The organism is Chrysosporum bergii ANA360D, from assembly GCF_029891735.1.
GTDB classification, from domain to species: domain Bacteria; phylum Cyanobacteriota; class Cyanobacteriia; order Cyanobacteriales; family Nostocaceae; genus Umezakia; species Umezakia bergii.
Genome location: NZ_JANQDH010000062.1, coordinates 1 through 57,671, shown reverse-complemented (window position 1 = coordinate 57,671; position 57,671 = coordinate 1). Strand labels below are relative to the sequence as shown.

Below are 57,671 nucleotides of genomic sequence, written 5' to 3'. Positions count from 1 at the left end.
TGATACTCAGAATATTACATTTTGCACTTTGCTGTAGCATGAATTTCAGCCATTGGCTTCGCTGATACCCCAGGCGATCGCTGTAATTTTTTTAGAAAAAATTGGAACTCGTCGTGTCTTTGGGATGAAACTTATCCCTGATGGTATTGATATCTGACCTATTACCCGTATAGTCAAGTGTTGAAATTCCGGTAAAAAACCGTACTCTAACCGAAACTTTTTCCCTAGATGAAATCCCTATACTAGAATAGTGATAGAGGCAAAAATATAAGCTGCTGAGTTTCAACACTCAGTTGAATAGAAGCAAAATGGGATTCTTTGACTCTGATATAGTTCAGCAAGAAGCAAAACAGCTGTTTGAAGATTATCAAGCACTTATCAACCTTGGCAATAAGTACGGCAAGTTTGATCGTGAGGGCAAAAAGCTGTTTATTGAGCAAATGGAAGCTATGATGGATCGCTATCGCGTATTTATGAAGCGATTCGAGCTATCGGAAGATTTCATGGCTCAGATGACTGTGCAACAACTCAAGACCCAGCTTGGTCAATTTGGTATAACTCCCCAACAAATGTTTGAGCAAATGCACCTGACCCTACAGCGAATGAAAACCGAACTAGAAAAACAACAATAGTGAACTTTAGATGTTCTATTATTAGGGATTTTGGGCTAACTACCATCCAAAATCCCTTCTCATTTATGATTTCGGGCGCTTAAACTGAGAAGGAGGCTTAAAGTTCTCCGCAGGTACACCCTTCAGAGCTTGCTGCATAAAGTCTTTCCAAATGGGAGCCACCATACCACCCCCGGTTGCACCTCTAGATAATGGTCTGTTATCGTCTCTACCCACCCAGACGGCAGTTGTTAACTGTGGCACAGTACCCACATACCAAATATCTCTTTCTGAGGAGGTTGTTCCTGTCTTACCAGCACTGGGGCGGCCTATATCTGCTGCTCTACCAGTCCCGGTGGTAACTACTGAACGCATGATATCAATAGTTGCTGCCGATGCCCATTGATCCAAAACTAACTGAGGTTTTGGTGTATTATCTACCAAAATATTACCACTACTGTCAGTAACACGAGCCATCACTGTTGGTGGCGATTGCCAGCCATAATTGGCAAAGGTAGCGTAAGCGCTGGCTAATTCCAGGGGTGTAATGCCAATAGCCCCCAGGGGCAAAGAAGTCACAGGTGCCATGGGACTGTTGATTCCCATGGTACGGGCGACCTCCACCACTTTATTCATACCTATAGACATACCTAACCTGATTACCGGGATATTCCGAGACTGAGCTAAGGCTGACCGTATTGTTATTGATCCTTGAAAACCACCGTCATAGTTTCTTGGTCTGTACCAACCGCTACCATCTTGATAACTAACTGGTGTATCTTGTACTATACTATCCGGTGTATACTTACCACTAACAAATGCAGCATAATATACGATTGGTTTAAACGCCGAGCCTGGTTGACGCTGGGCTTGGGTAGCCCGGTTAAACTCGCTAATTTTAGGGTCTACACCGCCCACCAGTGCCTTAACAAAATGGGTGCGGGGGTCTACAGCTACCAAAGCAATTTGATTACCACGCAAACCTTGACTGATCAGTTTTTGACTCCACTTGCTGACAGTTGCTTCCGCCATCATTTGAAACTCTGTATCAATAGTCGTTTGTACACGCATTCCGCCTTTGAGCAGTGTCTCACGCCCAAATTTTTGTACTAATTCTTGGGCTACTGTATTGGTGACATAAGGTAAAGCACTACCTTGGAATGACCTGATCCTGCCAAATTTCAGTTCTTGGTTCACCGCATCATCATATTCTTGCTGACTGATCCAATTCAACTCCAGCATCCGCCCCAAAACTTCCTTTTGTTTGACCTTTGCCAATCTCTTATTGGCAAACGGGCTAAACTCTTCTGGGGCTTGAATTAAACCCGCCATCATCGCTGACTCCGCCAAGTTTAAGACTGCTGCTGACTTGTTGAAATAACTACGTGCTGCGGTTTGTACACCATAGTTATTATGACCCCAATACACTTGATTGAGGTACATTTCCAAAATTTGGTCTTTGCTCAAAATTTGCTCTAACCTAATTGCCAGTACTGCTTCAGCTAGCTTACGAGTAAAAGCACGTTTTTGAGTTAAAAACAAATTTTTCACCAACTGCATAGTGATGGTAGAGCCTCCCTCTCTCACCCTACCAGCTACCAAGTTAACTATCAAAGCACGTCCTACACCACTGGGGTTGATACCGTGATGATCGTAAAAGTGACTATCTTCGCTAGCCAGTACTGCTCGTTTCAGATGTGGGGAAATTCTATCTAGAGGTACAACCTCTCGGTTGGCTTCCCCGTGGATATGGGTTAACAGTTTGCCCTCAATGTCATAAATATAAGTGGTTTCTGTAGGCAAAAAGTTTCGCAGCTGTCTAACATCTGGCAAGTTACGGAAACTAATAGCCAGACCAACCAACCCTCCGGCTACAATAGAGCTTGCCAGCATTGTGATTGACAGCAGAGTACCCCCAGTGATTTGACCTACTCCTTTGAAAAAGTCAAAACCTGATGAAGCCTGAGGTTGTGGCTGCTTATTTGTAAAAGTCCTAGAAGACGACACGGCGTTCTTACTTCCTCATTTGTAAATATAACTTTAATTCATTCAATGAAGCTTGGCGGTTAATTGTTGGCAATTATATGTAATTTAATAAATTAAAGTACCGATAAATTGCCTGTGAATATAACCAACCTAACTTATAGTAAGAGCGTAGTTAATAGCGAATCTCCGAGTATGACGCAAAATTTTTCTTGGCTACATCGTGGAACAGTAGAAATTTTCCCCCCGTCAACTGACAGTGAAAGTGAAAGTTTAGAGCAGCGCTTGGTAACTACAAACCGACCTCTCCGGGTGAAATTGGGAATTGACCCTACAGGATATGATATTCATCTCGGTCATAGCATACCGGTACGCAAACTGCGGGCTTTTCAAGATGCTGGTCATATAGCAGTTCTCATTATTGGTGATTTTACGGCTCGTATTGGCGATCCTACCGGTAAATCTGAGGTGCGTCGTCAGCTAACAGAAGCAGATGTGGCACGAAATGCTCAAACTTATCTTGACCAGGTGCGCCCTATTTTGGATTTTGACACACCAGGTAGATTAGAGGTACGTTATAACTCTCAATGGCTTTCCCATCTGAATTTAGGGAAAATTCTTGAGTTACTCTCTACCATGACCGTAGGACAGATGTTAGCAAAAGAGGGATTCGCTGAACGTTATAAAAAAGAGAATCCAATTTTCCTCCATGAGTTCCTATATCCATTGATGCAAGGCTATGATTCCGTGGCTGTTGAGGCAGATGTGGAATTAGGGGGAACTGACCAAAAGTTTAACATTGCTGTGGGGCGAGATTTGCAACGCCATTTTGGACAAAAGCCACAATTTGGGCTGCTACTACCAATTTTAATCGGTACAGATGGTGTGCAGAAAATGTCTAAGTCCCTCAATAATTATGTGGGACTGTCAGAACATCCAGCAGAAAAGTATCAGAAATTACAAGGTATTCCTGATGATTTGCTGTCTCAGTACTTTGAACTACTGACAAATTTACCCTTAGACCAACTGCCAGAAAATCCCCGCGATCGCCAAATGCTCTTAGCATGGGAAGTGGTGAAACAGTACAACGGTGAAACGGCAGCGAATGAAGCTAAGGAAGCAGCCAAAAGCGGAGGGAAGGAGGGTGCAGTACCAGAGTTCTTTTTAGCCGATGTGCCACAATTTCCCGTCAAATTAGCATACCTGCTCAATGTTAGTGGTTTATGCAAAAGTACCGGGGAAGGTAAGCGGAAAATTCAAGAAGGTGGGGTGCGTCTGGATGGCGATCGCATTACTGACGTTGATACCATTTTTGAATCCAAGAGTGAACTACACGGGCGAGTGCTGCAAGTTGGCAAAAATAAGTTTGTCCGGCTTTTAAACAAGTAATCACTGATGACCAATGATTTATTCTCAGCCTAGCCGAAGGGCTAATCACCAAATAATTGTGCCTTTGGATGTGCCGGATCTACAGAGTGCCATCGCCCTTGTAGACCAATTGCCCCAAGTCAATTTCTGGAAGGTGGGTTTAGAATTATTTACTAGTTCTGGTCCCTCAATCCTGGAAATTTTAAAATCTCGACAAAAGCGGATTTTTTTAGATTTGAAGTTTCACGACATCCCTAACACTGTTGCTGGGGCTTGTCGTCGTGCTGCTAGTTACGGAGTGGACTTACTTACAATTCATGCCACTGCTGGCAAAGATGCCCTTAAAGCGGCCACTGAGGCATTACAGGTAGGAGCAAGCCAAGGGGGTGTTCAACCGCCCAAGTTAATTGCCATTACCTTACTCACCAGTATCTCTGCCTGGCAACTAGCAAGGGATTTAAAAGTACCTCTGGAATTACCAGAATATACTTGGGAAATGGCACTGATGGCCAAGGAATCTGGGTTGAATGGGGCTGTTTGTTCACCCCAGGAGGCGGCACAGTTAAGACAAATTTGTGGAGATGACTTTTTACTAGTTTGTCCTGGTGTCCGCCCCACTTGGGCAGACCAAGGAGATCAAAAGCGATCGCTCACCCCGTCCCAAGCCATACTCGCTGGCGCTGATTACCTGGTCATTGGTCGTCCCATCACCGCTGCGCCTGACCCAAAATTAGCCTGGGAAAAAATTGTTGAGGAGTTAACCACAGCGACATGAAGGCAACAGTCAAAAACAAACATTATGGCTTGTGGCTTGTGGCTTTCAGCTTATCCCTTGTAGCAGCAGATAGCATTAATAATTCAGCATTATCCCAAAATCCCACCCCTATCTTCTCTGGATTAACAGAGAAGCTAGGAAAGGGAAATAAAGTCAAGTTTACTTGCTCCAACAAAAGTTTAGAATTATTAACTAATCAGCTATTGCAAGATTTACCAAGTTATGCTAACAGAGTCAGTCAACGCGCCCGCAGTGGCAATAGAAGCAATGATACTTACAGTTATGTACTGGTGGCGGGAAAACCTGACTTTCAGCCCCTACCTATTAACTCCCGTGGATATCAATCCATTGGACACAAAAGTACAGCCACAGAAGTTAAACAAGTCTTTTTTACCACTTTAGAAAGGCAGTATGTAGCTGGTCAAATCCTTCAATCACAGCAATTCCACCGATTGCTATTGACAAAAACTAATCGTGGTTGGCGCTTGGTAATGATGTTTACCCAAATTGCGGCTGACCCTCAAGCAAAAGTAGTCTCTCCCCCCAGGGATAGTAGTAACGGTGTGATTGCCCAAGCCGTAAAAACTTGGTTACGAGATTGTCAATGGCGACACTAACATGATAGCTATTCCTCAACAACCCTCAAAAATGACCGTCCAGGAATATCTAAAATCTGAAGAATAACACACTTGCCAATTAACACTAATTATCAGGAAAATTTACCCTATTTGTGCTGATTTCATCCAACTTAGCCCGTACAGCTTGGACATCTTGCCACATTAACCATTTAGGCGCACCTGCTTCCTTAGAAGGGTTACGCAGCAAGTAGGATGGATGAAAAACTGGCATACACAAACGTCCTTCCCACTCTAGCCACTGACCACGAATTTTAGTAATGCCTCGCTTGTCGCCAATAATACCTTTGACCGCAGTTGCACCTGTGAGTAAAATTATTTTCGGGTCAACCAGGCGAATTTGTTCTAATAAGTAGGGTTTGCAAGCTGCCATTTCATCAGGGGAGGGGGTCCGGTTGTTGGGTGGACGACATTTATTAATGTTGGCAATGTATACATCGTGTTCAGTACTCAGATTGACAGATGCTAATATTTTCTCTAATAACTGTCCTGACCTACCTACAAATGGTAAACCTGTTTCATCTTCGTTTTGACCGGGTGCTTCTCCTATGACCATAATTGGTGCTTGAAGATGACCACGCCCAACAACAGCATGAGTGCGATTGTTCCCCAAACCACAACGATGGCACTGATTACAGTCTTGTGCCAACTCGGTCATATTATTGTAGGTTCCAGATTGAATAGGGATTTTTGCGTCTGTGGGAATTAACTGTCTTTGGTTAGATTTAAAATCATCAAAGAGGTTGAGTTGAATGTCGCTGCTCATGAAAACCGGGATTTAGGAGTTAGCACCAGATATTTTATGTTTTTCTCAGTCGCCTATGGCGGTATTACAATCACAACTGGCATAAAAAATAATATATTGACTATTGATCAAACTTGCTCTTTTTCTTGCCATAATTACCAAAGGGTAAGCTTTGCCCTCTGATGGTTTCTAGTGGAATAGATGACGATTAAGCGGTTAGTTTTATTTTTTATCCTGACACCAATGGCCGTCCTGTTGTCAGTTTCGTCTTTATTCGGTACTTTACAGGAGCCGCAGTTCCAAAATCGTCTGGAACTGTATCAAACTAATATTGCCTTACAAGCACAAGCCTGGCAACCACAAGATAGTAATAACGATAATTTCTCGGCTATTAAAGCAGCCCTAGTGGGGGACGACCCCCTGGAAAGTGCTACAAAGCAATATCAGCAAGTGCGTGAGTCAGTTCAAACTAATTTGGACAAAGCCCAAAACCAACTGGCTCAACCCCAAAATATTCCCATACCTCCTAAACCTTTACCAAATTCTCCCCCTGAGACTAAGGCTTCTCCTCAAGAAAAACAAGAAAAGTTGCAGCAATCCACAGAAAAACTGCAAAACTTACTGGCTGAATTAGATTTACATTTAGGAATTTTACAAGCACAGCAGGGTAAAACGGATATAGCAAGGGAGATTTGGGGGAATTTACGGCAAAGCTCCCAAATTAAGCCGGAACTACAGAAAACTGCGGCGGTGTTGATTGGTATATGGAGTGATCCTCCCCGTCTTTTACCAAATGCTCAACAGCTAATTAATAAAAATTTAGATAGTTGGTTTCGCTCCAGTTCTTTAATTAAACTGTACCAACTACAACAAAGACAAGAAGCTTTATCAACGGTTAAAGCGGAACAGCAAGCAGCAGCTAGTGAATCCGTGTTGAAATTAGCTGTAATTGGCACAATTCCCACAATAACAGCATTAATTGGTTTTATATTACTAGTTTTCTTGATTGGTCAACGTTTGGTCAAAGGTAAAGCCGCAGTGCTTGCTCAAAATGCTGATTTACCTTGGTCAACACCTTGGGGTACAGAAACGATCCTACAGGTTTTTGTAGTGGGCTTTTTCTTTATGGGGCAAATTGTTGTCCCAATTTTAGTCTTACTACTCCCCATTCCGCGCCCCATTGCTAATGTCAGGTTTCAGGCTTTGTCTGTGTTGATCAGTTATATCATGGTGGCATCAGGTGCGCTGTTAGTGCTTTATTTATCTATCAGGCGCTTTTTTCCCTTACCAGAAAACTGGTTTCGTTTCCGTGGGACTGATGGGTGGTTTTTGTGGGGATTTGGGGGTTATTGCGCCGCTTTGCCCATAGTGGTGGTGGTGTCGTTGATTAATCAACAATTATGGCATGGTCAGGGTGGTAGTAATCCCCTGTTACAACTGGCGCTAGAAAGTCAAGATACCGTGGCTTTGGGGATGTTTTTCTCAACAGCTGCCATAGCCGCCCCAATTTTTGAAGAACTGCTGTTTCGCGGCTTTTTATTGCCCTCTCTAACTCGTTATGTACCTGTATGGGGGGCAATTGTTTTGAGTAGTTTATTGTTTGCCATAGCTCACCTGAGTTTATCGGAAATTCTGCCCCTGACAGCGTTAGGGATAGTTTTAGGAATAGTCTACACGCGATCGCGCAATCTCTTAGCTCCCATGCTTCTCCATAGTCTTTGGAATAGTGGCACTTTACTTAGTCTATTTATTCTGGGTAGTAGTAATTAGTAAAACATAAGAACACGGTTGCCAATGGGAAAAATATTTGCTTAGATAACAGTAATTAAGCCCCACATGACTGTCAGTAAACATATAGTATTATATGGGTGTATCTGAGTACTTCCAAAATAGTTATAGCATTTCTCAAACACGTGAGATACAAATCTAAATGATAAAAGTACTGTAGTGCGAGCATCATGCTCGCTGATCAATACGTCTTGACTTATAAAAATGTACCTCACTTCACTTGGGCAAAATTCGCTATATCAGGAAATTAAACTTTTGCAGCCAATCGTGAGCCAGAATTTAGATTTTACTTGTGAATAATTTTTTCCTGATCAACGGGACAAGAAATAGTATCTACAAATAACACAGGTACTTGCAATTAAAAGGTGTTCTACTTAAAAGTAACTAATCTGTGATTTCTCATCACCAGTGCTAGCTATCTGTATCCAGACTGGCCATAGATTGTTATTTATAATGTTTAGATAATAGGTCTTTTCTATCATATCAATTGAGAATTTGATATTAATACTAAGGCTTAGTCTTCTTAACCAAAAATCAACAATATATTTACTAAACAAATATATTTAAGAATCTTGATTGTGCATAAGATTAAGATTTTATCATCACATTTACAGGAGTAGGAATAATATGGCAAATTTAAACCCCACTCAACCCACTAAACAACTTATCGCCGGTTACTGTGGCATTCTTTTCGGAGGATTTGGAACTCATAAATTCGTTTTAGGATATATTCCAGAAGGCTGTATTATGCTGGCTATAGGTTTAATAGGAGGTTTTTTTACCTACGGCGTTAGTTTGTTAATTATGCAGCTTATGGGATTAATTGAAGGCATGATCTACTTGAACAAATCACCTGAAGAGTTTGTTAATGTCTACTTTGTAAATAAGCAGGGTTGGTTTTAGTAATAATTACGAATAAGTGCTGACAATTTATTTTCAGGGATATGCTAAAAAATAAACAAAAATATTTTACTAGGGGGATGTTATTGTTGGTAGGTATGGGCTATTTCAGCGTTATGTCTGGTTTAGACATCAACTATGTTGCCAAAAGTCTAATCAGTATCATTCCTGTACAACTGCTATCTGTAATTTATATTACTTATTTCAGATGGAAGCGAAGTTAATGATCGGTCATATTTCCCAATTTCGCCTACGCTCAAATTAGAGACGCTTTTATTCAGGCGTTGAAGTTTCGTAGCGAACCCAACACTTGTCATGCAACTGACCCCGAAAACTCAGCTTACTCCAAAACTAGCTCCTACTTTCAAGAAAATTATTCTAGATGTTGGGGGAATGAAATGCGCTGGATGTGTCAGCGCTGTAGAACGACAGTTAACCCAATATCCAGGAGTTAAAAGCGCCTGTGTGAATCTGGCTACAGAGGTAGCAGTCATAGAGATAGAAACTGGCGAAGTAGACCCAGAAGCGCTAGCACAGCGATTGACATCAGCTGGATTTCCCTCTCAACCGCGTCAAGCCGGCGAAAAATTAGCAGGCGCAGCCACCCCAGAAGATGCAGAAGAGCGAAAGCGCCGAGAAATACGTTCTTCATTTCAGCAGTTAGGTATTGCTGGAGTATTGTTACTGTTGTCAGGAATTGGACATTTTGCCACTATGGGCGGTCAAATACTGCCCCTACTAAATAACATCTGGTTTCATTGTGGATTAGCAACAGTGGCAATACTCATTCCCGGCCGCCCAATTTTAATAGACGGCTGGCGGGGATGGTGGCGAAATGCACCTAACATGAATACCCTGGTGGGGTTAGCAACGCTAACAGCCTACACTGCTAGTTTAGTAGCACTACTGTTTCCTCAAATGGGTTGGCAATGCTTCTTTGACGAACCAGTGATGATGCTGGGTTTTATCCTGTTGGGTAGGACTTTAGAGCAACAAGCCAGAACTAGAGCCGCAGCTGCTTTTAGAGAACTGCTGGCACTCCAACCACAACTAGCCCGATTGATTCTCAACCCAAACCCGGAAAAATTAACTCTTACCTCCAATATTGTCAACATTCCTGCTGACAAGGTGCGTGTTGGCGAATGGTTACAGGTACTACCAGGGGATAAAATTCCTGTGGATGGTGAGGTTCGCTGTGGTCAAACCACAGTCAATGAGTCCATGCTAACTGGGGAAGCAGTACCAGTAATTAAGCATATCGGGGATGTGGTGTCCGCAGGAACCCTCAACCAGTCAGGGTCAATTGCTATAGTCGCCACTCGTACTGGTAAAGATACAACTTTGGCACAAATTGTCACTTTAGTAGAAGCAGCCCAAACCCGTAAAGCTCCAGTGCAAAAATTAGCCGACACAATAGCTGGTTATTTTACTTATGGTGTCTTGACAGCTTCTGTGTTGACATTTGTTTTTTGGTTCTTTTTCGGTACTCACTTGTGGAGTGATGTGACTATCTCCGGTGGTATGGAAATGATGAACCATTCCCCACTATCTACACACACGAGTAATAGCCTTTCTACCCACTCCCCCCTCCTCACTAGCTTAAAATTAGCGATCGCCGTCATGGTGGTCGCTTGTCCTTGTGCTTTAGGACTAGCTACACCAACAGCAATTATTGTGGGAACTGCCATAGGCGCTGAACGAGGTTTGTTAATTAAAGGTGGTGATGTATTAGAAAGAGTACACCAGTTAAATACAGTTGTATTTGATAAAACAGGCACTCTCACCAGTGGTAATCCCATCCTCACGGATTGTCTAGCAGTGGCAGAACTGCTAGACAATCAACCTTACTCTCTCCTACAACTAGCAGCAGCAGTGGAAAGTGGCACTTACCACCCCCTAGCCAAAGCAATTCGGCAAGCCGCACAAGGGGAAAATTTGTATATTCCTAATGCTGTAGATTTTCACACAGAACCTGGTTTGGGTGTATCTGCCATTGTCGAGGGTTTGTCTGTAATTTTAGGTAACTGGGAGTGGTTGAGTCAGCATGGCGTTGTTGTCAGTGACACAGCCCAACAAATGGCTCAACACCTGGCCAAAGATGGTAAAACAGTAGTTGGTGTAGCCGTGGGGGAAAATTTAGCCGGACTCATTGCTGTTCAAGATACCCTCAGACCGGATGCCGCTGCTACAGTCCGTAAGTTACGTGACATGGGTTTACGGGTAATGCTGCTCACAGGGGATAGATTAGAAGCTGCGGAAGCCATAGCTAAACAACTGGGTGTAGATAGTGCTGATGCCATCGCTAGTGTCATGCCCAGCAAAAAAGCCGCTATTATCCAAGAATTACAAGCAAAATCAGCGTCTAAAGTTGCTATGGTTGGCGATGGTATTAATGATGCCCCAGCTTTATCACAAGCAGATGTGGGAATTGCTTTATATTCGGGAACAGATGTAGCCATGGAAACTGCGGAAATTGTCTTGATGCGCGATCGCTTAAATGATGTGGTGGTATCTATTGAACTCAGTCGTGCCACCTTCAACAAAATCCGCCAAAACTTATTCTGGGCATTCGCATATAATACAATCGGCATTCCTTTAGCCGCAGGTGTGTTGTTACCCCATTTTGGTTTTGTCCTCAGTCCTTCCGGTGCTGCGGCATTAATGGCCTTTAGTTCTGTTAGTGTTGTTACCAATTCACTGTTCTTAAGGAGATTGGCTGATCGTCTTTAACACCCTCCCCCGTTGAGCAAACGGGGGCTTTACCCTTTACATCTTGTAAATTAGAATAGTAAAATGTCTCTAAATCACAGAAATTTTGACTAATTAAACTTTCAAAACTTTCATCAATTGTAGCAATCATGTATCAATGTCCACCAAAATTTACGAAACCCATCTACTGATTGTTGAGGACGACCAAGGTTGTAAGAAGTTTACTCTGGAGGAAAACTTCTACTCTCTTGGTAGAGACCAGAACTGTAATATTCGTGTAGTATCTCAGTTTGTTTCCCGTCGCCATGCTACGTTAGTCAAAGTACCAGAAGAAAACAATGGCTATTCTTACCGGATTGTAGATGGTGATGCTCAGGGAAAGCGTAGCGCCAACGGACTAATTATTAATGGACGTAAAATATCAGTTCATGATCTCAAAAATGAAGATGAGATTATTTTTGGTCCTAATGTGCGTGGTATTTATTACATTTTAGCCAATACTCAGCCTTACGTAACAGCAGACTCTCCAGAGTTTGATATTACACTCATAAACCCATGTATGACGGAGGAAAAAGATACATAACAACAACACAGGTTAGAATAGGGGTTTGGTAGAGGCGCATTTGTATTATGAAAGTAGCGATTACTGGAGCAACAGGATTTGTGGGGAGTCGTTTAGTGGAACGGCTGCACAAGGAAAATAATCAAATACTAGTGTTAACTCGTAACACTTCTTTGGCTAAAAAAGTTTTTCCACCAGGGGCTTTTCCTCATATAGAAATTGTTGCCTACACACCAACAGAATCCGGTTCTTGGCAAGATGTGATTGCCCATTGTGATGGTGTAGTTAATCTAGCAGGAGAACCCATTGCCAAAGACCGTTGGACATCGGTGGAAAAGCAAAAGATTTTCAATAGCCGCCAGCTAGGTACACAGAAAATAGTTGAAGCAATAGGTAAAGCTAATCCTAAACCTTCTGTATTAGTCAATGCCTCGGCCATTGGCTATTACGGTACGAGTGAAATAGCAACCTTTGATGAAACAAGTTCATCTGGTAATGATTTTCTCGCTCAAGTCTGTCAAGCCTGGGAAGCAGAAGCACAAAAAGTTAAAAATGCTGGTGTGCGTCTTGTCATTTTACGTTTGGGCATTGTCCTAGGCAATGGTGGTGCTTTGGGTAAAATGATTACACCTTTCCAACTGTTTGCAGGGGGTCCCCTTGGTAGTGGTCGGCAGTGGTTATCATGGATTCACCTGGATGACTTAGTAACTCTGATTTTGCAGGCTTTAACTAAGCCAGAAATGGAAGGCGTATACAATGCTACTGCTCCTCATCCCGTCCGGATGGCAGAATTTACCCAAACCTTGGGACAAGTTATGCGGCGTCCCTCTTGGTTACCAGTTCCCGGGTTTGCCCTCGAAGCCCTCTTAGGAGAGGGAGCAATGATAGTTTTAGAAGGTCAGCAAGTCATTCCTAAAGGTACCTTAAAAACAGGTTTTGAGTATCAATACCCTAATTTATTGCCAGCATTGGCACAAATTATCGGGAGTAGATAAATTTACGATACACCCAACTGAGTAAACCGCTCAGAAGCGCGCCCCCCATGAGAATACCAATGGCGGGATTAAAGACGGGCTGCCAAAGTTGATGCCATAAATCTAAACCTAGGTTTATTCCCGCAGCATCACCAATGGCGGCGATCGCTAACCAACCAAAGCCAAATAAAACCAAGAACACATCAGCAACCAAAACCAGGTTAAGCCAGTTTAATAATTTTTCTTTCATCATGTAAGCAGAAATGCTAACTTTGTTGATTGTCGTTTTTAAGTAGGGCTGGCTGAAAAAGTCCTTTGGTGGTGTTAGGGAAAACAGTTCAACCAGTTCAAAATCCCCAATCCGCGTTGCGGTACTAGCCCCTAGTCTGTATTATTCAAATATCCAAGTTTTCACCTTTGCCAAACTCTGCCAATCTGGTTTTCGGCTGAGACCATCGGCAATGGATTCCTTAATGTCGGATTCCCATTCTGGGTTAACAAAAATTAACTGTTTCACAAAATCAATGTGTTCTCGCAAGCCTTTTTCACCCGTTTCCAACATTGACAACGCCAAATTCACTCTGGCTTGTGGGTCTTGTGGATTTAACTTTACCGCTTTTTGTGCCGCCTTGTAGGCTAGTTTAGGCTTGTCTTCTAGCAAATACAACCAAGCTAAACAAATCCAAGCTGAACCGGTTTTAGGGGCGCGATCGCACACTTCTTTAAATACAGGTATTAAAGATTCTGCTGATTCACCTGCTTTATAGCGTTCTAAACCTGTATCAAACAAGAATTCAACTGTTTGAGCCATAGCAAATCAATTAATAGTTATATACTCAATAGTTACCAGTCAGCTGTCAGTACAAATTCACCAATCACAACCGACCATTGATCATCTTACCAAAAAATGGGTTTAGAAGCTCGTCTTTTCTAGGACAGATTTAATTCCAAGTATGCTGGAATATTACCAGAAATATTGACAATCCCCCTTCTCAATGATCGGGTATTACGTACTATTTTAGAGTGTTCATGCCGTTGCCTACTTATTCTTAAGTGCTTTCTAGCAAATCTGGCTCTAGCTTTTGTTATACCACTTGAACCTTTTTGTTTTGTTTAAATCTTCCTTTGAGGGTGTTTGATAGCTTGTTCAGGTTTTCTGAAAAACCTAGGTAATGGTTCTTAATACCCATTATAATCGGTGTAAAAACTTTCTAACCCAACATCCAGTTCAATTTCGTTCCTGTCTTTAGTTCAATATCATCGGTGATAATTGCGTATTAGCAACCAGGGAGGAAGGTAAAAATCCCCTCCAGTTACTTGACCATACCGACACCGCCATAGTTCGTCGATGTTTGGGATACCCTGGCTTTTTGACACTCCCCCAGGGTTCTGAAGCCAGGGGCTTGCGTCTCGTTTTATGGTCAAACTCCAAATGACTTGCCGCAACCACAGGTCTGGGCTGCATTGGGGTTAGTAAATTGGAAACCGCCACCAATCATGGCATCGCTATAATCCAGCATTAAACCATAGAGATATAATAGACTTTTGCGATCGCAAACAATCTTGAAACCATCGTAATCGAAAACTTCATCCTGGGGGTTGATCTTGCTCATGTCCTCAAAGTCCATCATGTAAGACATACCGGAACAGCCTCCTTGACGGACTCCTACCCGTAAGCAAAGTTCTTTCCCTTGTTTTTGTTGTAAAGATTTTACCTGTTGCAAGGCGGATTCGCTTAGTTGAATTCCACGTTGTTGAGACTGAGTTGCTTGTGTCATGTGTATAAAAAGTAAGCTTTAGTTTGAGCTAATCGGACGGTTAACTTTTTAAATCTTGTTCCTATTCTAGCGAGATGAAGATCAATATTTGGCAAATTGTAAACATCTGGTCAAAAGCAGCTAAAAGTTTTTATTCTAGAATTGGGACGTTAGGTTTATTTATAAGTTGAGTATTTTGGGAATTTAAGCCATGTGGCAACCTAAATTTAAAATTACAATTAACCAACCACCCTTGACGGTGTAGCCAGGAAGATTTGACCTGCTCCCTAGTCATTCCTCATATTTTACTGCCAAATTGATTTTTTTTTGGATTAATCTAGTTTATGACCAGTTTTAATCGCTCTACCAGGCGTCGGTTAAAGACATTAACTCAAATTCCTTCTGTATGGGAGGGCGATCGTCGTCCAGTGTCATTATCCTCAATCCATGATTCAGATTCAAAGCCCAAAGGAGAATGTATTATTTGGGTGGACGGATCACAAGGTGTCGTCCGAGGAATGGACGTAGTACCTCCAGAAACAGGACCAGAAGCCATTGTTCGTACCCTAATGCGTGCCATGGAGCATCCCCACAGTCCCGGTAAACCCGCTAGACCCCAAAAAATTGTAGTCAAAGACCGGGAACTTCAGTTTTACCTGCGCGGTGTGCTACAAGATTTAGATATTACCATTGATTACGTCCGGGAATTGCCCCTAATTGACGAATTGTTTCGCGGGTTGACAGAAGTCCTAGATCATCAAATTCCCGATTTACCTCCCCAGTATGCACAAGCCTTACATAATCAAGCCATGGCTCTTTGGCAGATAGCTCCTTGGGAATTTTTAGAAGAACAGCAAATCTTGTCAATAGAAATTAACAAGTGGGATGTGGGTAAGCTCTACACCTCAGTCATGGGGATGCTGGGAATGGAATATGGGATTTTGTTTTATCGTTCAGAAGATTCTCTCAAGCAGTTTCGAGCAGCAGTTGTAGAGGACGATGAATCACAAAGACGTTTAGAAGAAGCCTTCTTAAAACAGGACTGTCTGTTTCTCACCTTTGATAATGAAGACGAAATGGAAGAAGACCAAGATTTAGCTGATGTTCCCATGGCAGAAATTAAGCCAAATTTTGGTAATATTCATCCTTTAGAAGGATTGCGGTCGGTTTTGTATGAAGAAGAAGCGCTCACAGCTTTTGTCGCTCTAGAGAGTCTGAAACACTTTCTCCGTGATTACCGCGCTCGGCTCAATAGTGAAACTTTTCCTAGTCTCAGTCGTAGTTATCGCATTTCTCCCCCTGGATCAGAATCAGAACCAATTGAATCTTTATCTGTGACTGTCTCCACCATGCCCCAGTTAGCAGCAGAACTAGAGGAAATGGCAGGTTTCGACATGGAAGAAATAGAAATAGGAGAGGCAGATTTACAAGGCTTTCGTTGGTTACGAGACGACTTGATACCATCTGATTCCTTTCTCAGTCTGGGGGTAATTTCTTGGCAGATGCTAGATTCCTTACGTCAGGGAGTTCAAACTCACCAAGGTCGTGAAGTCTCAAAAGCAGGTGACGGATTACCAGTGGTTTTAATTCAAACCTCCCGCCCCAAAGCCAAAACTATCATTGAAAATATTGCTGAGTCCGGGGGACTCAAAGCCATTTGTTTTAATCCGGGTACTAGTCCTTTTGATGACGAGTGCTATGACCTGGGTTTATTACAAACTGAAAATGGTGAATTATTCTTGTTTGGTGAATTTCTAGATGATGATCCCACTCACATCGAGGCTCGCCAAAAATGGAATCAGCGATGTAAAAATACTAACGGCTGCTGTGGCTTGATTATTGCCAAAGGGCTAACAGGATCTGCCCGTGGTAATCCCCAACTGCGAGATATGATGGCTTTGTTTGAGACGCGATCGCTCTCACCTGAAGATTTAGGTATCGGTACTCTCCAACTCATGCCCCAAATTTAACAAAACTCCTATGACCGAAATATCAACGGCGAGCAGAGCTACCGGCTTCAGACATGGGGGTTAGCCGTTGGCGATTTTAATCGCCGTCCCCATTCTTCAACTAATTCCCTTGCACTAACACCTCTAATTTTTGCCTCTTCTGTGATATTCTACCATGCCGTAGGTGTTAAAACTACGGTTCTTTCTTGCCTGCACTGCGGACACATCCAACAAAGAGATGTCAATGCAGCCAAAGTAATTTTGAATCGTGCAAACGCGGCTCCGTCGGGCAGACGGGAAGTAACGCCAGTAGAGGGAACATCAGTGACGCTGGAATCCCCTCGGATAGCGTGGAGAGTGTCAAAGGATGTTTAAGGTGTGTTTTTAGTAGAAACCCCAGCATCAAAGAAGTAGGCTGGGGCTGTTCATATTTTAGTTATAATATATGTCTAGTACCACCACACATTTGTTAAAATGGGAAGTCGCAGACCAAAATGTATTCTATTTTACAATTTTCTCAAACTACACCACGAACCTTTCAGAAATTTATTCATTAATGTGATCTGAACATAATAGTGATTTTGCACCAGCTATGATACGGAGTTTCAAAAATTAGTGTGCCAATTTCTCAAAAACGTCAGGATCATACTTGATAGCAGTAGAAAGATAGTAGAGTAATTCCACCATTGGTACTTAAGAGTCACAGTATTCGTGATTTATCACGATGCACTGTCTCACTGTTTACCATCAGTGGCGGTTCTGTTTGATCTTAATCACCCATTGCCAATGAGGAATTATTAACTATTGAGGGATGCACTGTATGACATATGAATTTTTTCTAACTCCTGTAGGGTGATGATTCACTATTACATGGATGTACACAGACCAAAGCATATCTAAAAGTGATAGCATTGCTCGGTCTTGCAGCACATATTCTTTGCCAGAGTCTTTGTTTACTTTAATTGGTAAAAAAGCTCTAGTTTTCTTGCTCAAGAACAGGTGGACGATTTTTTACTTAGTCCCCAGTATCTGTGTCAATTTGACTGAATAGAATTGAATTGTCAGACTTTGAGTAACAATTGACTGGTAGAAATTCCCGTACCAGAGACTGTGTTATCTCTCTGCTCTTACCATAAGAATTCTATTTTGATCCCTGACTGTACAACGATCAATGCACTGGACCAAGATGAATTTTTTTATCCTACCAGGATCGCTTGTTTCTTGACACAAATTCTGATAATCTATCGTCTTGCTCTTGAGTAAATTGTTGTTTTGAATAAAGTAGATATAAAGCAAATAGCATGGTAATGACCAACAAAAAATGGGCTGTCAAACGCATAACTGTCAATTTAGCAACACAGGAAGCAGATAAACTAGAAAAGTATTGTCAAGAAACAGGTAGACCTGCGACAGATGTAATTCGTGAACTGATCAGAGGATTACCTATATTCTTTGACAACCAGCAAGCCAAAAAATAGAAAACCAGTTTTACGGATTTGTCGATGATCCAGCAGATGATCAATCCCATATGCCAAAAAAACTGGTTATGTTTCTCCATCCCAAATTGACTCACTAAAGTTTATTTCCCTGTAAATACGCTTTGGCAAAAGTCCTGCTAATGAGTTACCAAAATTCTCAAGAGCAATCAAGGTAAACTCATGACTAGAGGACATCATCCTGTTGTGCATTTACACAATAGTGGGATTGATATAAATAGCCAATTCCGACACCAACCCAGTTACAATTTGTAAAGAAACTGAAAAGGTAAAATGGAATGCGTGTTGCAATAGTGGGTGCGGGACTGGCTGGGCTAGCAACCGCAGTAGATTTGGCTGATGCTGGTTGTGAAGTCCAGATTTTCGAGTCCCGTCCATTCGTTGGTGGTAAAGTCAGTAGTTGGGTTGATGATAATGGCAACCATATTGAAATGGGCTTACACGTCTTTTTTGGTTGCTATTACCAGCTATTTGAGCTAATGGAAAAAGTAGGGGCGTTATCTAACTTACGCCTCAAAGAACATACTCACACCTTTATTAATAAGGGTGGACAAACTGGTAGTTTAGATTTTCGCTTCTTCACAGGTGCGCCTTTCAATGGATTAAAGGCATTTTTTACTACTTCTCAACTGTCACTACAAGATAAACTGCAAAATGCCATTGCTTTGGGTACTAGCCCCATAGTTCGGGGGTTAGTAGACTTCAACGGAGCAATGAAAACTATCCGGGAGTTAGATAAAGTTAGCTTTGCTGAATGGTTCCGCAGTCACGGTGGTAGTGAGGGTAGCATTAAAAGGATGTGGAATCCCATTGCTTATGCTTTGGGATTCATTGATTGTGAGCATATCTCCGCTCGTTGTATGTTGACTATTTTCCAGTTCTTTGCATCTAAAACCGAAGCCTCAATTATGCGAATGCTGGAAGGGTCACCAAATGAGTATTTGCACCAGCCTATCCTTAAATACTTAGGAAATAGAGGCACAAAAGTTTATACACGTCGCCAACTACGAGAAATTCAATTTACTGAATCAGGCCAACAAACTCGCGTCACTGGCATAATAGTTGCTGAAGGCGACACAACAGAAACTATTACTGCTGATGCTTATGTCTGTGCTTGCGATGTCCCAGGGATTCAGCGTGTATTACCTCAAGAGTGGCGCAAGTGGTCAGAATTTGACAATATTTATAAATTGGATGCTGTACCAGTAGCAACAGTACAGCTACGATTTGATGGCTGGGTGACAGAACTACAAGATCCAGAGAAACGCCAACAGCTAAATCAGTCCGCCGGGATAGATAACTTACTCTACACCGCCGATGCTGACTTTTCTTGTTTTGCTGATTTGGCTTTGGCTAGTCCCAGCGATTATTATCGCCCCGGACAAGGGTCATTGTTACAACTGGTACTCACACCGGGAGATCCTTTTATTAAACAAAGTAACGAGGCGATCGCACAACACGTCCTCAACCAAGTTCATGAACTGTTCCCTTCATCAAGAGAACTGAATATGACTTGGTATAACGTTGTCAAGTTAGCACAATCTCTCTACCGGGAAGCACCAGGAATGGACCCTTACCGCCCTAATCAAAAAACCCCAGTGGATAACTTCTTCTTAGCAGGTAGTTACACTCAGCAAGATTACATTGACAGCATGGAAGGAGCCACAATTTCCGGAAGGCGTGCAGCAAAAGTGATTTTAGAAAATTTCAAAAAATAACTAACCGCACCCAGCACACAGGAAGCAGAGGAAGAGAAGAAAATGGCAGATTGGTTAGAGCATAGTGTGCAGATTGAAGTACAAGCTCCCATAGAATTAGTCTGGGGACTTTGGTCTGATTTAGAGCAAATGCCCCGTTGGATGAAGTGGATTGATTCGGTGGAAATTTCCCCAGAAAATCCAGATATTTCACTGTGGAAACTTAGCACTGGTGGTCTGGAATTTAAATGGAAATCCCGTATACTCAAAGTTGTCCAACAGCAAATTATTCAATGGGAATCTGTAGATGGTTTGCCCAATCAGGGGGGAATTCGCTTTTATGATCGCCACGGTAGCACTGTTGTCAAAATGACAGTTTCCTATGCTATTCCTGGTATTCTGGGGAAAATTATGGATAATTTGTTTTTGGGTCGGGTAGTTGAGTCTACTATTCAAGCCGACTTGGAAAGGTTCAAAGAATATGCTTTGAATTTGACACATCCACCGACCTAACGTTAATGAGACTACGGGGCGATACACACCATTGGTTCTGGGAGTGTATCGCCTGTAGCCTCTAACTTCTAAGTATCCCCAAGAGTGCGCCATCCCACCAAAAAGCAATTATCTGATTCTTACCATTGAATAATCATTTGGTATTTGATATTACTCATATTCTTATTATTAGGGGATTTTAACCAGCAAAAATCACCAAGTCGGGTCACTATACAAATTAATGATCATTTCCTCCCGCCCTGGTGATACTGAGGAAATACAAGCGCGGATCACTTCTCCATCTTCCAATTCAACTGTGCAAGCGTGACAAGAACCCATTAAACAACCAGTAGGAATAAGCACCCCAGCCCGTTCTGCCACATCTAACAAAGGTTCTCCCAATTCTGCATCAATAGTAACATCGTCTGGTAAAAAGCGGACGCGAATGTTCATAGGTCAATAAGTTGATCTAAGGTAAAAAAGCTGTTAGATTTAAATGTTTTTCAACTTCTGTAGCCAGGTAATCTAAAATTTGTTCTCGGTGTTCCCGATAGTTAGGAACACCAGTAGGTAAAGATTTCATCCCGCGTTGTTGACGCAGCCGATTTAACCAAGCACGTCGCCAGGGACCGTTGTCAAAAATTCCGTGGAGATATGTACCCCAAATAGATTGACAGCTATCCACTAAGCCTAAATTAACATCATCAAATAAAGGTTCGTAGGTTTGGTTATCTTCTGATTTTTCTATGCGCGATCGCCCTTGGTGGATTTCAAACCCACTCACTGGTAAGCCAATTTGCGGATAATTAGAGGTCACTTGACGCTGGCGGACAATTTTTTGTCCTGTAATCACCGTTCTAATAGGTAAAAGATTTAACCCCTGAAATCTACCTGCTTGTCCTTCTAATCCTTCCGGGTCTGCTAGCATTTGTCCTAACATTTGGTAGCCCCCGCAAATCCCCAACACTGTACCGCCAGAAGCTGCATAATTTTGAATTGCTTCTGCCATTCCAGTTTTTTGCATCACTAGTAAGTCATGAATTGTAGTTTTAGACCCTGGTATAATTACTGCATCAGGATAGCCTAATTCTTGCTTAGGACTAATAAATTTTACTTTTACACTTGGTTCCGACTCCAAAGGGTCAAAATCAGTAAAGTTAGAAATTCTGGGTAAGCGAATGACAGTGATCGATAAGTCCGTGTCGGTTTTGTTTGACCTACGTTCTAACAAGTCCAGAGAGTCCTCTGCGGGGAATACTTCTTGTAAATAAGGGATAACACCAACTACCGGGATACCAGTCCGTTTTTCTAACCATGTTATCCCCGATTCTAAAAGTGATCGCTGTCCCCGGAACTTATTAATTACTATACCTTTAATTAATTGCCGTTCTTCTGGTTCTAGTAATTCCAGAGTACCGACTACATGAGCAAAAGCACCACCACGGTCAATATCCACCACTAACATAGTTGGCGCATTTAAATATTTGGCGATCCGCATATTAGTTAAGTCCCGGTGCTTGAGGTTAATTTCCGCCGGACTACCCGCACCTTCACAAACTAAAAAATCAAATTCTGTGGATAAGTGTTTCAGAGATTCTTCTATAGCCTGCCAACCAAGATTAAAATATTGTTCGTAATAATCTGAAGCTTTAACTTTGCCTACTGCTCTACCCTTAATAATCACTTGGGATGTCATATCTCCTTGGGGCTTGAGTAATATCGGGTTCATTTCTACCCAAGGAACAATACCAGCAGCCCAAGCTTGTACGGCTTGAGCATAACCAATTTCTCCCCCATTTGCCGTAACATAAGCATTCAAAGCCATATTTTGACCTTTAAAGGGAGCTACTCGCAAAGCATTCCGGAACAAAATTCGACAAATAGCTGTAGTTATCAGTGATTTACCCGCGTGGGATGTTGTTCCCACTACCATCATTGCTTTCATAATTCTTAATTTTTAAAGGGTTGAGGATTTTTATATTTGTCCCTTGCTTACCAGCAATCTTTAGCTAATTGAAATCCTCCAAATAAGTGATAAAACTCTTGTAGCGTCGGCTTATCAACCGCTATGAGTGTAACTCAATTTTGGAAATGTGCTGTAATTTCCTCTTGAGCAATCCTGGATAAATTGATATTTTTACTGTGGTGTTACAAAGGTAATCTCAACCAGTAAGTCATGCCATTATACAGGCGATCGCGCCAAGATGGACTAGTCCAATTTTCCTCTGGGAATTGTCCTAGCACCTGATGACCTAGAGGAGTGAGGCGAAAACTATCGGTAATTCCCTGACCATCAACTTCTCGTCGCAAAACACCCACTTGTATCAACCACCCTAAAGCATTATCGCACGCTAACTCTGACAAAGGGCGTTTAGTATAACCATGCTTAACACCATTTTCCATGGCAATGGCTGCTAATGGTAGACTCTGCTGACGCATCGCCTGAAATAGAACAATCTGGAAGGGAGAACATATCAGGGATGTCCTAGCCCTTTCCACTGTGTTAGGGGTGTAGAAAAACGTTTTTTGATTTTTAGTCATTGGTCATTGGTCATTGGGCTTATTGTATTGTAAATTATTGTAAAATTCCCAAAGTCATCAATTTAAAACAGGAAAGGTTGATTATGCCTCTAGCAGTTGGTACAGATGCACCAGCATTTACCGTCAAAGATACCAACGGTAACACCGTTTCATTATCTGATTTTGCTGGAAAGACAGTCGTTTTGTATTTTTACCCCAAAGATGACACTCCAGGCTGCACCAAACAAGCTTGTAGCTTTCGGGATGCTAAACCTGAATATGCAGGTAAAAACGTCGTAGTGCTGGGAGTCAGCGCCGATGATGAAGGTTCCCATCAGGCTTTCACCCAAAAATATAATCTCAACTTCCCTCTCTTAGCTGACACCAACCAAACTTTAATCCAAGCTTATGACGTTGATGGCGGTGGTTACGCCAAGCGTGTTACTTACGTAATTGACCCTAACGGTAAAATTATTTATGTTGACACTAGTGTAAATACAACCACTCATGCTAGTGATGTTTTAGCCGCACTTGGTTTGTAGTTTTTAGGTTTTTAACAAACCCACACAACTCCGCCAAATGGCCGGAGTTGTGATTTTGAAATCAACAAACATTAAGGTAATGGAGTTTCCGGAGGTAAATTCGATAGTGAATCTGGATTTGACTTGTTTTGCTGTTCTTCAAAGGCTTTTTGTTGCCTAGCTTTAAATTCCAATGCAGCTGAGTCTATTTGTTCTTTTTGCTCAGTAGGGTTCCATTGGATATTCCCCATATTTACCCGATGAATGAGATCAAACATATTCAAATCACCCGAGTTAGGGGAAGCAAAGGGATCGCTGTTCTGATTTGTACCACGATCCACTGAGTTAAATTGAGCTAAACCAACTTGAGGGATAAACAAGGAAGCAAAACCAACACCTACCCAAGTCAGCAGAGAAAGTTTAGTCAGTGATAAAAACGGTTTTTTCATGGAATTTTTCCCCTTACATAGCTGCTTAAGCCAAAGTCCGTCGCAGTCGGGGTTGTATGCTCAATAAAGCAATTAACGCAAAACCCGACAACAGCAGTAGCGCACCCCCAAAGGTAACATTACCCCAAGGTGCTGTCATCACTACACTACCTAGCCCCCAATCGCTATGAAGATAAAGATAGCGTATTGGTTCAATAGCATAACTCAAAGGGTTGAGGGTAGCCACAATTTGCAACCACTGGGGCATAAAAGATAAAGGAGCCAGAGCGGTACTAGCAAATAACAAGGGTAGGTTAGTGACAAAAATGACCGCTATTAATTCAATGTGTCCAGGTAAAGCAAAAGCCAGTCCCAGAGAAATAGCAGTTACACCCAAAGCCAGTAAAAACACGATTAAGGCGATCGCCCCCAACCCTGCCACATCCGGTAGCCCCGCCCCCAGAAAAGCTGCCGCTGCCACAATTACAGCTGCTTGCAGCAAACTTTGGCTAACAATAAAGATGGCGGAAGCAAAGACAATAGAAAACCGCGAAGCTAAAGGCGCTACCAGCAAACGATTTAAAAAGCCAAATTCCCGGTCAAACATAACAGGTAAACCAGCGTTAAGCGCCCCAGCAAAAGCTGTAAAAACAATTACGCCTGCCGCCAGAAATTGACCATAATTGGTAGTAGTGCCAAACAAACCCCTAGGCGCATTTTGGAATAAAGCGCCAAATAGCACCAACCACATCACCGGCTGAATAATTCCCGCCACCAAAGTAGAAGGACGGCGTTGTAATTGAATAAACAAGCGCCGAGTTAAAGCCAGGGTTTCTTGTAGTAATTCTCCCAAAAAGTTAGGGGAGGAGTTGACATTTGCTTGTCGCGTAGGAGTAACACTCATAGTATTCGAGGAAATATTTACATTAACGACTCAAACCAATCACCATGTTGTAGTAATGGTCTATCTCATATTTTGCTTTTTCTCAGCCTTCAGATCACGACTAGTAACTGCCGCCAGTTCTGCATCTAACAGAGTGCGCCCCGTAGCGGCTAGATAAACATCATCTAAACTAGGACGAGATTGAGCAATGCCAAAAGTAGGTAATCCAACTTGATTGAGGGATTGCTGTATGCTGATTAAAGCATCACTTTGGGGTGTCACCACCAAGTTAAGGGAATTACCTTGAGCATTATTAATAATCACTTCTTGCACAAATGGTAAATCTTGCAAGAGGTACTTGGCTTTTTCCGCTTCTTCTATGGGGGAAAACTCCCGGATGCGCAAAGTAATGCGATCGCCTCCCACCTTATCCTTTAATTGTGAGGGTGTACCAGCAGCAATCACCACCCCACCGTCAATAATTGCCACCCGATCAGCTAAAGCATCAATTTCTTCTAAATAATGGCTAGTAATTAGTACCGTTGTTCCAGAAGCGCGTAACTGCCGCAAAAATTCCCACACCACAAAACGGCTATCTATATCAAGTCCCACCGTGGGTTCATCCAACACCAAAACATCTGGAGCGTGAAGTAAACCAGCAGCCAAGTCAAGGCGCTTGCGTAGACCACCTGAATAAGTCCCGGTTTTTTGATCAGCGTATTCCCGTAAACCCAGTAACTCCAACACCATATCAATACGCTGTTTAGCCACTGATCCTGGGATATGATAAAGCGCCGCTTGCAGTTGCAGCAGTTCCTTACCAGTTAGCACCTTATCTAAAGCCACTTCTTGGGCTACATAGCCGAGTTTTTGTCGAGCGATCCTCGGCTGATCCATAACGGATATACCAGATACTTCGATCTTCCCAGCATCTGGTGTAGTTAAAGTACATAAAGCTCGCAGGGTGGTTGTCTTCCCCGCACCATTAGGTCCGAGTAAACCAAAGATTTCTCCTGGTTGTACCTCAAAGGATACATCCTTAACTGCGACTACTTTACCGTACCTCTTTTGTAGCTTTTCAATTAAAACGGCAGGAGCCATAACAGCTTAAACTCTAACTATACAAATCTCAACAAATTCTATCTTTATTTTATATGAGTCGTGACGGGTCCGGCATAACCCGGCTACTGCCATAACTTCTACTCAGGTGAAGCCATCGCCCTGCGCGCATCCTGACCACCATAGCCATTCATCTGCCAACAAAACTTAACATTACTTATAGTGGATAGTATTTCCCACGTGTATACCCCCTTTGGTAGACTTAAAGACTGAATCAAATAGCCAGATAAGACGAACTTAGTCAAGCAGTTGAGAGGGTGAATCTGTGGAAAATACACTTGGATTAGAGATTATTGAGGTAGTAGAGCAAGCAGCCATCGCTTCCTCAAAATGGATGGGCAAAGGCGAAAAAAACATTGCTGACCAAGTAGCAGTGGAAGCCATGCGGGAGCGGATGAACAAAATCTATATGCGCGGTCGCATTGTGATTGGTGAAGGCGAACGCGACGAAGCGCCCATGCTCTACATAGGCGAAGAAGTGGGTATCTGTACCCAAACAGATGCTAAAAACTTCTGTAACCCCGATGAACTAATTGAAATTGACATTGCTGTAGATCCATGCGAAGGTACAAACTTAGTTGCCTACGGTCAAAATGGTTCAATGGCAGTTCTGGCAATTTCCGAAAAAGGTGGTTTATTTGCTGCCCCTGACTTCTATATGAAGAAACTGGCAGCACCCGCACCAGCAAAAGGTTTAGTAGATATTAACAAGTCTGCTACTGAAAACCTCAAAATCCTATCTGAGTGCTTAAACCGTCCTATAGCAGATTTAGTGGTTGTGGTGATGGACCGTCCCCGCCACACAGAACTCATTCAGGAAATTCGCACCGCAGGGGCAAGAGTCAGATTAATTAGCGATGGTGACGTTTCTGCCGCTATTTCCTGCGCTTTTGAAGGCACAAATATCCACGCCTTAATGGGTATCGGTGCTGCACCTGAAGGAGTCATTTCTGCTGCGGCCCTGCGCTGCTTGGGAGGACATTTCCAAGGACAGTTAATCTATGATCCAGAAGTAGTCAAAACAGGCTTGATTGGTGAAAGCAAAGAAGGCAATCTGGCACGGATGAAAGAAATGGGCATTAATGACCCTGATAAGGTTTACAATGCTAACGAATTAGCCTCCGGCGAAACAGTTCTATTTGCTGCTTGCGGTATTACTCCCGGTACTCTCATGGAAGGTGTCCGTTTCTTTAACGGTGGTGCCAGAACTCAAAGCTTGGTTATTTCTAACCAGTCCAAAACAGTGCGTTTTGTTGATACCATCCATTTGTTTGACGAACCCAAGAGTCTACAATTGCGTTAATAATTAGGCAGTAGAGAACAGGGATTGGAGATTTGGGAGCAGGGAGTGGGAAATATTACCGTAGTATAGCGTTTCCTAAAAACAGTGCGATCACCCCGATTGTAGCGCGGGCATCTTGCCCGCCCCTGTACCTAAATACGTAAAATTCGCTACAAAACGCCAGCTATTTCCTCTCACTGCACCCCCACCCCTTGCCTTTTCTCTCCCCCAATCCCAATCCACAACCATCAATAATCCATTACCAATTACCAATTACCGATAAATAATGAATATTGCAGTGGTGGGGTTAAGCCATAAAACAGCCCCAGTTCAAATCCGGGAAAAGCTGAGTATTCCAGAACCGCAAACTGAAAGTGCCATCGCTCATCTGAGTAGTTATCCCCACATTGACGAAGTAGCTATACTCAGCACTTGCAACCGTCTGGAAATTTATATTGTTACCACTGAAACTGAGCAAGGCATCAGAGAAGTTACTCAATTTCTGTCTGAACACAGCAAATTACCAGCACACTCGTTGCGCCAAAACTTGTTTATGTTACTGCATCATGATGCAGTAATGCACATAATGCGCGTGGCAGCAGGGTTAGATAGTTTAGTCCTGGGAGAAGGTCAAATCCTCGCTCAAGTGAAACATACTCACAAACTAGGACAGCAATACAACGGTATAAAAACAATTCTCAATCGCTTATTTAAACAAGCCATCACAGCCGGTAAGCGTGTGCGTACTGAAACTAGCATTGGTACTGGTGCTGTTTCCATTAGTTCTGCCGCTGTGGAATTATCACAAATAAAAGTAGCTAATTTAGCAGCTTGTAGAGTAGCAATTATCGGCGCTGGTAAAATGTCCCGGTTGTTAGTACAACACCTCATTTCTAAAGGTGCTGGACAAATTAGTATTATTAACCGATCTCAAGACCGCGCCCAGCAATTAGCAAAACTTTATCCCGATCAGTCTATATATACTCATCCGCTCTCGGAAATGCTCAGGGTAATTGCAGATAGCGATTTAGTATTTACAAGTACCTCTGCTACAGAACCCATACTTGACCGCAGCAAGCTAGAATTAGTTTTAGATCCCACTCGGTCTTTGATGTTATTTGATATTTCTGTACCGCGTAATGTCCACGGAGATGTAAATCAACTGATAAATGTACAAGCCTTTAATGTGGACGACTTGAAGGCCGTAGTCGCTCAAAACCACGAAAGCCGCCGGAAAATGGCACAGGAAGCAGAAAAGCTGTTAGATGAAGAAGTAGAAGCTTTTGATGTTTGGTGGCGATCGCTGGAAACTGTCTCTACTATTAGTTGTCTGAGAAGTAAAATCGAAACCATCCGCGAACAAGAATTGGAAAAAGCCTTATCCCGACTGGGTTCGGAATTCGGCGAAAAACATCAAGAAATCATTGAGGCTTTAACAAGAGGAATTGTTAACAAAATTTTACATGAGCCGATGGTGCAATTACGATCGCAGCAGGATGTGGAAGCTAGACGAGACTGTATGCGAACCCTGCAACTTTTGTTTAATTTAGATGCGGGGGAACAATTTAACTAGTTAACCAGGGACAAAGGGAATCAATTTACCTCTTTGTCCTCCATTGCTGACCCCCCAATTTTGATAACTGTTGGGTTTGTTGTTGTAGTCGCACAGCTAGGCGATCGCACACTAAATCACACAGTTGAAACAATATCGGATCAGCAATTTCGTAAATTACATTAACCCCCTCTGGCGTTCTGGTGACAATACCCGCTTGTGCTAAAACCTTGAGATGCTTGGACACATTGGCCTGTCCTAGCCCCGTTTCATTCATAATCTGTGTAACATTTTTCGGTCCACTCTTCAAACAACACAACACTTCTAACCGACTGACTTCTGACAACACCTTGAAATAGTCCGCAACTTGGCCCAAAGCCCCAGGAAACATCTTTGTCATAGAACACTAAAAATTTTTTTGATTTTTTTCTTGGGATATTGACTATTTTACTATATAGTCATATAGTCAATCTATAAACTTAAACAGTAACTTGCCCACGAAAGTTGCCGAAATCAATTAACCGTCGATAAAAGCCGATGAAATTTTTTGATTTCAGTCCCATTTGCTTGATGGAGAAAATAAGATGTTATTTCGCCAATTTTTTGCTGATCAATCGAGTACATATACTTATCTGATTGCTGATGAAGTTACCAAAGCAGCTCTGATTGTTGATCCAGTCATCGATCATGTAGAACGAGATGGCCAATTAATTGCAGAGTTAGGTTTAACACTCCACTACTGCTTAGAAACCCACATTCATGCAGACCATATTACAGGTACGGGTAAATTACGTCAATTGTGTGGATGTATCGGGATTGTGCCGGCAAAAGCCCAAGCTAGCTGTGCTGACAAATATATTCAGGATGGAGAAATTCTGCATCTAGATTCAGTCACCATAGAAGCCATCGCCACCCCAGGACACACAGATAGTCATATGGCCTATTTAGTCAACGGCGACAGAATTTTAACTGGAGACGCTTTATTTATTCGTGGTTGTGGAAGAACTGATTTTCAAAGCGGTGATGCAGGAACATTATTTGACTCAGTTACCCAACGGCTATTTACCCTTCCAGATCAAACCTTAGTCTACCCAGGACATGATTACCGGGGTCATACAGTTTCAAGCATCGGTGAAGAAAAGCAGTTTAACCCGCGTTTTTGCGGACATAACCGAGATAGCTTCATTCAATTTATGGATAATTTAAACTTACCAAATCCCCAAAAAATGATGGAAGCAGTACCAGCAAATCAACGTTGTGGTAATGCGTTGACAGTTAAAAATTAATTTCAGGAAGTAAAAAAATGATTCCACCAACCCAGTTGCAATTAATAGATGCTTTAACCGTCAAAAATTTGACCGAAAAACAACAAGTGCATCTCATTGATGTGCGGGAACCCTCAGAATATGCAGCAGAACATATTCCAGGCGCTCAACTTTTACCCCTTTCCCAATTTCAGCCAGAACAAGTACCTTTTCAGCCTCATACTAAAGTTGTACTTTATTGCCAATCTGGAAATCGTTCTCACCAAGCAGCGCAAATCTTGGTCAATGCTGGTTTTTCGGAATTTGCTCAACTACAAGGAGGTATTACAGCCTGGAAACAATCTAACTATGCCACTAAAATTAATAAAAATGCCCCCATTAGTTTAATGAGGCAAGTACAAATTGTAGCAGGTTCTTTAGTATTGACAGGAACAATTTTAGGCGCTTTTATTTCCCCTTGGTTTTTAATTCTAACTGGATTTGTGGGCGCAGGTTTAGTATTTGCCGGAGTGACTAACACTTGTGCCATGGCAAGGCTATTAGCCAAATTACCCTATAACCAACGCATCAAATGATTACATGGATTTTAGGACATATTCTAGCAGTTGGTATTGGCGTTAGCTTGGGTTTAATTGGTGGGGGTGGTTCTGTTTTAGCATTACCCACATTGGTTTATGTCATGGGAATACCCCCAAAATCTGCCGTGGCTATGACTTTAGTGATTGTGGGAACAGTCAGCTTAATTGGAGTCATTCCCCATTGGCGACAGGGAAACGTCAATATTAAAACAGCATTTATCTTTGGTTCTGCTACCATGTTGGGGGCTTTTGCGGGAGCTAAAATTGCCAACCTGCCATTTGTCACAGGTAGTTTACAAATGCTGCTATTTGCAGCAATGATGTTTTTAGCAGCTGGCTTAATGATTAAGCGCAGTGTGAAAACAGCAACTAAAAAACCACCGGGGAAACCCATATCACAACTTCATCCCCAACCAATTTGTAAATACTGTTGGTTGTGGCTAGTGAGTGAAGGATTAGGGGTAGGTATATTAACAGGACTAGTGGGAGTAGGCGGAGGATTTGCCATTATCCCGGCCTTAGTCATTTTAGGAAAAGTGCCAATGAAAGAAGCCATTGGTACTTCTCTGTTAATTATTGCTGCTAATGCTGTATCTGGTTTTTTAGGCTACTGGGGACAGCTTACTTTAGATGGGAAAATAATCGGTTCATTTATTATAGCCGCCAGTGTGGGCACTGTTTTAGGTGCTTACCTATCTAAATATATTGACGGAAAGAAACTGCAACAATATTTTGGTTATTTCCTGTTAGCAGTAGCGGCGTTTATTTTATTTCAAAACCGTAATGTTTTCCAAGAGTTTAGTGCTAAAAAATCAGCCTATTGGCAAAATAGCAACATTTATAGTTACCAAGGGCAGGGACGGAGTAAGTTTTAATACTTCACTGTCCCAAATACGCCTCTAAAACTTGGGGATTGGTTTGAATTTCTGCTGGAGTTCCCTCAGCTAAATTCTGCCCCTCAGCCAGCACCCACACGCGATCGCACAAAGACATAATCACATCCATATTGTGTTCAATAATCAGAAAAGTCATACCGTCTTCACGGTTCCAAGTCAGAATGCGATCGCAAATATCATCAATTAGTCTAGGATTTACCCCAGCCGCCGGCTCATCTAATAAAATCAACTTGGGATTAGTCATTAACGCCCGTCCCATTTCCAACAACTTCCGTTGTCCACCAGACAACCCCCCTGCATAGTCCAGGGCTTTGTGTGCTAATCCCACAGACTCTAACAACAACATTGCTTGTGCTTTCAGTTCCCTTTCTTCCCTAGCCACAACATGGGGTTGTAACTGCACTTCCCAAAAGTTTTCCCCTGTTTGTTTTTGTCCTGCTAGCAGCATATTATCCAACACTGACAACCGGGAAAGAGTCCGGGCTACCTGAAAAGTGCGTACCAATCCCTGCTGGGCAATTTGATATGGTTGTAACTGGTGAATTGGTTCACCGTCAAAAATCACCCGTCCCTTATCTGGGCGAATAAAATTAGAAAGGAGATTAAACAAAGTAGTTTTACCAGCACCATTCGGGCCAATCAAGCCAGTAATACTACCCTTATATACCTCAATGCCAGCATCACTAACTGCTTTAACACCACCAAAGCTTTTACAAAGTCCACTAGCAGTCAACAAAGGAAGCTGCGGTAATTGATTCTTTACCATAACAATTCATGAAAACATTTTTTATTTGTACAGATCAAGCCGATTTTGCCTCAATCACCAATGACCAATCACTTACCAAGGGTGAGTTCCTCTTTTTTACCCAAAATACCTTGAGGTCGCCAAATCATCAGGATCATTAAAATCAGACCAATGATCATGATGCGAAATGCGCCTAATTGGTCAGAAGATAAATTTGTAAAAATTTTCGGTAAAAATTCCCTGGTCATGGCATCGTAAGTAAAGAAAATTACTGCCCCTAAAATTGTGCCAATATTATTCCCAGAACCCCCTAAAATAACCATAATCCAAGCATCAAAAGTCAATTGTGGTTGAAAATTATCAGGATAAATGGCGCTAAGTTGCCAAGCAAAGAAAGCCCCAGCAATACCAGCCATCGCGCCCCCCAACATTAAAGATTGTACTTTATACCAAAAAACGTCTTTACCCACTGCCTTGGGTATTTCCTCATCTTCACGGATAGCTTTAAGAACTCTTCCCCAAGGCGATCGCACTAGAATTTCAAGTCTCCAGAAGACAAACCCCAACACTAACAGCGACAATAACATCAAACCCGCTTTTGGTTGATAGTCATACAAACCAATCATGCCAGAAATATAAATTGCTGCCGTTAATAAAGCAAATACAATTCCTACCCCCCAGCGCGAAGCTAATTCTTGTCTGGTACTAACTTTTTTACCTTGATCAGCCTGCCAAGACCTCTGAGCGCTGCCAATCCATCGCCACAACCCAAACCAAGTTACAGCAAATAGCAGCGTCAACAATGCCATCATCAGCAATCGAAAAAACAAATTAGGTTCTGTAGATAAAGGTATGGGATAACTTTGTACACCAAAAGCCCCGGGTATCCAACTATCACCCACAGGTAATTCCTGGTTATTCACCACTAAGCGAATTAATTCACCCACCCCAATGGTGACAATTGCCAAATAATCTTCCCGTAAGCGCAGAGTTGCCAAACCAATAATTAAACCTAACAAAGCTGCTACTACTGCCCCAATAACTGCTGACACCAGTAGGGGAAATCCCTGAAAGCTGAACAACACCGTTGTATACGCTCCCAAAGTCATAAAAGCAATATGACCGAAATTAATTAACCCGGTATAGCCCCACTGCAAATTAAGTCCCAAACTAAACAAAGCAAAAATTGTTGTAGAAATTGCTAAAAAAATGAGATATTCAACCATACTGTTTTTTATTTAGGTGTAATTTATAACATTTTAACCCCGTCTGAAGGCAGTAAGGGGCTTCTAACTTTAGAATGATCTTATCCTGCGGTTAAGCATTGTTGATTTTTTGGTTATTATGGACTTACTGAGAATTAGAATCCATCACCTGATTGAGCAATTAAGTGATGAAGAATTACAAAGTGTCTGGGAGCATATCCATGCTTTACATTGTGACTTTTATATGTTAAAAGAAATACAAAAAGCCAAGCAATCCCAGCAGCCCTGGGATATTTTAACCCATGAAGAAGCCCAACGAACGTTAATGTTTTACTAGATTGGTAAACTATCAATTTTTGTTAAGGTAATGCCCCGTGAGGTTGGAAATGCGCTACGCCAGGTCTTTTTTAGTAGACCTGAAGAATTTAGAGCCGGTGGTCTACCAACGGATATATAATTTTGTGTTTGTTGAGTTTAGCCAAAAGATGTCTCTCCATAGTCTCCCAGAACTGCGGTGCGTTGATGCGGAGGGCATTTTTCACCGTTTCACCATTGATAATTATCTAGTGGGTATTGAAATTAGGGGTGAAATAGTTAAATTTATCCGTGTCGTACCCATGCCAGATGTTTAAATTAACTAGTGAATGTAAAGCTAAGACTCCGGGTAAGACCCAAGAGTTAAAACTGTATAAGGCTAGGCAGGGATAGGTGTAACCTTACATTAAACTTGTGAAAGGAAGTAATACTTTATTTGAGATTTCCCTATGGATGCAAAGGCACTTTGGCAACGATACCAAAATTGGTTATATTTCCACGAGGGATTGGGACTTTACCTGGATGTCAGTCGCATGAGTTTTGATGACACTTTGGTGGAGTCCTTACGGCCGAAGTTTGACAAAGCGTTTGCGGATATGGCGGAATTAGAAAAGGGTGCGATCGCCAATCCTGACGAAGGCCGCATGGTTGGACATTACTGGCTGCGAAATCCTGATTTAGCACCGACTCCAGAACTTACACAAGAGATTGTTCAAACTCTAGAACAAATTGAAGCCTTTGCTGAAAAAGTCCACACAGGTGCTATTCATCCTCCTCAAGCCAGTCGGTTTACCGATATTATATCCATCGGTATAGGTGGTTCTGCCTTAGGACCGCAATTTGTCGCTGAAGCCCTTGCGCCTGATTTTCCTGCTTTGACAATTCACTTTATCGACAACAGTGACCCCGCAGGAATTGACCGCATTCTCACTCACCTAGGAGATAACCTGGTTAGCACTTTGGTTTTAGTGATCTCCAAATCTGGAGGCACACCAGAACCCCGCAACGGCATGATAGAAGTGAAAGCAGCCTACGCCAAACAGAATTTAGACTTTGCCAAACAGGCTGTGGCCATTACTAGCGTAGGTAGCAACCTAGATCAAGTGGCACAAACTGAGGGTTGGCTAGCCAGATTTCCCATGTATGACTGGGTAGGAGGGCGCACATCAGAAATGTCAGCTGTGGGGCTAGTACCAGCAGTACTACAGGGTATTGACGTTCGCGCCATGCTACAAGGTGGTAAAGAAATGGATGACGCTACCCGCGTCCCAGAGTTGGAAAATAATCCAGCAGCTTTGTTAGCCTTGTCTTGGTATTTTTCCGGCAATGGCAAAGGTGAAAAAGATATGGTTGTCCTACCATACAAAGACAGCTTGCTGTTGTTCAGTCGCTATTTGCAACAGTTAGTCATGGAATCTTTAGGTAAAGAAAAAGACCTAAACGGAAAGACCGTTTATCAAGGTATCGCCGTTTACGGTAATAAAGGTTCCACCGACCAACACGCCTACGTGCAGCAATTACGTGAGGGTGTACCAAATTTCTTTGTCACTTTCATCGAAGTTTTAGAAGACCGTCAGGGAAAATCCATAGAAGTTCAACCGGGGGTCACATCAGGAGATTTTCTTTCTGGTTTTCTCTTAGGAACTAGACAGGCCCTGTACGAAAATCAGCGGGATTCTATCACAGTGACTATTCCCCAAGTTAATCCTTTAACTGTAGGGGCGTTAATTGCTTTATATGAACGTGCTGTTGGTTTATATGCCAGCTTAGTTAATATCAACGCCTACCATCAACCAGGGGTAGAAGCTGGTAAAAAAGCTGCTGCGGACATCCTTGATTTGCAATCAAAAGTGATAGCCGTATTACAAAAGGAAAAAACAGCCCTTTCTCTAGAACAAATTGCCCAAAAAGCAGGTGCAGCCCAGCAAATTGAGGCAATATACCAAATTTTGCGGCATTTACACGCTAATCAGCGCGGTGTGAACCTAAAAGGTGATTTAGGGAACCCGGCTAGTTTAAAAATTTCTGCCGGTTAATAGTTTTAGCCAAAAATTCTAGGGTGGGTTAGCGACAACGCAACCCATCACAACCCATGGTTAGGAACTAACCTTGCACACGCAGATGTTAGCTTGTCCTAGGTTTATGAAATACAGATTATTGGATTTAGCCGCACAAAAGCTTACTAAAACAGGAAGCGCTAAAAATCTCAACCTACTGCTGGGGATCTAAAAACCCCAACATCAACGAAGTAGGCTGGGGTAGTTCATTATGATTATTTAAGTTACGTGCGTAAGTATTTGGTAAGATTTCGGTTTGACTTTGTTGTGGTTCTCCCAGCATGACGATGGAACAGGTAAGTTGTGCGGCTAACTGAGTTGTAACGTCGCTAATAGCTAACCCACCAGGACTGGTGCGATTACGTATAAAAGGCAGCACTACTAAATCATACAATCGTGCTGCTTGTAGAATGGCTTGAACAGCATTTTCATGAGCTAAAATTTCAATTTCTGGGGGATTAGACACTGCTAATTGAGATACTAAAAGAGCGAGGTGCGATCGCCGGGCTGCGATTTTCTGGGAACTGCTGGGGCGATGTCTGTAGGAACGACGTGGTTCATTTATGCAGACATTGAGGACAGTTACCTGGGCTTCATTAGCTTCAGCTAGCATCTGGGCGAACTGTATGGGTAGCAATGATGATGATGTTAAGTTTTCTAGGGGTACTAAGATGCGTTGAATTTTTTTAGGTGAGTCCATCAGACGTGTGACCGCTACGGGACAGTGAGATGCCCAAAGTACATTATCAATGACATTGCCAAATAAACGCGCTCTGAATCCTGTGCGTTTACCCCAACCCATAATAATTAATTTTGCTTCTTGTTCCCGAGCAGCCCTACTAATACCCGGGGCAAAAGCGTCATCAATTCGTAATAGTGGTTGTGCTTCTACTCCCAATAATTGACTTTGTAATGTGGCTTTTGCTAGTAATCGTTGACTACGGCGCAAACAAGTTTCTAAGTGTGGTGCATCCATTTGGGCAGCAGCAGTGGTAATAGCTAATGGCACAATTTTTCCTTGGGCTTGATTGGCTAGTAGTGCTGCCATTTCAATTAGGTTCTGCTGTGTTTGTGGATTGTACACAGGTACAACTATGGTGAAAGGACTGGGTTTTTCTGCTGTTGTCTGCTGGGATGAAGTTGGGTCTGACGGTTGGGGAACTGATGAGGGGACTAGAGCCAGGGCTGTGTGATGGGTCAGCCATAGGCCTAGGAGGTAACTAACGAACATTAAAACAACAACGCTGGTTAATAATGCTTCTGGCAGTAATTCAGCCCGATATGCTACTAAAGTTATTGCTAAAGTTGTGGGCATCTGTGGTAAAGATAGCGACCACATAGCCAATGTTGCCGTCCAAGTGTAGCTGTATAGTAGCTTGGTCAATAAGGCGGCCATGAATTTGCTGCTGATTAAACCGACTACGAGCAAAAAAGTTAATTGCAGGGTGTCTATGCTGGTTAGTAAAGCTGGCAGATCAATGATTAAGCCAAAATTAACTAAGAAAATAGGAATAAATAGGACACTGCCTATAAATACTAGTTTTTCCCTCACTGGCCCTTCGTCCAAGGTTTCATTGACAGCTAAACCTGCTATGAAGGCTCCGATAATTGTTTCTATACCAATAAATTGAGCGCCCACCGCAGCCAGAAATGCGGTTAGTAAGACAAATAAAAATTTGTTACCTTGCTCGTCTCCAAATCGCTGGAAAAATTCTTTACCCGCCCAATTAAATCCCACAAAAATGATAGTTGTGTAAACAGTCAACTTAATTAATAGGGGAAGTAGTTGAGGTGAGTTGAATACCCCAGTGGTAGTGGTGGCTAAACAAACGGCTAATACTAGTACTGCGCTCAGATTAGTAAAGGTTGTGGCTCCCATGGTGATGGTGATGGCTTCATTCTTGACTATTCCCAGACGGTTAATGATGGGATATGCCAAAAGGTTATGGGAGGCTAACAAAGAACCGATTAAAATTGAACCATTCCAGCCAAAATCAAAAATCTGTGCTATCACAGTCCCTATGACTAGGGGCAAACTAAAGGTGAGAAGACCAAATCCCAAGGAGCGTTTTTTGCGGCGGCGGAAATGCTTGATTTCTACTTCTAAACCTGCTACAAACATGAGGTATAGTAAGCCAATGTCTGATAGCAGGCTCATAAGTGGCGATTGTGTATGGAAGAGATTCCAGCCTGAAGGACCTAATACTACGCCTGAGAAGACTAAGCCTATTAATGCTGGTATTCTTAGCCTCTCACACAGGATGGGTACAACTAAGATGACTACCACCAAAACAGCAAAGGTCACAATTGCTTCCTCGCCGAGAACTTGAGCAGTTGGTTCGGTGAGCAGAACTTGTGAGATTGATTCCATGGGTTGGATCTTAATGAGCGACAGTGAAGTTGCAATTAGCTAGAAGGTAATTGACTAAAAAATATCTAAAAACAGTGCTTGATGAATGTAAAGCTAACCCTAACAAAAAAGTAACAAATTTTCATATTAACTACCTGGGTAGTTGTTGGATAATTAACTTCCTAGAGATGGATTTGACTTAAAATAAACCGTAGGCGATCATAGTCGTCTTTTAACAAAATGCTGAGTGTGCGCCCTGCCTTGATTAACCATTGTCGGTCGGCTTGGCGTAGTTGGTAGACATGGCGGATGGCTGCTGCTGTTAAGGATTCTACCGGCGCGCTGTTAAGTGAAAGTAAAGTCCGCAAAAAATCTAGTTCTTCAGTGAATCTGACGATGGCTTCTGGTTCACAACGATAAACAGCTTGGTGAATCTGCGGAGGACGGGGTGGTAGATACTGATATACCCTTGGGTTAGGGTGTGGAATTGGGGAGGAATGCTCAAACCCGACGATGACAGCGCGAAATTCAGTTTTCAGCATGGCAAAAATTTGGGGTTGTTCTTCCCGTAGGTCTTGCAATGACAACCCCAGAGCCACTGCCCGATGTACTGAATCTATGGGCATGGTTGTAACTTGATACAGCACAGCATAAATTTGATGCCCTGATTCTTCATCCACGGCACAAACCCAACTACCAAAGGGAGGCATGGGGGGAAAACTTAAGTCTTCCGGTTCTAAGCACTGGGCTAGAAATTCAGTAGAGGTAGTTTCTATTACCTCCGCAATGTGGTTGGGATGGCGATCGCTTGTGGCAAACTGTGGTAAAGGTAGGCGCATAACAGTGCTGATTGCTGAGTTACGTGTTCAGGGTGGGGGTTATTCCCCAAGTTTATTTTCCTTTTCGTCCTGCTTTCAGTTCTACGGTTTCTAATTCTGATAGGCGAAAGGTAATTAGTTTATCCCAATTGCCACCTTCAAATAGCACAGCTACCTTGCCATCACTCACACGTTGTACAAGTCCTTCGTAGCGATAATATGTGTCTGCGGGATTTTTAACGCGAACTGTCGAGCCTGGCAAAATCATGGTGTTTACTCTCGCTGGTTTAGTGTTTATAGCTTAATAGTTGTTAGTAGTGTAGACAAACATCTACACTCTTACTTTAGAAGTATCACCTTCACTTGGGCAAATTACAATGCTCCATATCCCATCGGCAAATGCTTTAGATACTGCTCTCCTCATAATATTAATTCAAATTTAACAGATATAAGTCAAATTTTGGAAGCATCTATCTACAGAATCAAGCCGCCTCTATTAACAATACTTATTATTAGTCTCTACTCAAGAGGGTATAGTTCCTGGGTGGTTGACCGAAATATCAACGGCGAGCAGAGCTAATGGCTTCAGACATGGGGGTTAGCCGTTGGCGATTAAAACCGCTTTCCCGATTCTTCAACTAATCAGTTTATAATTATACAATTAAACTAAGCCAGTCAGGTGACTGATCGGCTCGCCTCCAAAACCGTGGGTGAGACTTTCACATAATACGGCTCCTAAGTGGTATGGTTCTTGTCATGAATACCTGTAAGACTTCCATCATTGGCTGTCTTTTTATCGTGGCAATGTCTGTGTAATAGTTGTAGATTTTTATGTTCATCTTTTCCACCTTTAGAAAGGGGTAAGATGTGGTCAACTTCCATTACATCTCCGTTAAACAGCAAATACCTTTCATGAGCTTAGAAAGACTAGTTTGGAATTGGCAGGGTTACAAAATTCAATATACCGTTATGGGTACAGGTCGCCCTTTGCTACTGGTTCACGGCTTTGGTGCTTCTATTGGACACTGGCGGAAAAATATCCCGGTTTTAGCCGATGCGGGCTACCGGGTTTTTGCTGTGGATCTTTTGGGTTTTGGCGGGTCAGATAAGGCGGCAATTAACTACACTGTGGATGTGTGGGTGGAATTGCTGAAAGATTTTTGGGCTGCACATATTCAAGAACCGACTGTGTTTATTGGTAACTCTATTGGTGCGCTGTTAAGTTTGATGGTGCTGGCAGAACATCCACAAATTACTGCCGGTGGTGTTTTAATTAACTGTGCTGGTGGTTTGAGTCATCGTCCCCATGAGCTAAATCCACCTTTAAGAATGGTAATGGCTGCTTTTAACAAGTTGGTGCGATCGCCTATCACAGGTAAATTTGTTTATAACCGCATTCGTCAAAAATCCCAAATTCGTCGCACTCTATACCAAGTTTACCGCAACCGTCAAGCGATAACAGATGAGTTAATTGATATTCTTTATACTCCATCTTGTGATGCGGGGGCGCAACAGGTTTTTGCTTCTATCCTAACCGCTCCTCCTGGTCCTGGTCCAGAGGAACTGTTACCAAAGGTGCAAAGTGCTTTGTTAGTGATTTGGGGGGCTGATGATCCTTGGACACCAATTACTGGGGCGAAAATTTATGAACAGGCTGGTGAGAATGGGAAGGACATTAAAGTTGTTCCCATCGCTAATGCTGGTCATTGTCCCCATGATGAGGTTCCAGATATGGTGAATGCTGAGATTGTGGCTTGGTTGGCACAGGTTTAATATTTAGTTACACAGATGCCCAGAGGGCATCTGGGTTAAGGAAGATGTATCAAAAAATTTTCGATCCTTCTAAGTCATCTTTCCCAAGGAGGGGGGAAATGTGGTAACTTCTGCCATTTACAAAATCTCCCTACCCAAATAAGGCTGCAAGGCCTCCGGTACTTTAACTGTCCCATCAGGCTGTTGATAATTTTCCAAAATTGCCGCCATTGTGCGCCCTACAGCTAAACCAGAACCGTTTAAAGTATGGACGAACTGTGTCCCCTTCTTACCGGCTTCTTTAAAGCGGATATCTGCCCGACGGGCTTGGAAATCTACACAATTAGAACAACTGGAAATTTCTCGATACTTGCCAGAAGATGGTAGCCATACTTCTAAATCATAGGTTTTTGTGGAGCCAAAACCTAAATCACCAGTACACAAATTAATTACCCGATAAGGTAATTTTAAAGCTTGTAAAATTGCTTCTGCATTGCCTACCAATTTTTCTAATTCCTCAAAAGAGGAACTGGGATGGACAATTTTTACCAACTCAACTTTATTGAACTGATGCAGACGAATTAAACCCCGCATATCTCGCCCATAACTGCCTGCTTCGCGACGAAAACAGGGAGTATAAGCACAGTGATAAATTGGTAAATCTTCCGCTGCTATAATCTCTCCTCGGTAAAGGTTGGTAACGGGAACCTCTGCTGTAGGTATCAACCACAATTCATCATTAGCACATTTAAAGCTTTCCTCGGCAAACTTTGGTAATTGACCAGTGCCGGTTAAAGAATTAGTATTAACTAAAAAAGGCGGACTAACTTCTAGATAACCTGCGTCGGTTTGCATTTTCAGCATAAACTGAATTAATGCCCTTTCTAATGCAGCACCCGCACCAACCAGAGTGACAAACCGACTTTGGGAAACTTTCACAGCCCGTTCAAAGTTGAGAATACCCAATTTTTCCCCTATTTCCCAGTGAGGAATAATGTTAGGGTTTTGGGGTAGATATTCATCACCCCAGCGCCGCACTTCTTGATTATCATCCTCACTTTTACCCAAAGGTGTGAACTGACTGGGTAAATTGGGAAGTGTTAACAGCAACTGCTCAATTTCTGCTTTGATGTTTTTTTCTTGGGGTTCCAGTTCACTTAGTTGGGCTTTGACAGAGTTACCTTCTTCTCGCAGGTCTTGAATTTCTGGGGACTGAGGATTAAGGCCAGATTTAACCTTTTGTCCCACAGTTTTACCAATTTCGTTACTACGGGCTTGGAGTTGACTGCGTGTGGCCTCTAGTTCCCGTTGTTGCTTGTCTAACTGTAGTATGGGTTCGATGTCGTACTCACCACTACGACTATTCAAGCGTTCTTGAATAAATTGGGGGTTTTCCCGTATTTGCTTAATATCCAGCACAGGTTTTTCTTTTGTTTGCCTAGGGTCTTCTTGCCAAAACTTCAGCATATACCGATTTTGACTGATTAGAGGTATTGCCAGTACAAAAATTATGCCCCCTGGTCTTCCCAAAGCCAGAAAATTGCACTGCACATTGATAATGATTTTACTGAAAACTAATTTTTAGCTTCGGGTAATGCGATTCAGCAGCCAAATTGACACAGCCAGCCCCGCGAAGTGGGCGGACACAGTATTGATATTTGCCTGGACTACAAGCATATCTAAACCGCTAATAATCCGGGTGGGGTCGAATAATTGAGTAGTTGCAGCTTGGGGAGATATAGCCCTGGCCACCAATGTCCCTACGATGGCTTGTGCCCCTAATAATGTTACTAGCATTCCCACTAAATTAATCCACAGTCCGAGGCGTAATACCTGCAAGGTTTCACTTTTGCGAGGGCGGTTACTGGGGTTTGAGGATTGCAGTTGGTTACCAATTCTGGTGTAACGGTAGGCTAAATAAATACCACCTCCTAAAATCAGGATTCCGCAAACTGCTAAAAATACCCCGAACCCAGTACCTGGATTATTAGTGACTCCTGCTCGCTGCTGACTAAAGACAGCGAACAGCAGGACGATAATAGCAGAAACAACACCTAAGACTAACTGAATCCAAAAACTAATCCAACCTGTCAGGCGAAATGTTTGGGCAATTACCCGGAGAGTAGAGGAAGATGATGGGGTATCGGGGGTTTGTGACATAGTTATCTCTATGGTGCTAAAGGCTTGTTAAATTTAATATAAATTTAATATCAAGAAAACAATAGTAGATTACTTATGGATACTGCAATTGTGCCATCTACCTTGCTACTGACCTTGTTGTTATCGGTTGGGTTATTTTTCTTTATTCGGGCTTCAAGCAAAGACCGGACAACAACAGCAGAACTTCTATCTACAGAAGATGAAGCTACTTTAATGCCCAAAGTTAAGGACTATTTTCGCTTGCGTTCTTACCAGGTAGCAGGGATAGACAGAGAAAAAAATCAAGTGGTTTTTGAAGGTTTTGTCCAACCCAGCTGGTTTTTAGCTGTTTTTTTAACACTGCTAGCATCTGCGGGTATGGTTTGTCTAGCATTAGTTTTATCGCTGCTGTTTCCCAATGTTGGTAATTTGTTTCTGGCGTTGGTGCTACTGTCGCCCTTAAGCGGTGTGTTTTATTGGAAAACATCCGGAAGAGTTGAGAAGGTGTGGTTACAGATGGAAGAAGCAAGCCGGGATGAATCAGGCTCTTTAACTAGAATTACTATTATTGCCCATCGAGATGAACTCATAGAGTTACAGAGGGCTTTACAGTTAAAATCTGTTGAATAGTCACTAGAGACGCGAAAAAATTTGGCGGTAACATTAAGTTTTCCCTACGATATGAAATCGCAGGGAAAATTTTACATTTACTTACAGAGCTTCCGGGCAATCTATGAGGCGAGGGGGCAACTCAACTCTAAGAGTGCGGATGCACCTCTATCTGACTTTACTCGGCATCATTTAGCTAGAAATCAACCCATATAAACCAACTTTGTTCAATCATATGGACTGAATCCACTGGCAAATAAATCAGTCACAAACTTAAAAAAAACAAAAATTTTGCATAACCTGAGTAACTTTACCAGTTAAATGATTGTTAGAGGTCACATTCGACAATATAAGATCACCATTGATTTAGTGACTAGCCACAGCCACTGATTCCATGCCTTCCGGGGAATCTAAAGTCCGCAGACTGGGAAACAAGAAATGGTTTTCTTCTACGTATTGAGCGCCAAACAGACCTTTCTCTGCCCAGAAATAACGGTCTGTGGTGTGTTCATTGCGTTTTACAAGTAGCAACGCTGGTGGCGCAATACCTTCAGCTTGAATAAATTTTCTCGCTGCTGTCACAGGTTTTTCTTCGCCACTTTCGATGCTATATTGAGGCACGTGTTCTAAAATCCGCCGTCCTTCTTGACGACGACGACTTTTGCGTTTACGTCTCCTGGCCAACCTATTTTCCTCCTCTTTCAAGCTGTAGATTGTAATTATGGCTACAAAATACCCGGCAATTATATAATTTTTAATTTAAAATATCAAGAGTTTTTAAAGTTTTGATACATAAAAAATAATAAGATGAAGTTGGTAAAGCAGATAATCCCCTGGTGCAAACCATGACTGAAATAATTTAGTTAAGCTTTATTGTAAGAGTGAAAAAAATCAAGCAACTTCACTCTATCTTCCTTGAAATGCCGTGATATTAAGCAAAAGCTAAAAAATGTTAATTTCTGCCAGTTCAGATTTTGTCGCTCTGTGTCGAGAGCAAATAGCACTGCTAACCGAAGGGCTGGGAGCATCTTTAAGTGTTGTTTACCTAACACAAGAATTGCTAGATGATCCTGCTGGTGAGGCGAAACTAATTCCTGTGGTGGTTTACCCGGAGACAGCACTTTTACCACCAGGGGAAGAAGTTGAGAGGATAACTGTTGGTGATGTTCTGATAGTACCTGAGCAACAGGGTAAATTGTTGCAATCCGGGACGGGATCACGGATTTCAGCACCGGAAACCAAAAAAGCGGATGGTGAAAAAGCATTAAAGGAGGAATCTAACTTGAGTGGAGAGCAAACTGTTTTGCCTCTGATTCATGAAGGTGTGATGATGGGTTTATTAGTGACGGGTAGAGAAGATAGAGGATGGAATCCACAAGAGCAAAGGGAAATTGAAAAAATAGCCCAAACTTTGGCGATCGCTTGTATCTTAGATCAACGTCGAGCTTGGCTACAGCATCAGCTACATCAACAACAAGTTCTCCAAGAACAGCAGCGAGATTTGCTTGATAACTTGCTGCATCAGTTTCGTAACCCTCTCACAGCATTACACACTTTTGGCAAACTGCTACTAAAACGGCTACGACCGGGAGATCCTAACCGAGAGGTAGGCGCGAATATTGTCCGGGAAAGCGATCGCCTCCAAGAATTACTGCAACAGTTTAATCAAGTTATTGACTGGACAGAAACAGATTTAACGCCGTTGTCATTACCTGATGTGGAAAAAGAACCCAAACCAGTGCTGTTATTACCGGGAATGGGAGAAATGGAAATTGATTGCTTTGTAGTTGATTTGTTAACACCATTATTAGTAGCAGCTAAAGCAATAGCACAGGAGCGCCATCTGCACCTAATGACAGAAATTCCTAATAATTTGTACCGGGTACGAGTGAATATCAAAGCATTACAGGAAGTATTCAGCAATATAATTGATAATGCTCTAAAATACACGCCTGAAGGTGGTAAAATTGCTATTCAGGTAGGTGAAGAAAAAGCTGATTATCAAGGAGTTGTCATCAGTAACACTGGACCTGGAATTCCACCGGAAGATTTAGCACATTTGGGAGAACGCCATTATCGGGGAATACAAGCGCAAACAACAATTCCTGGTACGGGTTTGGGGTTAGCTATCGCCAAACAATTAATCAAACAAATGCAGGGTGAAATAGAAATTTTCAGCCCTGCGATTAATCCCAACATGACTTCACCAGATGCACCAGGAACTACTTTTATAATTTGGCTACCAATAGGCAATAAATGATATCATGTCCGGGTAATCACTTATGTTGACACACCGCAAGCTTTGGTGGGGTGCTTCAGGTTTAATTAATCAAGCAAACTGTTTCCTGTTTCAACAATAAGTAATTCAGCGAATATGATATAATTATCTAAGTGAAACCAATAAATTTTGATTGATTGTCATTTGTAAATCTGTATCTGGTGCAATGGCGATTAAGTCAACACTGTTTCTACCGAAAAACAGACCAATCAAACCACCGATAGCTGCACCACCTAAAACTTCTTCTGTGGCGATGGCGCGATCGCCTGTCACGGCAGATACTGCGGCCGCTGCGCCTGCACCTAAAACAGTATTTTGAATAATTTTATTAGTGCTAGTACCTTTTTTCACAGTTTCAGTTTTAGTAATTACTTCAGAACTAGCGTTAATTTGATACTCTTGGCCTGTGGTTAAAACTAGTTTGTCAGCAACAAATTGAGAACCACCTTGAGCGGGTTGGAGTTTACCCACAACTTGACTACCGGCGGGAATTACCACAGTTCCTGCTTGGGTAACTATATTTTGATCCACTGTCAGAGTCAAAGGTGCTGTTTCATCTTTTGTCACCAGAATTTTTTCTGCCTGATCATACTTGACGGGAATAGCAGTACCTTGGGGAATGGTTATAGATGATATGGGTTTGGGTGTACTGGGTTGAATAGCTACGATATAAGGTGAATTAACTGATGAAGCTTGATTAGAACTGACCAAGGCTTGATAAATAAAGGCTGCTACTTGTGCCCTGGTGGCGGTTGCGGTGGGACTTAATGCCCTAACGTTAGGATAGTTGACTACAATTTGCTTTTCCGTGGCGGCGGCGATGGGACTACGGGCCCAATCAGCAATGTTAAGGCTATCACTGAAGTATTGCAGAGTTGTTTGGGTATTAGCGTTGGGGGAATAATTAAGACCGTTGGCTAAGGCTACTAAAACTTGTTGGCGGGGAATATTTTGGTTAGGTTGAAAACGATTACCGGGATATCCTGATAAAAAACCGATGGTGTAGGCTTGGCGAATGGCATTAGCTGCCCAAAAATTACTGGATACATCCACAAAATTGATTGCTTGCCGTTGTGGTGCTTTTGAGAAAGCATTGTTAATCATGGCAGCAAATTGAGCGCGGGTCACTGCTTCTTCTGGACGGAAGCTACCATCAGGAAAACCGGCGATTACTCCTCTTTGTGACAATTGTTCAATGAATTGTGCAGCCCAATAGTTAGATGAAACATCAGAAAATCTAGTTTGAGCTAAAGATGGCGCTGCTGTCATTAAAGGTGCTACAGCACCTACTGTGAGGCTTAAACTCATAAGTGCGGCAGTTCCTGATTGGCAATTCTTTAAATTAAACATTGCTATTTACTCCGGTAAAATTAACTTTTCTCTCTGTTATTTATTCAGACAATTTGCTGCTTAGAAAGTTCCTGGTTTTGGAAAAATATCATCAGTAAATTTGTCAGGCTTAATTGTTGAGAAATCCTAGATATATACTTCCTTATATAACTAACCCATTATCAGGACAAAAATAAAGCGATCGCCTACTATACTGATAATGGCTATCGCTGTTAGAAGATGATCAAAATCAGGGATAAAATACTTACTGGCGCTCAATGACTAAATTCGAGTTAAGTACTAATCTCAAGTCTTGTTCTGGTCTTAAGACAAACACTTCAGCTTCTTTTTTGCGTAGCAATACGCTGGCTAAAGCACCGGCTGCTGCACCGGTTACAGGTTCTAATATTTCAATTTTGCGGTTACCTGTAATCAGTGAAATTGCAGTAGAAGTACCAGCACCAATGGCGGCATCTGTTAATATTTGACTGCTATCACTTTTGGTGATGGTTTCTGTGGTGGTAATTACCTGAGAAGAGGCATTAACCGACTGACGACGACCAGAGGGAAAGATGAGTTCCCTGGCTACGAACCGTACACCCCTGACATTTTTACTGTCTCTGTTACGATTGTTGAAATATACTGGTTGCAGTTGTCCTACAACTTTAGTGTTGATGGGAATTAAAACATTTCTTTGACTATCACTGATGTCGTTTGCTATTCTCAATGTCAGGTCTAATGTTTCGCCGCGACTAACCACAATTTTCTCTTGGTCATGGGTAACGGGAAAAGTCACGTTAGCATTACCAGGAATCGTGACTGTTCTCGATGGGCGAATATTATATTGGGCGTTAGCAGGGGGGATGATGGGAATAACAGCAGTGGTGGTAATTGCCATTGTCAGCAGTACCGCAGTTCTATATTTCCATTGGTGAAGGATAGTCATAGAATGGTTGGGGTTTGTGTGTGGTGTATAACATGACGAGGATTGACTAAGATTGTTTCTTATGGTTTTTGCAAGTAATTCTTTTGATAGATCAGGAAATTTTTGGGAAAATTAATAAAATAATTGGTTGCATATGAAAAGGGGAAGGCGGTTGAAATCGCCAATGGCTAACCCTTATGTCTGAAGCCAGTAGCTCTGCTCGCCGTTGATATTTCCGTCATAATATTGTTAAGATTAGTGAGAATACCGACTTCAAAACTACAACCTTGATATTTACATAGGTAAACTATTAATTAGTGCATTTGTACTAAAAAACTAAAACACTTTAGATGCGGCCTTCTAGCCTCAATGATTCCAGTACAACTAATCCTCAAAAATTTCCTTAGTTATCGTGATGCAGCCTTAGATTTTCGCGGTTTGCACACAGCTTGTATTTGTGGTTCTAATGGTGCGGGTAAGTCTTCTCTTTTAGAAGCAATCACGTGGGCGATTTGGGGTGAAAGCCGTGCCGGTGTTGAAGATGACGTAATTCATTCGGGTACGAGCGAAGTTAGGGTTGATTATATTTTTCAATGTAATCAACAAAAATATCGAGTAATTCGCACCAGGGTTCGCGGTGGTAGTGGTGTTTTAGAATTTCAAATCGAAACCGCTTCTGGGTTTCGCCCACTCACAGGTAAAGGTATCCGGGCTACACAAGATTTGATTTTAGAACACATTAAATTGGATTACGATACGTTTATTAATTCGGCGTACTTGCGCCAGGGTCGTGCTGATGAGTTTATGATCAAGCGTCCGACTGAACGCAAGGAGATTTTGGCGGAGTTATTAAAACTCAATCAATATGATCAATTAGAAGAACGAGCCAAGGAGTCATACCGCCAGTTTAAAGCTAGGGCTGAGGAGTTAGAACGTTGTTTAGAGTCGAGCAAAACTCAACTGCAACACCGGGAAAGGACGCAAGCCCAAAAAGCAGAATTAGAAACTGAACTTAACCATATGCAAGAGGTTCAAGCTTTTGAGAATATTCAGTTACAAAGTTTGCAAGTTGTCCAGCACCAGCGCCAAACCTGGGAACAACAACTACATTTTGTCAGGCAACAATATCAAAATTTAACTCAAGATGGCCAGCGATTGGAACAAGAACAGTTAACATTACAAACTCAACTATCGGATTTACAAGCCATATTAAATCAGGAAGCGGAAATTAAAAATGGCTTTACTGAGTATCAACAGTTGCAGGCACGGGAAGAAGCTTTTGGTAATAAATTTCAGGAATACACGCGGTCAACGGCCCTACTGCAACAAAAACAACAGCAACTAACCAGCCAAATTCACGAATTAGAAGGAGAACTGCAACAGGTTCAAGGACAATTAGCAGCACTAGAACAACAAGAACCAGAACTGCAACATACCCTGAATAAATCAAATGAGGTGGAAGCGGCTTTAGCAGAACTGACCACAGCCCGTCGTCGCTTGACTGATTTAGATGAGTTGCAAATGCAGGTTTCTCCTTTGTTACAACAACGGCAAAACCTGCAAAGTCAACTGGATAGAGTTCATGCTGGTTTAGTAGCACGTTTGGAACAGTTACAAGCGACGGAAACTCAACTAAAACGCTGTTTACAACGTCAGCCGTACTTGCAAGAGGTGGCGAGAGAGTTAGAAATGCAGATTTCCCAAATACAAAAAGACAAGGTTTATCTGCAACGAGTACAAGAAAAAGGCCAGGAAAGACGGCATTTTATGGAACGTCTGCAAAGTCAACAACGGGAATATCAAAAAGTATTGGCGGAAATAGAGCAAAAATTGCAAATGCTCCGGACTCCTGATGCAATTTGTCCTTTATGTGAGCGTCCTTTAGATGAACATCATTGGAACCGGGTGGTAAATAAAACTAAAGATGAGTATGAGGATATAGAAGGGCAATTGTGGGTGTTTCGGGAACAAATGGCGGTGTCAGACCGAGAAATTCAGATACTCAGGCAGGAATATCGCGAAATAAACAATAAAGTATCTCCTTATGAGAGCCTGAGAGAACAAAGAGGTCAATTAGCCGCACAATTGCAATCTATAAATGATGCTCATCAACAGTTACAACAGCTGGACGCAGAAAAGCAACATATAGAGCGGGCTTTGCAAGTGGGTGATTACGCTCCTGAGAAACAGGCGGAATTGCGGGAACTAGAAGCATATTTACAACAGTTGAATTACAATGAGCAAAACCACGCCCTGGCTCGGAGTGAGGTGGAGCGGTGGCGGTGGGCGGAAGTGAAGCAAGGGCAAATTAAAGATGCAGCCAAGCGTAAAGCTCAAATAGCTGCCCGTAAACCAGAGTTACAAGGGGTGATTGCTCAATTACAAGCCAGAATTCACGAGGAAAAAACTAATTCTCATTGGGCTAGAGAAATTACTCAACTTGAGCGTTATATTGTGGAAATTGGTTATAGTTCAGAGCAACATAACAACCTGCGCCAATCTGTACGCCAAGCCCAATCTTGGCAATTACGTTATCAACAGCTGCTCTCAGCCCAGGAGCAATACCCCCAACTCCAGAAACGATGGCAAGATTTAGAAGCAGCTAAATGGGAGAGAGGACAGGAGCAGCAAAAACTTTTTACCCAGATTGAAACTATAACTCAACAGTTGGGGGGGTCAGCTAACCCCACTGAGGAAATCAACGCTTTAGAGCAGAAAATTCAAACACGGCGACGGCAACTTGATGAGAAAATTGTCAGTTTAGGGCGTTTGGAACAAATGATGCTGCAAATAGAAACTCTGCAAAATCAGTATGAGCAACAGCAGCAGGATTTAAAACACTTGCGGCGAGAACAAAGAATTTATCAGGAATTGGCGCAGGCATTTGGTAAAAATGGCATCCAAGCACTGATGATTGAAAATGTGTTACCCCAATTAGAAGCTGAAACAAATAAACTATTATCACGGCTGACTGCTAATCAATTGCATGTGCAGTTTATTACTCAAAAATCTGGACGGAGTGGTAAGGCTAAGACGAAAAACGCCAAGCTGATTGATACTTTGGATATTTTAATAGCTGATTCTAGTGGAACGCGAGCTTATGAAACTTATTCTGGTGGGGAAGCATTTAGAATTAACTTTGCTATCCGTTTAGCTCTGGCGAAACTATTGGCACAAAGAGCGGGTGCAGCATTACAATTGTTGATTATAGATGAAGGTTTTGGTACACAGGATGCGGAAGGATGCGATCGCCTGATTGCTTCCATTAATGCGATCGCTTCTGACTTTGCTTGTATCCTCACTGTCACCCATATACCCCATCTGAAAGAAGCATTTCAAGCCCGAATAGAGGTAAGTAAAACTCAACAAGGTTCCCAGTTGCGTTTTTGACATACTCACGGGACTAGAGGGTTCGTGATTGGTCTTTAGCTTGACGGAAATATCAACGGCGAGCAGAGCTAATGGCTTCAGACATGGGGATGATCGGTCAATATGGTGATATGTATTCAGGATCTTGATCATTACTTTGGTAGTGGTCAACTAACTAAGCAGGTTTTATTCAATATTAATCTCACAATTAATGCGGGTGAGATTGTAATTATGACTGGGCCTTCTGGTTCTGGTAAAACTACACTGCTAACTTTAGTGGGGGGGTTGCGTTCTGTTCAGTCTGGTAGTTTGCGAGTTTTAGGGAGAGAATTATGTGGGGCTAGTCCTGAAGAATTAACACAAGCCCGAAGAAGTAATGGTTATATTTTTCAAGCTCATAACCTGCATGGGAGTTTAACAGCACTCCAGAATGTGCGGATGGGTTTGGAAGTGCAACCCAAAATTTCTGCTGGGGAAATGCTCAAGCAGTCACAAGAAATGTTAGAGGCTGTAGGTTTGGGTCAGCGACTCCATTATTATCCGGATAAATTATCTGGTGGACAGAAACAACGGGTGGCGATCGCGCGAGCGTTGGTAAGTAAGCCTAGGATTGTCTTAGCGGATGAACCCACGGCTGCACTTGATAAACAATCGGGGCGGGATGTTGTGGATATCATGCAGAAGTTGGCGAAAGAGCAAGGCTGTACAATTTTGCTTGTGACCCATGACAACCGCATTTTAGATATTGCTGACCGTATTATCCATATGGAGGATGGTCATCTTGTTAAGGATGGTACGACTACTTTTACTAATGGTTAGTGCTGAGTGTTTTTTTCTATAGCCAATTTTTCCCAATTCAGGTACATGATTAGGTGGACTTGATTAAGCAGCGAAGGGTTTTATTAGCGGTAACCAGGACTTGTACGGAGACTAGTCGAGGTATGCTCGCTCTGTAAGACGATGGCTTACATTAACTATCAAATCTCGGATAGATGGTCAAACCATGAACCGAGATTTGAATGGTGCGCGGGGAATTTATCTTTGTGCATTGGTTGATACGCTTTGGTTGAGAGACAATCTCAACTTAGGCATTTCTTAGCATTAGTGATCAAAAAAGTATCGGACTGGTTTAGCCTCCCCAAATTTTATCCAAAACCAAATCCGGTGAAATATCCGCTATTTGACCTGTAGGTGATTTAATGGCCAGAAATTTATCACTTGTTGGCAGCAACTGGGCTGGATCTGTGGAGCCAAATAGGGCAATAGTATAGGTTTGCACTGCGACACTTAAGTGAAGTAGTGGATCAGCAGTGGACAACATCAAACTTGCTCCACTAATCATGGCTGCTAATTTGCCAATGTTATTAGGAGCAGTCACCTTGATAGTAGGAATCCTCTCCAGGAGCCATGGCCCAAGTTGCTCATTTTCAGAGCCTTGAATCACTACCACAGGCAAATCCGGCTGCTTGTGTTGACATTCCTGAATAATTCGCTGCCAATACTCCACAGGGTAGAGTTGATCCAAACTTTGTTGAGATGTCTCACTAAAACCAACATTAACTAATATGTAGCCTGTTTCATTTACCCCCAAACGATTTTGTTCATTTTGTGACCACTCAATGTCTGGTGTTGGCACGTTCAGCGATAACTGCGGGCGGGGGGTTTTAATCCCTAAAGGTTGTAATAAGTCGTGGTATAGTGCCGCTTGGTACTGGTTTGGTTGGTAAGGCACGGAATTAGTGAGAAAAACTGCTCCTTTGCCTTGGTAGCCAATGCGGGTGGGAATTCCTGTTAACCAGAGTAAAAGACCGATTAAGGAACTTTGTCCCACACTGATAACCACATCATACTCGCGATCGCGAATCATGCCCACCAGATTGATCCAATCGGCTAAACTGTTGCGGTCTTTGTAATCAAAGGTCAGTACATTATTAACTGACTTGCTCACCCGGTAGGCAGCCTTTGACCGGGGTTCAACAACGACATCTAACTGAATGTTAGGGTAATAACGCTTCAGATCATCTAGTGTCGGGAAGAAAAGAATTTGGTCGCCAATTCCACCAGGGACAAGGGCTACTACTCGCATAATTTTTATTGAAGCTTACTCGCTACTTATTTTAGGGGAATATAGGTATGAGAAATTATTCATTGGTCATTGGTCATTGGCAACACCTACCCAGTTATTGATTTTTTGAGGTTTTCTATGTATTTACTCATTCCATCGGCGGGAATCGGCAAAAGAATGGGGGGAACCCGTAATAAACTCCTCCTAAAGGTGCGATCGCAACCAATTATTGCTTGGACTCTTCAGGCTGCGGCTGCGGCTAGTACAATCAAGTGGATAGGAATTATTTCTCAACCCATTGACTGGCCGGACTTCAAAGGGATTCTCGCTGATGTGAATGTGAGTAAACCGGTGGAATTTATTACTGGTGGCTCCACACGTCAAGAATCCGTTTACAACGGCTTACAGGCTCTACCGGCTGCCGCAGAACAGGTATTAATTCATGATGGCGCTCGATGTCTAGTCACACCAGATTTACTCAACTCATGCGCCGAAGCCATCCGCCAATGTTCTGGTTTAATTGCAGCTGTACCTGTGAAAGATACTATCAAAGTTGTTGACCACCATGGCATGATTGAAAGCACACCCGACCGGCGACAATTGTGGGCAGCACAAACTCCTCAAGGATTTAATGTGCAATTATTGAAACAGTGCCACGCTCAAGGTATTAGTCAAGGTTGGGAAGTGACTGATGATGCTGCTTTATTGGAAAAATGCGGTATTAAGGTCCGAATTGTCCCCGGAGAAGAAACCAACTTAAAAGTTACTACTCCTCAAGACCTAGCGATCGCTGAATTTATCCTCAGCAACCGAGAAAAACAGGATAAATGACAAACGCCGACGCAAAATTTGACATTCCCGCCGTTACCACTGCTGATGAAATAGAGGACATTGGATTTGCAGTAGCATTACATAAAGCTATTAAAGATTAACTCCTGGAATTGCAAAAGTTGCAAAATTGAAATATCTAGTTAAGGATCTGGGTACTGGTTAGTCGCCAGTTCCTAGTCAAACGATGCAATAAGGAGTAACCAAAAGATGCTGGCATATCTTCTAGCTTTTGTGGTTGGACTTGGTAGTTTAGCCATTTACATAGCAGCTTTCTTTTTCCCAGAAATCCACCGTAAGAATGACTTTATCTGGAGTGGTGTAGGACTGTTCTATGCTTTGGTCTTATGGGTGTTTGCACCACGCATTTCAGGGGGTCTATTGCTAGGTCATGTGGCTAGCGTGGCTCTTTTGGTTTGGTTTGGTTGGCAAACTCTTTCATTACGTCACCAAATTACTCCCCCAACACAACAAACCCCAGTATCCAGTCCTGAGAGGGTGAAAACCTTACCCATGCAAGAACGGCTAACTCAGGTACAACAAAGTATTGGTAGTACCTTAAGGGGAATAAAAGACAAAGCGCAACAAACCATAACCAAGAAAACGCCAGAAACCCCCACACCAGAGGAAACAACTGTTGTGGCTACTGAGAAACCATCTGTTGAGATTATTGATAAAACTTCTGCCCAACCAGAAGCAACAGCAGAGGAAAAAGCTACTCTCACCGCCACTGAACCTGAAACCAAGGAACCAACTCCACCCAATTCCCCACCTGCTGAAGTGGTAGCAGCAGCCGAAGCAGAGGCTGAAACTGAAGAAAAACCACCAATTCCCGCTGAGGAAATTGCACCCGATGCTGCACTAGCTCCCCCTGCAGAAGCGCCACCGGAAAAAATGCCCCCTAGTCAACCTAGTTGACTTTTATTCAACCAACGCTTAAATTATAATTTAAGCGTTGGGTTTTACTTGTAGCGAATTTTGCCCAAGTGAGGTACGTCATTAACAAGCAGGATGCTTGTGTTACAAGACTATCATTTACATTTGTTGGTAAATTTTTATAATTAGATAACTTAGAAAATTTTGACAAATAGAATTTTAATAAATTCTAGACATTTTCTGAAAAAGTAAAAAAGATGTTCTTATCTTGATTTATCGTCATTAGAATATCATGATAATTAATTTTTTATGTTGTTGATGGCAAATTTTACCCTGATGTGGTAGTGCAACGGGAAAGATGCCCGCAACACAAGATTTATATTATTTATATTTTTCTGAGACTTAAAATAATGTATTTATCAACATATTCTGTTATAATATAGTACCTTTGAATTATAAAAATTTAAACGGTAGACCAAATTAATTAATAGGTTAGATCATCATGTCTAGTACACACACAGGTATTGAGTGGACTGATAAAACTTGGAATCCAACAACTGGTTGTAATAAAGTTAGTCCAGGCTGTTTACATTGCTATGCAGAAGCTTTGACTAAAAGGTTTCCTAATAATTTTAAGAATGGGTTTGATTTAACATTACATCCAGAAAGGCTAGCAGAACCATTAAAGTGGCGAACACCTAGCAGAATATTTGTGAATTCAATGAGCGACCTTTTTCATGAAGAAGTACCTTTAGATTTCATTCAAAAAGTATTCACAGTGGTTGAGGCTACACCTTGGCATATATATCAAATATTAACAAAAAGACCTGAACGGGCAGTTGAGTTAGCCCCTAGCTTAGTATTTCATAAAAATATTTGGTTGGGTGTATCAGTGGAAAATCAAAACTATGTCCCTCGAATTGACTTACTACGTCAAATACCTGCATCCGTGCGTTTTCTTTCATGTGAACCACTTTTAGGCTCATTGAATCTTGACTTAAAAAATATTCATTGGGTTATAGTGGGTGGAGAATCTGGTCAAAAACATCGCCCAATGAAAATGGAGTGGGCTGAGGATATTCGCGACCAATGTCAAAAAGCTGGAGTAGCATTTTTCTTTAAGCAAGTTGGTGGTAGAACTTCTAAAGCTGGTGGTAGGTTGCTAGATGATAGAATATGGGATGAAATGCCTTCAGCTTGGCAACAACATCACATTGAGTGGGGTGCATTGGCGCGCAAGTTAGTCATTAAAAAAGAAAGTTTGGAGCTTACTGCTTCGGTGGAAATGTAACTTTAACTGAATCTCCAAAGGTATTTTTTCTTCTTTCATTAGCAGGTGGTTCTGCGGTAATTTTACCTTTGTTTTCCAGATTATTAAGGGCGGTTTTGTAATTCTTGCTGATATAGCTTTTGCCAACACTATGCTGTCGATGAATTTCTTCCATAGTTATTGTTTGTCCAGCAAATTCATCTAGTAGCATTTGTTCTAATTCATCCAGAGGAGGATTTTCAAACAAAGAGGTTTGAACAAACGTGGATGGATTGTACTCCAAAGAAGGTACACCTTGATTTTGGTAAGAACTTTCTTTAGCCATAATGTCTTTGATAATATTATAGCCCGTGGAATTTTTACTTACAAAAATTAAATAATGGCTAGTACGATTTCCACTTTCATGTTTAAAACGAAAAGGTAGGACGTATTTGCCACCCATTTCTTGCAGAGCTTCGCAAATAGCCTCCACAATTGTTACCTCCCGTTCTTCTCTCTTAAGTGCTGGCACTTTTTCGCGTAAGCTATCTGCTCGTGTTTCTCCAAATAACGCATTTATAAGTTCTTTCACAGATGAGTTACCTAAACCCATATTAATTCGATTATAATTAAAAAAGAAAAGGCAATCGCAGCCCCAGTTTTTGACAAGTGAGTTTATAAGCTCTAATGATAATCCCTTGTATCCCCAAGGGTCTACAAAAAATAACGTCGGACCTAATTTTAACTGATTAAATCTTTGGACAATATTTTCGTCAACTTCATAATTGATTATGCGAGGTTTGTATTTTAAATTTTCGATACCAGGAATTGTATTTATAGCATCTTGAAGAAAATTAGTATGTTCCGAATTAGCATCATTAAATACTGTTTCCAACATATTTAGCATATCTGGGTGAGAAATTGATGTTTCTAAAACTTTTATGGGTGTTGATTTGGAACCATCTTTATATCTACCTGGTCCAGCAAAAAGGTCTACATAGCCAATTTTATTGCCTTTTTCCTTAACCCGTGGCATGATCACTTTTGCCCAAGCCAAAAAATATTTTTCAACAATTCTAGCTTTTATTAAAGATTGCTCTTTTTGTTCATCAAAGAAGGAATCGCTAGTCATAAGTAATCAGGACTTACGCAACTGGCACAGGCGATCGCTAGAATATAGTATTATTGTACTACAATAAATAACATAACTGGCACAATCAGTCTCGGTGCGGCGGAAGCGTCGCGCCGAGACTAAACTCCAGTAAAAAGCCAATTTT

55 protein-coding genes are annotated in these 57,671 nt (G+C 42.1%); 30 read left to right on the top strand and 25 right to left on the bottom strand.

Annotated features, from left to right (window positions below):
- The first annotated feature begins 308 nt into the window (after window positions 1–308).
- Window positions 309–632, top strand: a complete 324-nt coding sequence (locus NWP17_RS09700) for a DUF1825 family protein (protein ID WP_280654705.1) — start codon at window positions 309–311, stop codon at window positions 630–632.
- Between the two features lie 63 nt (window positions 633–695).
- Here the strand turns inward: NWP17_RS09700 and NWP17_RS09695 are convergent, their stop codons facing one another.
- Window positions 696–2,618: a transglycosylase domain-containing protein gene (locus NWP17_RS09695; protein WP_483413723.1), complete on the bottom strand. Its 1,923-nt coding sequence runs from the start codon at window positions 2,616–2,618 to the stop codon at window positions 696–698.
- Window positions 2,619–2,789: 171 nt separating this feature from the next.
- On the opposite strand from NWP17_RS09695, the gene tyrS reads away from it, so the two are divergent.
- The 3 genes from tyrS to NWP17_RS09680 are packed head-to-tail and all read left to right on the top strand — an operon-like array spanning window position 2,790 to window position 5,354.
- A complete protein-coding gene (tyrS, locus tag NWP17_RS09690; protein WP_280654703.1) occupies window positions 2,790–3,983 on the top strand; it encodes a tyrosine--tRNA ligase in 1,194 nt (397 codons plus the stop codon).
- A 13-nt stretch (window positions 3,984–3,996) separates the two neighbouring features.
- The gene (pyrF, locus tag NWP17_RS09685) at window positions 3,997–4,737 is read left to right on the top strand and encodes an orotidine-5'-phosphate decarboxylase (RefSeq protein WP_280654702.1); all 741 of its coding nucleotides are present in this window, start codon (window positions 3,997–3,999) and stop codon (window positions 4,735–4,737) included.
- A complete protein-coding gene (locus NWP17_RS09680; RefSeq protein ID WP_280654701.1) occupies window positions 4,734–5,354 on the top strand; it encodes a hypothetical protein in 621 nt (206 codons plus the stop codon). The genes pyrF and NWP17_RS09680 overlap by 4 nt, the downstream gene beginning before the upstream one ends.
- An 85-nt stretch (window positions 5,355–5,439) precedes the next feature.
- Here the strand turns inward: NWP17_RS09680 and NWP17_RS09675 are convergent, their stop codons facing one another.
- A complete protein-coding gene (locus NWP17_RS09675; protein ID WP_280654700.1) occupies window positions 5,440–6,138 on the bottom strand; it encodes a uracil-DNA glycosylase in 699 nt (232 codons plus the stop codon).
- Window positions 6,139–6,318: 180 nt separating this feature from the next.
- Between NWP17_RS09675 and NWP17_RS09670 the strand changes: the two genes are divergently transcribed.
- From NWP17_RS09670 to thyD, 5 genes are all read left to right on the top strand, one after another.
- Entirely contained in the window at window positions 6,319–7,887 is a 1,569-nt protein-coding gene (locus NWP17_RS09670; RefSeq protein WP_280654699.1) for a CPBP family glutamic-type intramembrane protease, read from the top strand.
- Between the two features lie 645 nt (window positions 7,888–8,532).
- Window positions 8,533–8,808, top strand: coding sequence for a TM2 domain-containing protein (locus NWP17_RS09665; protein ID WP_280654698.1), 276 nt, complete (start codon window positions 8,533–8,535; stop codon window positions 8,806–8,808).
- A gap of 312 nt (window positions 8,809–9,120) precedes the next feature.
- Window positions 9,121–11,535: a heavy metal translocating P-type ATPase gene (locus tag NWP17_RS09660; protein WP_280654697.1), complete on the top strand. Its 2,415-nt coding sequence runs from the start codon at window positions 9,121–9,123 to the stop codon at window positions 11,533–11,535.
- A 136-nt stretch (window positions 11,536–11,671) separates the two neighbouring features.
- A complete protein-coding gene (locus NWP17_RS09655) occupies window positions 11,672–12,097 on the top strand; it encodes an FHA domain-containing protein (RefSeq protein ID WP_280654696.1) in 426 nt (141 codons plus the stop codon).
- A gap of 47 nt (window positions 12,098–12,144) precedes the next feature.
- On the top strand, window positions 12,145–13,071 hold the full coding sequence (thyD, locus tag NWP17_RS09650) for a thylakoid membrane protein ThyD (protein ID WP_280654695.1): 927 nt from the start codon (window positions 12,145–12,147) through the stop codon (window positions 13,069–13,071).
- Here the strand turns inward: thyD and NWP17_RS09645 are convergent.
- The 3 genes from NWP17_RS09645 to NWP17_RS09635 all read right to left on the bottom strand — a co-directional run bounded on the left by NWP17_RS09645 (window position 13,055) and on the right by NWP17_RS09635 (window position 14,828).
- Entirely contained in the window at window positions 13,055–13,300 is a 246-nt protein-coding gene (locus NWP17_RS09645; RefSeq protein ID WP_280654722.1) for a hypothetical protein, read from the bottom strand. The two genes, thyD and NWP17_RS09645, sit on opposite strands and share 17 nt — an antisense overlap.
- 141 nt (window positions 13,301–13,441) lie before the next feature.
- Complete coding sequence (locus tag NWP17_RS09640; protein ID WP_280654694.1) at window positions 13,442–13,861, bottom strand: tetratricopeptide repeat protein; 420 nt, start codon at window positions 13,859–13,861, stop codon at window positions 13,442–13,444.
- Between the two features lie 610 nt (window positions 13,862–14,471).
- Window positions 14,472–14,828, bottom strand: a complete 357-nt coding sequence (locus tag NWP17_RS09635) for an iron-sulfur cluster assembly accessory protein (protein ID WP_280654693.1) — start codon at window positions 14,826–14,828, stop codon at window positions 14,472–14,474.
- A 323-nt stretch (window positions 14,829–15,151) separates the two neighbouring features.
- On the opposite strand from NWP17_RS09635, the gene NWP17_RS09630 reads away from it, so the two are divergent.
- The 4 genes from NWP17_RS09630 (at window position 15,152) to NWP17_RS09615 (ending at window position 20,462) form a co-directional block, all read left to right on the top strand.
- Complete coding sequence (locus NWP17_RS09630; RefSeq protein WP_280654692.1) at window positions 15,152–16,777, top strand: DUF6930 domain-containing protein; 1,626 nt, start codon at window positions 15,152–15,154, stop codon at window positions 16,775–16,777.
- A 1,280-nt stretch (window positions 16,778–18,057) separates the two neighbouring features.
- Window positions 18,058–18,234, top strand: a complete 177-nt coding sequence (locus NWP17_RS09625; protein WP_280654691.1) for a ribbon-helix-helix domain-containing protein — start codon at window positions 18,058–18,060, stop codon at window positions 18,232–18,234.
- A 296-nt stretch (window positions 18,235–18,530) separates the two neighbouring features.
- Window positions 18,531–19,970 carry a 9,9'-di-cis-zeta-carotene desaturase gene (gene zds / locus NWP17_RS09620; RefSeq protein ID WP_280654690.1) on the top strand — a complete coding sequence of 480 codons (1,440 nt, stop codon included), beginning with the start codon at window positions 18,531–18,533 and terminating at the stop codon, window positions 19,968–19,970.
- A 42-nt stretch (window positions 19,971–20,012) separates the two neighbouring features.
- The gene (locus NWP17_RS09615; RefSeq protein ID WP_280654689.1) at window positions 20,013–20,462 is read left to right on the top strand and encodes an SRPBCC family protein; all 450 of its coding nucleotides are present in this window, start codon (window positions 20,013–20,015) and stop codon (window positions 20,460–20,462) included.
- 192 nt (window positions 20,463–20,654) lie between these two features.
- On the opposite strand, the gene NWP17_RS09610 is transcribed toward NWP17_RS09615, so the two are convergent.
- From NWP17_RS09610 to NWP17_RS09600, 3 genes are all read right to left on the bottom strand, one after another.
- Window positions 20,655–20,894, bottom strand: coding sequence for a 2Fe-2S iron-sulfur cluster-binding protein (locus NWP17_RS09610; protein WP_280654688.1), 240 nt, complete (start codon window positions 20,892–20,894; stop codon window positions 20,655–20,657).
- Window positions 20,895–20,910: 16 nt separating this feature from the next.
- Window positions 20,911–22,386: a cobyric acid synthase CobQ gene (gene cobQ / locus NWP17_RS09605; RefSeq protein WP_280654687.1), complete on the bottom strand. Its 1,476-nt coding sequence runs from the start codon at window positions 22,384–22,386 to the stop codon at window positions 20,911–20,913.
- A gap of 203 nt (window positions 22,387–22,589) precedes the next feature.
- Window positions 22,590–22,982, bottom strand: a complete 393-nt coding sequence (locus NWP17_RS09600) for an Npun_F0494 family protein (RefSeq protein ID WP_280654686.1) — start codon at window positions 22,980–22,982, stop codon at window positions 22,590–22,592.
- 83 nt (window positions 22,983–23,065) lie between these two features.
- Here NWP17_RS09600 and NWP17_RS09595 point away from each other — a divergent pair, with 83 nt between their 5' ends.
- Window positions 23,066–23,503: a peroxiredoxin gene (locus NWP17_RS09595; RefSeq protein WP_280654685.1), complete on the top strand. Its 438-nt coding sequence runs from the start codon at window positions 23,066–23,068 to the stop codon at window positions 23,501–23,503.
- Window positions 23,504–23,574: 71 nt separating this feature from the next.
- On the opposite strand, the gene NWP17_RS09590 is transcribed toward NWP17_RS09595, so the two are convergent.
- Genes NWP17_RS09590 through NWP17_RS09580 form a run of 3 tightly spaced genes read right to left on the bottom strand, consistent with a single transcriptional unit; the run spans window position 23,575 to window position 25,894 of the window.
- Window positions 23,575–23,931, bottom strand: a complete 357-nt coding sequence (locus tag NWP17_RS09590) for a hypothetical protein (protein ID WP_280654684.1) — start codon at window positions 23,929–23,931, stop codon at window positions 23,575–23,577.
- Between the two features lie 25 nt (window positions 23,932–23,956).
- Entirely contained in the window at window positions 23,957–24,814 is an 858-nt protein-coding gene (locus NWP17_RS09585; RefSeq protein ID WP_280654683.1) for an ABC transporter permease, read from the bottom strand.
- A gap of 60 nt (window positions 24,815–24,874) precedes the next feature.
- Window positions 24,875–25,894, bottom strand: a complete 1,020-nt coding sequence (locus tag NWP17_RS09580; RefSeq protein ID WP_280654682.1) for an ABC transporter ATP-binding protein — start codon at window positions 25,892–25,894, stop codon at window positions 24,875–24,877.
- Between the two features lie 283 nt (window positions 25,895–26,177).
- On the opposite strand from NWP17_RS09580, the gene glpX reads away from it, so the two are divergent.
- Together glpX and NWP17_RS09570 are read left to right on the top strand one after the other, a co-directional pair.
- Entirely contained in the window at window positions 26,178–27,215 is a 1,038-nt protein-coding gene (gene glpX / locus NWP17_RS09575; protein WP_280654681.1) for a class II fructose-bisphosphatase, read from the top strand.
- A 265-nt stretch (window positions 27,216–27,480) separates the two neighbouring features.
- Complete coding sequence (locus NWP17_RS09570) at window positions 27,481–28,767, top strand: glutamyl-tRNA reductase (protein ID WP_280654680.1); 1,287 nt, start codon at window positions 27,481–27,483, stop codon at window positions 28,765–28,767.
- Window positions 28,768–28,792: 25 nt separating this feature from the next.
- Here the strand turns inward: NWP17_RS09570 and NWP17_RS09565 are convergent, their stop codons facing one another.
- Window positions 28,793–29,146, bottom strand: coding sequence for an ArsR/SmtB family transcription factor (locus NWP17_RS09565; protein ID WP_280654679.1), 354 nt, complete (start codon window positions 29,144–29,146; stop codon window positions 28,793–28,795).
- 184 nt (window positions 29,147–29,330) lie between these two features.
- Between NWP17_RS09565 and NWP17_RS09560 the strand changes: the two genes are divergently transcribed.
- Genes NWP17_RS09560 through NWP17_RS09550 form a run of 3 tightly spaced genes read left to right on the top strand, consistent with a single transcriptional unit; the run spans window position 29,331 to window position 31,464 of the window.
- Window positions 29,331–30,032, top strand: coding sequence for an MBL fold metallo-hydrolase (locus NWP17_RS09560; RefSeq protein ID WP_280654678.1), 702 nt, complete (start codon window positions 29,331–29,333; stop codon window positions 30,030–30,032).
- Window positions 30,033–30,049: 17 nt separating this feature from the next.
- On the top strand, window positions 30,050–30,586 hold the full coding sequence (locus NWP17_RS09555) for a rhodanese-like domain-containing protein (protein WP_280654677.1): 537 nt from the start codon (window positions 30,050–30,052) through the stop codon (window positions 30,584–30,586).
- Window positions 30,586–31,464 carry a sulfite exporter TauE/SafE family protein gene (locus NWP17_RS09550; RefSeq protein ID WP_280654721.1) on the top strand — a complete coding sequence of 293 codons (879 nt, stop codon included), beginning with the start codon at window positions 30,586–30,588 and terminating at the stop codon, window positions 31,462–31,464. The genes NWP17_RS09555 and NWP17_RS09550 overlap by 1 nt, the downstream gene beginning before the upstream one ends.
- A 4-nt stretch (window positions 31,465–31,468) precedes the next feature.
- Here the strand turns inward: NWP17_RS09550 and NWP17_RS09545 are convergent, their stop codons facing one another.
- Both NWP17_RS09545 and NWP17_RS09540 read right to left on the bottom strand, forming a co-directional pair.
- Window positions 31,469–32,251: an ABC transporter ATP-binding protein gene (locus NWP17_RS09545; protein WP_280654676.1), complete on the bottom strand. Its 783-nt coding sequence runs from the start codon at window positions 32,249–32,251 to the stop codon at window positions 31,469–31,471.
- A 68-nt stretch (window positions 32,252–32,319) separates the two neighbouring features.
- The gene (locus tag NWP17_RS09540) at window positions 32,320–33,456 is read right to left on the bottom strand and encodes a branched-chain amino acid ABC transporter permease (protein ID WP_280654675.1); all 1,137 of its coding nucleotides are present in this window, start codon (window positions 33,454–33,456) and stop codon (window positions 32,320–32,322) included.
- A gap of 118 nt (window positions 33,457–33,574) precedes the next feature.
- Between NWP17_RS09540 and NWP17_RS09535 the strand changes: the two genes are divergently transcribed.
- From NWP17_RS09535 to NWP17_RS09525, 3 genes are all read left to right on the top strand, one after another.
- Window positions 33,575–33,772 (top strand): hypothetical protein, encoded by a 198-nt coding sequence (locus tag NWP17_RS09535; protein WP_280654674.1) that lies wholly within the window; start codon window positions 33,575–33,577, stop codon window positions 33,770–33,772.
- 37 nt (window positions 33,773–33,809) lie between these two features.
- Window positions 33,810–34,067 carry a cytotoxic translational repressor of toxin-antitoxin stability system gene (locus NWP17_RS09530; protein WP_280654673.1) on the top strand — a complete coding sequence of 86 codons (258 nt, stop codon included), beginning with the start codon at window positions 33,810–33,812 and terminating at the stop codon, window positions 34,065–34,067.
- Window positions 34,068–34,199: 132 nt separating this feature from the next.
- Window positions 34,200–35,786 carry a glucose-6-phosphate isomerase gene (locus NWP17_RS09525; RefSeq protein ID WP_280654672.1) on the top strand — a complete coding sequence of 529 codons (1,587 nt, stop codon included), beginning with the start codon at window positions 34,200–34,202 and terminating at the stop codon, window positions 35,784–35,786.
- 175 nt (window positions 35,787–35,961) lie between these two features.
- On the opposite strand, the gene NWP17_RS09520 is transcribed toward NWP17_RS09525, so the two are convergent.
- From NWP17_RS09520 to NWP17_RS09505, 4 genes are all read right to left on the bottom strand, one after another.
- Window positions 35,962–38,178, bottom strand: coding sequence for a cation:proton antiporter domain-containing protein (locus NWP17_RS09520; RefSeq protein WP_280654671.1), 2,217 nt, complete (start codon window positions 38,176–38,178; stop codon window positions 35,962–35,964).
- Between the two features lie 161 nt (window positions 38,179–38,339).
- The gene (locus NWP17_RS09515) at window positions 38,340–38,996 is read right to left on the bottom strand and encodes an HAS-barrel domain-containing protein (protein WP_280654670.1); all 657 of its coding nucleotides are present in this window, start codon (window positions 38,994–38,996) and stop codon (window positions 38,340–38,342) included.
- Between the two features lie 52 nt (window positions 38,997–39,048).
- Window positions 39,049–39,243: an NAD(P)H dehydrogenase subunit NdhS gene (locus NWP17_RS09510; protein ID WP_280654669.1), complete on the bottom strand. Its 195-nt coding sequence runs from the start codon at window positions 39,241–39,243 to the stop codon at window positions 39,049–39,051.
- A 467-nt stretch (window positions 39,244–39,710) separates the two neighbouring features.
- Window positions 39,711–39,857 carry an HNH endonuclease gene (locus NWP17_RS09505; protein ID WP_280654668.1) on the bottom strand — a complete coding sequence of 49 codons (147 nt, stop codon included), beginning with the start codon at window positions 39,855–39,857 and terminating at the stop codon, window positions 39,711–39,713.
- 30 nt (window positions 39,858–39,887) lie between these two features.
- Here NWP17_RS09505 and NWP17_RS09500 point away from each other — a divergent pair, with 30 nt between their 5' ends.
- A complete protein-coding gene (locus NWP17_RS09500) occupies window positions 39,888–40,748 on the top strand; it encodes an alpha/beta fold hydrolase (RefSeq protein ID WP_280654667.1) in 861 nt (286 codons plus the stop codon).
- Window positions 40,749–40,865: 117 nt separating this feature from the next.
- Here the strand turns inward: NWP17_RS09500 and serS are convergent, their stop codons facing one another.
- Window positions 40,866–42,146, bottom strand: a complete 1,281-nt coding sequence (gene serS, locus NWP17_RS09495; RefSeq protein ID WP_280654720.1) for a serine--tRNA ligase — start codon at window positions 42,144–42,146, stop codon at window positions 40,866–40,868.
- A gap of 162 nt (window positions 42,147–42,308) precedes the next feature.
- The gene (locus NWP17_RS09490) at window positions 42,309–42,887 is read right to left on the bottom strand and encodes a DUF3611 family protein (RefSeq protein WP_280654666.1); all 579 of its coding nucleotides are present in this window, start codon (window positions 42,885–42,887) and stop codon (window positions 42,309–42,311) included.
- Between the two features lie 75 nt (window positions 42,888–42,962).
- On the opposite strand from NWP17_RS09490, the gene NWP17_RS09485 reads away from it, so the two are divergent.
- Entirely contained in the window at window positions 42,963–43,496 is a 534-nt protein-coding gene (locus NWP17_RS09485; RefSeq protein WP_280654665.1) for a cofactor assembly of complex C subunit B, read from the top strand.
- Window positions 43,497–43,841: 345 nt separating this feature from the next.
- Here NWP17_RS09485 and NWP17_RS09480 read toward each other — a convergent pair whose 3' ends face one another.
- Window positions 43,842–44,159, bottom strand: a complete 318-nt coding sequence (locus tag NWP17_RS09480) for a DUF3155 domain-containing protein (protein WP_280654664.1) — start codon at window positions 44,157–44,159, stop codon at window positions 43,842–43,844.
- A gap of 265 nt (window positions 44,160–44,424) precedes the next feature.
- Between NWP17_RS09480 and NWP17_RS09475 the strand changes: the two genes are divergently transcribed.
- Window positions 44,425–45,735 (top strand): sensor histidine kinase, encoded by a 1,311-nt coding sequence (locus tag NWP17_RS09475; RefSeq protein ID WP_280654663.1) that lies wholly within the window; start codon window positions 44,425–44,427, stop codon window positions 45,733–45,735.
- A 123-nt stretch (window positions 45,736–45,858) separates the two neighbouring features.
- Here the strand turns inward: NWP17_RS09475 and NWP17_RS09470 are convergent, their stop codons facing one another.
- Complete coding sequence (locus tag NWP17_RS09470) at window positions 45,859–47,103, bottom strand: S-layer homology domain-containing protein (protein ID WP_280654662.1); 1,245 nt, start codon at window positions 47,101–47,103, stop codon at window positions 45,859–45,861.
- Window positions 47,104–47,347: 244 nt separating this feature from the next.
- Window positions 47,348–48,028 carry a conjugal transfer protein TrbI gene (locus NWP17_RS09465; RefSeq protein WP_280654661.1) on the bottom strand — a complete coding sequence of 227 codons (681 nt, stop codon included), beginning with the start codon at window positions 48,026–48,028 and terminating at the stop codon, window positions 47,348–47,350.
- 348 nt (window positions 48,029–48,376) lie between these two features.
- Between NWP17_RS09465 and sbcC the strand changes: the two genes are divergently transcribed.
- Window positions 48,377–51,397, top strand: a complete 3,021-nt coding sequence (gene sbcC, locus NWP17_RS09460; RefSeq protein WP_280654660.1) for an exonuclease subunit SbcC — start codon at window positions 48,377–48,379, stop codon at window positions 51,395–51,397.
- 102 nt (window positions 51,398–51,499) lie between these two features.
- Window positions 51,500–52,195, top strand: a complete 696-nt coding sequence (locus NWP17_RS09455; RefSeq protein WP_280654659.1) for a DevA family ABC transporter ATP-binding protein — start codon at window positions 51,500–51,502, stop codon at window positions 52,193–52,195.
- A gap of 310 nt (window positions 52,196–52,505) precedes the next feature.
- Here NWP17_RS09455 and NWP17_RS09450 read toward each other — a convergent pair whose 3' ends face one another.
- On the bottom strand, window positions 52,506–53,462 hold the full coding sequence (locus NWP17_RS09450; protein WP_280654658.1) for a glycosyltransferase family 9 protein: 957 nt from the start codon (window positions 53,460–53,462) through the stop codon (window positions 52,506–52,508).
- 117 nt (window positions 53,463–53,579) lie between these two features.
- Here NWP17_RS09450 and ispD point away from each other — a divergent pair, with 117 nt between their 5' ends.
- The 3 genes from ispD to NWP17_RS09435 all read left to right on the top strand — a co-directional run bounded on the left by ispD (window position 53,580) and on the right by NWP17_RS09435 (window position 56,436).
- On the top strand, window positions 53,580–54,272 hold the full coding sequence (gene ispD, locus NWP17_RS09445; protein WP_280654657.1) for a 2-C-methyl-D-erythritol 4-phosphate cytidylyltransferase: 693 nt from the start codon (window positions 53,580–53,582) through the stop codon (window positions 54,270–54,272).
- Between the two features lie 207 nt (window positions 54,273–54,479).
- A complete protein-coding gene (locus tag NWP17_RS09440) occupies window positions 54,480–55,187 on the top strand; it encodes a Ycf66 family protein (RefSeq protein WP_280654656.1) in 708 nt (235 codons plus the stop codon).
- Window positions 55,188–55,647: 460 nt separating this feature from the next.
- Window positions 55,648–56,436: a DUF5131 family protein gene (locus NWP17_RS09435; protein WP_280654655.1), complete on the top strand. Its 789-nt coding sequence runs from the start codon at window positions 55,648–55,650 to the stop codon at window positions 56,434–56,436.
- On the opposite strand, the gene NWP17_RS09430 is transcribed toward NWP17_RS09435, so the two are convergent.
- Window positions 56,414–57,526 (bottom strand): three-Cys-motif partner protein TcmP, encoded by a 1,113-nt coding sequence (locus tag NWP17_RS09430; RefSeq protein WP_280654654.1) that lies wholly within the window; start codon window positions 57,524–57,526, stop codon window positions 56,414–56,416. The genes NWP17_RS09435 and NWP17_RS09430 overlap by 23 nt on opposite strands.
- Window positions 57,527–57,671: the final 145 nt, after the last annotated feature.

Coding starts and splice junctions, on each gene's coding strand:
- pyrF (WP_280654702.1), top strand. CDS start 3,997: ATGATTTATTCTCAGCCTAGCCGAAGGGCTAATCACCAAATAATTGTG.
- cobQ (WP_280654687.1), bottom strand. CDS start 22,386: ATGAAAGCAATGATGGTAGTGGGAACAACATCCCACGCGGGTAAATCA.
- NWP17_RS09670 (WP_280654699.1), top strand. CDS start 6,319: ATGACGATTAAGCGGTTAGTTTTATTTTTTATCCTGACACCAATGGCC.
- NWP17_RS09675 (WP_280654700.1), bottom strand. CDS start 6,138: ATGAGCAGCGACATTCAACTCAACCTCTTTGATGATTTTAAATCTAAC.
- NWP17_RS09665 (WP_280654698.1), top strand. CDS start 8,533: ATGGCAAATTTAAACCCCACTCAACCCACTAAACAACTTATCGCCGGT.
- NWP17_RS09535 (WP_280654674.1), top strand. CDS start 33,575: ATGGACTTACTGAGAATTAGAATCCATCACCTGATTGAGCAATTAAGT.
- NWP17_RS09500 (WP_280654667.1), top strand. CDS start 39,888: ATGAGCTTAGAAAGACTAGTTTGGAATTGGCAGGGTTACAAAATTCAA.
- NWP17_RS09600 (WP_280654686.1), bottom strand. CDS start 22,982: ATGACTAAAAATCAAAAAACGTTTTTCTACACCCCTAACACAGTGGAA.
- NWP17_RS09615 (WP_280654689.1), top strand. CDS start 20,013: ATGGCAGATTGGTTAGAGCATAGTGTGCAGATTGAAGTACAAGCTCCC.
- NWP17_RS09560 (WP_280654678.1), top strand. CDS start 29,331: ATGTTATTTCGCCAATTTTTTGCTGATCAATCGAGTACATATACTTAT.
- NWP17_RS09630 (WP_280654692.1), top strand. CDS start 15,152: ATGACCAGTTTTAATCGCTCTACCAGGCGTCGGTTAAAGACATTAACT.
- NWP17_RS09580 (WP_280654682.1), bottom strand. CDS start 25,894: ATGGCTCCTGCCGTTTTAATTGAAAAGCTACAAAAGAGGTACGGTAAA.
- NWP17_RS09475 (WP_280654663.1), top strand. CDS start 44,425: ATGTTAATTTCTGCCAGTTCAGATTTTGTCGCTCTGTGTCGAGAGCAA.
- NWP17_RS09640 (WP_280654694.1), bottom strand. CDS start 13,861: ATGGCTCAAACAGTTGAATTCTTGTTTGATACAGGTTTAGAACGCTAT.
- NWP17_RS09505 (WP_280654668.1), bottom strand. CDS start 39,857: ATGGAAGTTGACCACATCTTACCCCTTTCTAAAGGTGGAAAAGATGAA.
- NWP17_RS09485 (WP_280654665.1), top strand. CDS start 42,963: ATGGATACTGCAATTGTGCCATCTACCTTGCTACTGACCTTGTTGTTA.
- NWP17_RS09455 (WP_280654659.1), top strand. CDS start 51,500: ATGGTGATATGTATTCAGGATCTTGATCATTACTTTGGTAGTGGTCAA.
- NWP17_RS09540 (WP_280654675.1), bottom strand. CDS start 33,456: ATGGTTGAATATCTCATTTTTTTAGCAATTTCTACAACAATTTTTGCT.
- zds (WP_280654690.1), top strand. CDS start 18,531: ATGCGTGTTGCAATAGTGGGTGCGGGACTGGCTGGGCTAGCAACCGCA.
- NWP17_RS09555 (WP_280654677.1), top strand. CDS start 30,050: ATGATTCCACCAACCCAGTTGCAATTAATAGATGCTTTAACCGTCAAA.
- NWP17_RS09645 (WP_280654722.1), bottom strand. CDS start 13,300: ATGAAAGAAAAATTATTAAACTGGCTTAACCTGGTTTTGGTTGCTGAT.
- NWP17_RS09585 (WP_280654683.1), bottom strand. CDS start 24,814: ATGAGTGTTACTCCTACGCGACAAGCAAATGTCAACTCCTCCCCTAAC.
- NWP17_RS09440 (WP_280654656.1), top strand. CDS start 54,480: ATGCTGGCATATCTTCTAGCTTTTGTGGTTGGACTTGGTAGTTTAGCC.
- tyrS (WP_280654703.1), top strand. CDS start 2,790: ATGACGCAAAATTTTTCTTGGCTACATCGTGGAACAGTAGAAATTTTC.
- NWP17_RS09525 (WP_280654672.1), top strand. CDS start 34,200: ATGGATGCAAAGGCACTTTGGCAACGATACCAAAATTGGTTATATTTC.
- NWP17_RS09565 (WP_280654679.1), bottom strand. CDS start 29,146: ATGACAAAGATGTTTCCTGGGGCTTTGGGCCAAGTTGCGGACTATTTC.
- NWP17_RS09680 (WP_280654701.1), top strand. CDS start 4,734: ATGAAGGCAACAGTCAAAAACAAACATTATGGCTTGTGGCTTGTGGCT.
- NWP17_RS09590 (WP_280654684.1), bottom strand. CDS start 23,931: ATGAAAAAACCGTTTTTATCACTGACTAAACTTTCTCTGCTGACTTGG.
- NWP17_RS09435 (WP_280654655.1), top strand. CDS start 55,648: ATGTCTAGTACACACACAGGTATTGAGTGGACTGATAAAACTTGGAAT.
- ispD (WP_280654657.1), top strand. CDS start 53,580: ATGTATTTACTCATTCCATCGGCGGGAATCGGCAAAAGAATGGGGGGA.
- NWP17_RS09610 (WP_280654688.1), bottom strand. CDS start 20,894: ATGAACATTCGCGTCCGCTTTTTACCAGACGATGTTACTATTGATGCA.
- NWP17_RS09625 (WP_280654691.1), top strand. CDS start 18,058: ATGGTAATGACCAACAAAAAATGGGCTGTCAAACGCATAACTGTCAAT.
- NWP17_RS09660 (WP_280654697.1), top strand. CDS start 9,121: ATGCAACTGACCCCGAAAACTCAGCTTACTCCAAAACTAGCTCCTACT.
- NWP17_RS09520 (WP_280654671.1), bottom strand. CDS start 38,178: ATGGAATCAATCTCACAAGTTCTGCTCACCGAACCAACTGCTCAAGTT.
- thyD (WP_280654695.1), top strand. CDS start 12,145: ATGAAAGTAGCGATTACTGGAGCAACAGGATTTGTGGGGAGTCGTTTA.
- NWP17_RS09470 (WP_280654662.1), bottom strand. CDS start 47,103: ATGTTTAATTTAAAGAATTGCCAATCAGGAACTGCCGCACTTATGAGT.
- NWP17_RS09655 (WP_280654696.1), top strand. CDS start 11,672: ATGTCCACCAAAATTTACGAAACCCATCTACTGATTGTTGAGGACGAC.
- NWP17_RS09635 (WP_280654693.1), bottom strand. CDS start 14,828: ATGACACAAGCAACTCAGTCTCAACAACGTGGAATTCAACTAAGCGAA.
- NWP17_RS09465 (WP_280654661.1), bottom strand. CDS start 48,028: ATGACTATCCTTCACCAATGGAAATATAGAACTGCGGTACTGCTGACA.
- NWP17_RS09700 (WP_280654705.1), top strand. CDS start 309: ATGGGATTCTTTGACTCTGATATAGTTCAGCAAGAAGCAAAACAGCTG.
- NWP17_RS09430 (WP_280654654.1), bottom strand. CDS start 57,526: ATGACTAGCGATTCCTTCTTTGATGAACAAAAAGAGCAATCTTTAATA.
- NWP17_RS09450 (WP_280654658.1), bottom strand. CDS start 53,462: ATGCGAGTAGTAGCCCTTGTCCCTGGTGGAATTGGCGACCAAATTCTT.
- sbcC (WP_280654660.1), top strand. CDS start 48,377: ATGATTCCAGTACAACTAATCCTCAAAAATTTCCTTAGTTATCGTGAT.
- NWP17_RS09515 (WP_280654670.1), bottom strand. CDS start 38,996: ATGCGCCTACCTTTACCACAGTTTGCCACAAGCGATCGCCATCCCAAC.
- NWP17_RS09510 (WP_280654669.1), bottom strand. CDS start 39,243: ATGATTTTGCCAGGCTCGACAGTTCGCGTTAAAAATCCCGCAGACACA.
- NWP17_RS09595 (WP_280654685.1), top strand. CDS start 23,066: ATGCCTCTAGCAGTTGGTACAGATGCACCAGCATTTACCGTCAAAGAT.
- NWP17_RS09545 (WP_280654676.1), bottom strand. CDS start 32,251: ATGGTAAAGAATCAATTACCGCAGCTTCCTTTGTTGACTGCTAGTGGA.
- NWP17_RS09570 (WP_280654680.1), top strand. CDS start 27,481: ATGAATATTGCAGTGGTGGGGTTAAGCCATAAAACAGCCCCAGTTCAA.
- NWP17_RS09490 (WP_280654666.1), bottom strand. CDS start 42,887: ATGTCACAAACCCCCGATACCCCATCATCTTCCTCTACTCTCCGGGTA.